Raw genomic sequence first — 40,735 nt, 5'->3', positions numbered from 1 at the left:
TGTGTTGCTGCGGGAGTGGAATTCTACTCAACCGCCTTCTCGAGTCAAGCCTTATTTTCAAAGGCTTTTCGAGGTTATCGACGAAGTTGTTTGCGTTGCCGCTTGCCCTGTCGATGTGGCGCATTATAGAGATCCAGCTCACATTGGCAAGGCTTTGCCGCAATAAAATTGCAAAAAAGTGCAACCCCTTGGTTATTCATATCAATACACAGCCTTTATACAGACTTATCCACAGGAGTGGGTGAGGTGCGGGGTTTTGTCTCCGGATAAGCGCCTCACAAGGGAACAGGCACTCATCCATCATCGCAACACCGTCGCGTCCGACGCACTGCACCAACGGCCGCTTCTATATAAAGAGGCGTATATAGCAGTGCTTATCCCAATCCAGCCTCTTTGACCCAGCACGCTATCAGCTCGCTGGCAGGAAGATCCCTGCAACCCGATACATTCTGGCCAGCCCAGAGCGGAGAGAAGCCACTGTCCCCCGCCTTCTCGGCGGCGGCACTCAGCGGTGCCAGTGCGCCACTGGCATAGGGGAAGTGAGGGGCAAGATCCGAGAACGGGCCCAGCTCACGCATCAGACGGTTGACGATGCCCCGCGCCGGACGGCCACTGAACAGATTGGTCAGTGCCGTCTGCTGGCCTTGGGGCGAGTGGAGGACAGCGCGATGCAGCGCCGAGGTGGTCGCTTCATGGCAGCAGAGAAAGGCGGTGCCCATCTGCACGGCGCTCGCCCCCATTGCCAGCGCGTTGGCGATCCCCTTGCCATCGACGATACCGCCAGCGGCAATCACCGGCAGATCGGTCACCGCGAGGATCTGCGCCAGCAGGGTCAAGGTGCTCTGCTGCAAGGCGAGATCATCGGAGAGGAAATGACCGCGATGACCGCCCGCCTCCAATCCCTGAGCGATGATGGCATCGGCGCCGTGTTGAGCGAGCCATACGGCTTCCGCAACCGTTGTGGCACTGGCAAATACCTTGGCCCCCGCAGCCTTCACTTGGACAAGCAGCTCAGGCGCGGGCAAGCCGAAGTGAAAGCTGACCACCGCCGGTCTGAACTCGGCCAACATGGCGGCATGATCCTTATTGAAAGGTGCACGGCTTGGCGCCGTCGTGACCGCTGGGGGAAGTAGGCTTAACTCGGCGTAGTAGGGAGCAAGGCGCTGCTGCCAGCGGGCCAGTGCAACGGGATCCGGTTCCCGTTGCAGGTGGCAGAAGAAGTTGATGTTAAATGGCCCAAGCCCGCTTTGGGCAAGTCGCTCCAGTTCGCCGCGCAGCTCCGCTGATGTGAGCATGGCGGCAGGCAAGGAGCCCAAGCAACCCACCCCGGTCACGGCCAGCGCCAGACCGCTTCCCTGCACACCGGCCATCGGTGCCTGAATAATGGGATAACGCATCCCAAGTTCGCTAAAGAGGCTCATCCATTCACCCCTTTTGCAGCGTCCGCCACCAGATGCGCGCGGGCCAGCGCAATGGCGCCGTCGATGGCACTGCGGGCCTGCGGGCTGTTCTGCCAACAGGTCGAGCCCAGCATGCTGGCCACCAGCTGGACGATATGGGTGGTGTCGGCCTCTGCCAATCCGGCCAAGGTATGGTAGCCCAGCTGTTCGAGCCGCCTGATAACGGTCGGCCCAACCCCTTTCACGCCGAGCAGCATTGCCCGCTCTGTCGGGCCAAACCGGTTGTTGCCATCCATCTGTCAGACTCCTTTCCGATAGCTGTGGTTACACATCAGGCCCGCAAGGGGCCTGATGAAGAGAGTGGAGGCTTAACGCACGCTGCGCAGCAGGAAATCCGGCTGACCGCAGGAGCGGCGCTCGCGCTTTTGCATCTCGGCGGAGCAGGTGACCGCATCTGTCCCCTCTTTATTGACGCAGATGTAGATCTCCCGCAGGAAGCGGCCACCATCGGCGCAAGCCACCGTGATGTTGTCGGGAGCCAGCCACTCGTTGGCGCTCGCCAGATCGGCCTTGAGCTGGAAACTGGTTTTGCGCAGCGGCTCCTCCGGGGATTGATAGGCCGCCGGGATCTTCACCTTCTGGCGCAGATCGCTTGCCAGCTGATGAAAGTCCTGCTGGCTCAAGCCGGAGCAGGTACCGTGCTTCTCCCACTCATGGCGATAGAGGAAACGGCTGGGGTAGAGGTCGGCAAACTCGCTCTCCATATCGGGATTGAGCCGTTCGCGGGTGCAGTTGCTGGGGTAACCGCGATCGTACTGGGGCCAGAGCCCGTGTAGCACGAACCCCAGCTTGCGGGAACACTGGTCCCGATCCGCCGGTTTGACGGCGCAATGCTCGGGCGACCAGGAGAGCGCCATGGCGTAATAGTCAAACGCCCCCGCCTCCCCTTTGGCCTGTGCGGCCGAGGAGAGCAACAAACCACCCGCCAGCAGGGCAATCATCTTCTTCATCTTTATATGTCCACCTTACGCGACTCGGGATGACAGCCATGCTCCCATATTCTGGCGGCGGGAAACAGCCATGCTGAGACGCCGCGCGACAAGGGTCAGACCAGTCAGGGGTTTCACCAAAGGGCGAGCAGGGGTAAGCTGACCGACCGGTAGGCTCCTCGTCCACCACCAGATAATCCCTCTTGGCAACCACAGGATGTAACATGATCCGCAAGAATCCCTCCGGCCACCTGCCTGTCATCGACGAATCCGCCTATATCGACAAGACCGCCATCATCTGCGGCAAGGTGATCATCAAAGAGAATGTCTTTGTCGGCCCCTATGCGGTGATCCGCGCCGACGAGGTAGATGCCAACGGCGAAATGGAGCCCATCGTCATCGGCGCCAACTCCAACATCCAGGATGGGGTGGTGATCCACTCCAAATCCGGCGCCGCCGTCACCATTGGCGAATACAGCTCCATCGCCCACCGCTCCATCGTGCACGGGCCGTGTGAAGTGGGGAACCGGGTCTTTATCGGCTTCAACAGCGTGCTGTTCAACTGCCATATCGGCGATGGTGCCGTGGTGCGCCACAACTCGGTGATCGACGGCTGCGATCTGCCGCCGGAGTTCTACGTCCCCTCCACCACCCGCATCAACCAGCAGAGCGATCTGACCCATATCCCGCGGGTTTCGGTAGATGCCGCCGAGTTCTCCGAAGACGTGGCTCACACCAATATCGATCTGGTCAAAGGGTACAAGGCGCTCTCCAACGAGTTCTGATCCCTTTCTTTATTACCAGAGAACAAAACGGGCGCCGAAGCGCCCGTTGCTGTTTCTATTTCTACTTATATATGTGCGGGTCAGGAGCACTTCTTCAGGCTGATATGCCAGTTGGCACCGGATTGCACCTGATGCTTGGCGGCAAAGCTGTCCATGTTCAGCGCCACCGAGACCTGCAGCAGACTGTTGAGGTATACCAGCGGCTGACCTTCCGGCACATCGCCGAAGCTGCTGACGTAAGGGGCCTTGCCGTCATATTTGACCACATCCCCTTCGCGGATCTTGATGCAGGCGTTATCCCCCTTGTTGATCCCCACCTTGGTAAGCAGGGCATCGTCGATATTGGTCCAGACGTTGCCGTATTGCACATCGAGGATCGGGATGGTGCCCTTGAGGGTGCCATCTTTCTCGGCTACTGCAGGCTGATAGGGGATCTTAACCACTTCGGCGGGCAGCAGCGGGCCGACCTGCTCGTAGCTGATGGCGCCGGAAGCGAGCCGCGCGCCGGTATAGGCGTACACATCGCGGCCATGGAAGGTGTAGGACTTCTCGGAGCCCTTGAGGCGGTTGAGTTTCTCATCAATCTGGCGCACAGCCTCGATGCCGAAGTGTTCGGCCACCAGGGTCAGGGTGCCGTTGTCCGGGGTCACGATGTAGTGGCCGCTCCTGGTCTTGAGCACTACTGACTTGCGCTCGGTGCCGACACCGGGATCAACCACGCTGACAAACACGGTGCCCTTGGGCCAATACTGCAGGGTCTGGTAGAGGCGGTAGGAAGCTTCCCAAATGTTGTAAGCCGGGATCTCGTGGGTCAGGTCATAGAGCGGCAGAGTGCGGTCCACCCCGAAGGCAACCCCCTTCATGGCCGACACGGCGCCATCTTTGAGGCCGAAATCGGTCTGGATCACCAGCGCTTCGTTGGCGGCGGCGATGCCGCTTGCCAGCATTAGAGCGAGCGCGATGGCACGGGGAGCGGTGCGAATATCCATATCTGAACTCCTGAATCATCTGAGGATAACGAAACGGCGAAAGCCATTTAGACATCCAGACTGCCACCAATGAATTTTTTTGCAAGGGGTTTGCAACAAAGTGAGGGACGACTCGCAGAAATTGTGCTCGCCAAACGGCGACAGCAGGGGTATCAAAGGCGGAATGGGAAAACGTTTACAATACAGGAGCTCAGCACCATGACACAACCCGTACCGGAGATGATGACCCTGCTGCTGGAGATTGGTGAACAGAGCAGTCAGCTCTGGCTGAGCCAGCCAAATGCGGCCCCGTCACACTACCCGCTGGCCTTTGGCACCCACGCCATCCAACCCGGACCGTTTCGCCACGCGCCGCCCACCCCGCTCGAACTGGAGCGGGCCATCATGGTGGTGGAGGATGAGCTGATGCGCATCGCCCCGCAGATCCCGCCCGGCTTGCAGCTGACCCTGCGCAGTCAACCATCACTGGCCGAAGTGCTGGGGGACAACCAGCTCGACCGGGATCTGGTGGAGCAAGCCTTTGGCCAGCTGGCCGCGATGGCGGAAGGGGATCCTCTCTCCGCCAACCAGCTACCCCGTGACGAGTACTTTGCCGCCGTGCTGCTGATCGTCAGGGAGTGGCTGCACCATCTGGCCAGCGAGAGCGTGCTGATCGTGGAGTAGGGATAAATAAGTGGTGAGGGCTTCAGCTTCTGGCAAGGTTTGTCGGTGGATCCTGTCGGGATTTCCTTCGCGTATACTTTGCCCGTATGGCGCCCGCGCCCCTATCGGTACTCTAACCAGACACCTATGACCTTATTTTCAGGTAACCTCCCAGCCTTGCGCTGGCCACCGGCGTTTGCTCGCCAGTTCATCATCAAAGTGGCCGGATTGGCCCTGCTCGCCCTGACCGGGCTGGGCACTGTCTTCTACTACACCTATCTCACTATCCAGCACGACATGGATCTCATCACCGCCAGACAGAAGAACGTGTTCGAGGTCTTCTACCAGCGAGCCAAGATCCTCAAGGTGGAGAACATTACCAGCTATCTGGCACAGCACCATCTGCTCGATCAGCCACCGCCCCCGAATAGCGTCGGCAGCGACTATCTCTACGGGTATGACCTCAAAAGCAAATACCGCTTTGCCGATATTCCGCTGCAATACCCGGCAGCCAATATCCTCAACACCTTCCGCTATGCCCTCTCTTATTCGGAGGTGATCAATATCTACACCATCTGGAATGACTACCGGCTGATCGGCATGGTGGCCGACAACAATGTGCTGCCCGCCAGACTGGCGCCGATCAAGGTGGATCTGATGACACTGCCCGCCTGGTATCACTACTTCGGTTGCGCCAGCTTTGCGCCCGGCCGCCCCTTGTGCAGCACCGATGAAGCCTTTGTCTCCGATATCGAGATCGACAGCTTCAGCATGCGCAACACCATAGTGATGTACTTCCCCTTCATCCATCAGTCGGGGCGCGGCGGTTACAAATACGGACTGCTCGGTATCGATATCGCCGTCGATGAAGCATTTAACGATGTGCTGCGACCCTTCGACACCATCAACCCGACCCGCACCAACATATCGTTTGAAGCCGCCGAGCCCTGCCGCCCGAGGCATCTCTGCCTGAGCAAACCCTTTATGCGCACCAAAGCGGGGGATGATCTCTATCTGAAGTGGTCCTACAGCTGGGTCGATTTCGTCAAGCTGGCCCTGCAAAGTGCGGCCTTCAAGGTCTATCTCATCGTGCTGTTGATGGGCATGGTGGCCTGGAAGCAGATCTACCTGCGGCTGCGCACCCTGGCGCACACCGACCACCTGACCCGGCTGCCACGCAGAGATGTGCTCTGCCAGAGTCTGCTCCATGAGCACGACTACCTGATGATCCTCGATATCGACAACTTCAAGTCGATCAACGACACCTATGGCCATGGCGTCGGTGATCTGGCACTGGTCGCCTTTGCCCGCCATCTCAGAAGCAATATCCGCAAGGTGGACAGCGCCATCCGCTGGGGCGGCGAGGAGTTTATCGTGCTGTTCAAGGGGATGGAGGATGACGAGATGATGATCCACTCCGCTGGCCGCCTGCTGGATCGCCCATTGGGTATCCCCGAGCTGCCCACCCCCATCACCTTCTCGGCCGGCGTAATCCGCATTCGCGACTACCTGTCGGTGGCCGAGGCGGTGCATCTGGCCGACGAGCTGCTCTATCACGTCAAGCAGCAGGGCAAACACAATATCGCCAGCTACGATGGCCAGCAGATCCACCTGATCCGCAACCCCGACGGCGAAACCGCCAGCTAAGCTGGCCCGCCTTCTGCCACTCCCCCTCTATCTGTTACCATCGCGGCCACGATCACTCACAGCATCGTGGCCGCAGGCCGCGATAACCCCGACTGGTGCCCCTATGTCCACAGCCTCCTTTGCCGAACTGGCCCTCTCCCCCCGCTTGCAGCAGACCCTGACCGAACTGGGCTACGCCGCGCCGACTCCGGTGCAGGCCAGCGCCATCCCCGTCATTCTGGCGGGGCGCGATCTGATGGCGGGCGCCCAGACCGGCACCGGCAAGACCGCCGCCTTCGTGCTGCCACTGCTGGAGCAGCTGCTGCAGCAGCCACAGGCAGAGCCCCGCCCGATCCGCGCGCTGGTGCTGGTGCCAACCCGCGAGCTGGCGGTGCAGGTCGCCGAGAGTGTCGCGCGCTACGGTCAGGGGACTGGCCTCACCAGCACCCAGGTCTACGGCGGGGTGAGTATCGCGGCGCAGGTAGAGGCGCTTCAAGCCGGGGTGGATATCCTGATCGCCACCCCGGGCCGCCTGCTCGACCATCTGCGACAGGGGGCGTTGAGTCTGGCGGCGCTGCGCCATCTGGTGTTTGACGAGGCTGACCGCATGCTCGACATGGGCTTTATGGACGAGATCAAGGCGCTGCTCAAACAGATCCCGGCGGATCGCCAGACCCTGCTCTTCTCTGCCACCTGCGATGACAACCTGTTTGCCTTGAGCAAGGTGCTGCTGCGCGACCCGGCGCTTATCGAGGTGGCGCCGCGCAATACCACGGCAGCCGAGGTGGAGCAGCGGGTCTACACGGTGGATAGCGATCGCAAGCTGGCGCTGGTCGAACATATGCTGAAAGTGAAGGGGTGGGCTCCGGCGCTGATCTTCAGCCGCACCCGGCAGGGGGCCGACAAGCTGGCCCAGCAGCTTGGCAAGGCGGGCATCAATGCGCTGGCCTTCCACGGCGACCTGTCGCAAAGCGCGCGGGAGAAAGTGCTGCTGGAGTTTCGCGCCGGCACCCTACAGGCGCTGGTCGCCACCGACGTGGCGGCCCGCGGCCTCGATATCACGGATCTCAACTACGTGATTAACCTCGAATTCCCGTTTGTGGCAGAGGATTACGTCCACCGCATCGGTCGCACCGGTCGCGCCGGCAACAAGGGGCTCGCCATCACCCTGTTCAGCCCGGAAGATGCGCCACTGCTGGAGAAGGTGGAAGCGGTGCTCGACACCCGTTTGCCCCAGCAGTGGTTCCCCGGCTTTGAGCCGGATCTCACCCGCTTCGAGCCCGAGCCGCGCCGCAACAGCAAGGCGGCCCAGAAACAGCGTGCCAGAAAGCAGGCCCTCGCTGGCAACAAGGGTGGCAAGGGGCGGCGCTAACGGCCCGCCCCAATCCCTTCGACCCAATCCTTGCAATCTCATCCCTGCAAGCCGGAACAAGCCCCTGTGCGGCCGCTTTTACCGCCGTTCAGGGGCGCAGCGACAAACGGGCTCACTATAAGCAGGATTTATGGGTTTTCCTGAAATGACCCAACTCCAGCTTATACCGATGTCCGCTACGCCCCGTCTGCCATAAAGGGGCAACAGCGGGGCTGCAAGCCCTATAAAAAGAGAACGCCCGATCGGGCGTTCTCTTTGTTTGGTCGCTTCAACCCATCCTCCCCTGCCAACCCCTTCAGCCCACAGATACCGCGCACACTCGCGGCGACAGCTAGGGCGCAGTCGCAAGCTCGGGTGGCAGGGTACGCAGGATCTGCCGCTCTGCCAGGGTCGAGAGGATAAACATCACCATATAGCCGAGGCCCAACGCCACGATAATCGCCACCACGTTGGCAGTGAACTCGGCCACCAGATAGTAGGCGGCGACCAGCGCCACTATGCCCGCCAGCCGGATCAGCAGGCTCTGGGTAAAGTAACCGTGGGCTTTGATGTAGGCGAGCTGATAGCCATTGAGCATCATAAAGATAAAGAAGATGGAGAAGTGGAACAGTACCGGCACAGCCCCCACGTAGTCGGCGGGGAAGAACAACAGCACCAGCGGTTTGCCCGCCAGCAGCATCAAGCCAAAGAAGGCCAGACTGACGATGGCGGAGAGACGGAAGATCCAGCGCCGGATCATCCTGATCTGGCGGTGATCGCCATTGCGCAGATTGACCGCCAGCTCAGGCAGCACAAAGCGGTAGATGGGGAAGACGAACAAGGTGGTCATATAGGTGAAGATGGGGCGCACCACCACCTGAAAATCCCCCAGCTCGTCGAGGCTGAAGTGGCGGATGGTGAGCAGCACAGTGATGTAGATCATCAGGATGCTGGCCCCCGCCTCCAGCGAGGCGGTAAAGCTCTTCTTCACATAGCTCACCATCTCGGGGCCGAGCGCCACCTTGGCGAGCGGCCTGGTGGCGATGGCCCGGCGCCGCGAAACATACATATAACCGGCGATGGCGAGCGATGAGAAGGTCAGCCCGTAGAAGAGCGAGGCGAGCGCATCCATCCCCAGTCCGAAATAGCAGGCCATAAACAACAGGCCGTTGGCCAGCGGCTCCAGCCAGGTGACCCGGTTGGAGAGCTGATACATCCGGTACATGGCCACCAGATTGGTGAAGTAGACCTTGAGCCCCAGCCCGAAGATGACCCCCACCAGTTGCAGATACTCCACACGGATATGGAGCCCGTGCTTGATATAGGGGATCACCGCCCCCCAGGTGAGCAGCACGATACCGATGAGGAAGTAGCGAAAGATATTGATGATGTCCCGATCGTTTTTGGTCTGGGAGTAGCTCACCACCATGGAGGAGCGAAAACCTGTCATCAGGATAAAAGAGAGGGAGATCAAATCGACCACGCTGTTGAACAGCGCCAGCTCCCCCTTGGCGACCCACTGCGCCAGCCACACCTTGAAGGCGAAGCCGATAACGATGCTGACCAGCGAGGCCCACATCCCGGTGATAAAGGCCTGCTTGAGGCGCGCGAGAGAGGCGTATTGCATAACGAAAATGGATAACTTTCAGGAAAAAGAGAGAGGGCCATCTTATGAAAGCCCACCCCCCTTGAACAGCGTTAATGCCACGCACTCACAGCCACCAAAAAAACCGCAAACGCAAAAGGCCCGCTTATTTCCTGAAAGCGGGCGTTTTGTGGTGTGCCGTTATGGCTGCTGATTGCTGCGATGGCAAGGCTTGCTACCAGTCTGTCGCGCAGCCGTTATGACTGTGGCGCCGCCTTGATCAGCTCCTCGTAGTGATCAATCAGCTCGGGGCCGTGCAGCGGCGAGTCGTGACCGCCAATCACCGTCTTGATCGGCAACTTCATCGCTTTGAGCCGCTCGATAGTCTGCGGATAGGCCTTCACATTGGCAAAGCTCAGGTTGCCCAGCTTCTCCTTGAGGATGCAGTTGCCATAGAGCACCTGCTCGTCGGGGAAGTAGACAAAAATGCCGTCCGGCGTATGGGCCGGGCCCGCGTAGAAGGCACGCACCTTGCCATCTTGCAGCTTGAAGTCGCCATCGTGCACCACGTTGGGCAGCACCAGCGGCAGATCCGGGTACTCCGGCAGCCCCTTGCGGGTAAAGGCGACAATCTCGGCCCAGTCGCTCTTCATCAGATCCCGGGTCTGGCGCGTCGCCACCACCTTGGCCCCGATGGACTTCCAGTAGGCATTACCACCCGCCCGATCGGTGTGGTAGTTGGTGTTGATCACCTCCAGCACCGGCTTGCTGCTGACCCGTTTAATGAGCTTATGCAGCTCACGGGCGGTATCCGGCGTCCAGGTCGCCCCCACCACAGTCACCCCCTTGGCCCCGAAATAGACCATGGAGTTCTCTTTGACGTAGTAGTTGTCCTCCACCACATAGACAGGGCCGCTCACCTGCTTGAGGGAGATCCCCGCCGCCCGCACGCTGCCGCCCCAGAAACTCGCCATCAGCACCACGGCCCCGGCCAATGTGCACTTCATCCAACCTTTCATCATCTTGCTCCCTCGAACCAACCGTCCCCTCGCCACCCCTGTGGCAAGCCGGGCCTTTTAAGCAGTGGGCAGAAGATACGGGGGATTTGTGAGGGGAAAATGAGGTTGTGTGAAGTCTGAGTGAAGTCAGGGGGAAGTCAGGGGAAAGTCCGGAAAAATCGGCAACGACCTCCTGTTCGCGAACGTCCGAATACGCTGCGCTATTCGAACCTGCAACACAGATAGCGGCCCTCACCCTAACCCTCTCCCAAGGGAGAGGGGATGGCCCGTGCCAATTCCAAACTCCCACCCCCACCCGTACCTCGCACGTAAAGCACAGTCAGCTGAACCGTTTTGCTCCCTTCTCCCTCTCTTGATCACAAACAAGGGGAGAAGGGCTGGGGATGAGGGGGAGGTAACAATAAGCCTCATCATGTAGGGTCGATTAGCGCAGCGTAATCGTCCGTTTACCGCAGCACACCGAGTCATGGCAAGACAGGCAGGAAACTCCGGATTTCAGCGGCTTCTCAGCCACGACCTATTCGCGATCGTCCGAATACGCTTCGCTATTCGAACATGCAACCCTCTAAAGAGGACAAGGTTTAGCTTTTTTTAATTGACTATTAAGACAGAAAAAATCAATCTAAATTTACTCTTAGGCAGACAATTTGATCACTTATGGCGATGGAACTACAAAGCAGGCTTATTTTCATTGACACGTCAGCATTCGAAAACAAAAACTTTCAATTTGACTCTCATAAATTGGATCAGCTCTGCGGTTTCTTAGAAAAAAGAAAACTACACTTACTGACAACCGAAATAACAATTCAGGAGGTTAAAAAACACCTAAAAGAGAAAGCAAAAAAAGCTGCCGGCACCATAAAAAAGGCTCAGAAGGAGGCGATGATTCTCAGAAACACTCCCACTCTTGATTGTCATGGAATTTTTTCAGCCATAAAAGAAGATGACATTAACAATATTCTGATGGATGCATTTGATAAATTTCTAGCGATTAGTAATGCTGAGATTGTCCCAATAAACATTGTTGATGCATCAATTGTTTTTGAAAATTACTTCAATAGTCTTCCACCTTTCTGTGGAGAAAACAAAAAGAATGAGTTTCCTGATGCATTTGCTTTAGAAGCTGTGCGAAAAGTAAGTGAGGAAAGAGAGCATCTACTTTATGTAATTAGTTGCGATGGAGATATGAAGGCATATGCAGAGCAATATGAAAATATTTTTCATCTAAAAACCGTAGATGATCTAATTGACTTAGTTATAAGAAATGAAGCTGAATTAAGCAAGCCGGTATCTTTTGCGGATAAGGTGTTCACCAGACTTGAACCCGAAATTATAAAAACCATTCACGCTAAACTTTCAGATATGGAGTTTTATCCGGATAGCAGCTATTACTTAGATGTCGATATCGAACGTATTATTATTAACCAAGTAAGCGTAATCAACAAAAACCTTATAGAAGTTAGCCAACATAGGGCGACCTACGAATTGGAAATTGAAATTTCTGTGAGTGCAGAATATTCAGCTGCAAATTATGAAAACTCTCCGTGGGATCCTGAAGACAGAGAATATGTTTTTATAGTCACCGATAGATTACATATCAATCACAAAGAGAAAACTTTCGTCGATGTGAGCCTAAATTATGAAGATGAACTTGTTGCTCGCGCCACAGTAGACGACATTGAATTTATTGATTCCCTAATATCTTTAGATATGGACGACGCCGAGATCATTCTTCAAGAGTCGTCTTATGATCCTGATGACTACGAAAAATAAAAAACCACCCGAATAACGGGTGGCTTTTATTATTATCGCTAGACCAATTCGGGATATTTACCCCAGCGGCGGCGTCCGCGGCGGCACCATACGCTTGCTGCCGGTGGATTCAAAGGCCGAGGCAAAGCGCAGCAGGTTGTTGTCGTCATAGGCGCGACCGGCGAAGGTCAGGCCCACCGGCATACCGATATCGGCCATCACACCCATGGGGACGGTGACGGTCGGCACACCGAGGTGGCGAATGGCGAGGTTGCCGTTGGCAACCCAGGTGCCGTTGCTCCAGGCGATATCGGCGGAGGCCGGATTCACATCCGCATCAGCCGGGGCGACGTCGGCGACGGTCGGGAACAGCACGGCGTCGAGCTTGAGCCCGTCCATCCAGTCTTCCAGGTCCAGCTTGCGGGTCTTTTCCAGACCGCGCAGGCCATCCGGCACTGTGACGATCTCGTCCCAGGATTTCAGGCCACGCTTGGCCATATTGACGTACTCGTCCATGCCCGCCGCCAGATCGCCCTCGCGGTTCGGCAATGTGCCCGGATCGTGGGGGAAGATCTTCGGCCCATCGACATCGGCCAGCTTGTTCAACTTGGGATCGCCGTTGGCGCGCAGGAAGTCGTCAAACGCCCAGCCGGAGAGCTCCCACAGCTCGTCGTTGAGAAACTCCGAGCTCACGATGCCGCGATTGAACACGGTCGGCGCGCCGGGTCGGTCCCCTTCGCAGTTGGAGACCAGCGGGAAGTCCACTTCGATGACTTCTGCGCCAGCGGCTTCCAGCGCCTGACGAGCCTGCTCCCACAGCGAGATCACGGTCTCGCGGGTATGGATGCGCTGACCGGTCGGGCCGCCGATACCGGGGTTTTCGCTGGTGCCAGCCAGTTCATCCTTGTTGATAAACATGCGCGGCACGCCGAGGCGCTTGCCCTTGAGGGCATCGGGCTTGGCAGCCAGCTCCAGATAGGAAGCCGGACGCACTTCAGAAGCCTTGGGCAGCTGCACCCAGGGCTGCATGCGCCACAGATCGCCACGGGTATCGGCATCGTCGGCCACTACTACGTCGAGCACTTCCAGCAGGTCGTTCATGGTGCGGGCATAGGGCACCACCACATCCATGGTCGGGGTCAGCGGCCAGTTGCCGCGCACCGAGATGACGCCACGGGACGGGGTGTAGGCACACAGGCCGTTGTTGGAGGCTGGGCCACGGCCGCTCGACCAGGTCTCTTCCGCCAGACCGAAGGCAGAGAAGCTGGCGGCGGTGGCAGTACCGGCCCCGTTGGAAGAGCCGGAAGCAAACGGCGCGGTCAGGTAGTCGGCGTTGTAGGGGCTCTCGGCACGGCCATAGACGCCGCGCTGCATGCCACCATTGGCCATCGGCGGCATATTGGTTTTGCCGAGGCAGATGGCACCGGCGGCGCGCAGGCGCTCAACGGTAAAGGCATCGCGCTGGGCCACCAGATCCTTGAAGGCCGGGCTGCCGGAGGCAGCGGTCAGCCCCTTGACCAAATAGCTGTCTTTGGCGGTGTAGGGGATGCCGTCGAGCGGCCCCAGAGTCTCGCCACGGGCGCGGCGGGCATCGGAAGCCTGGGCCTCTTTCAGCGCATCGGGATTGGCGACCACCACGGCGTTGAGTTTGGTGGCAGTCTCGGGGCCGTTGTAGGCCTCGATACGGGCCAGATAGGCCTTGACCAGTTCGACCGCTGTGGTGCGGCCTGATTCGAGCGCGGCACGCAGCTCGGCAATGGAAACCTCGGTCACTTCGATCATGGGGATCTCCTGTAAAAGGGTGACTGTGTGCGATATCGGTTAACGCAGCCATATCGCAGCTAATCGCTTCAGAGTGATCGCAGCCGCTACAACGCCCGACCACCCTTATCTCAAGGGACAAAACCCCACGGCGTGGGGTCTTGAGTACCAACCTCAGCTGGCTTGGAACAGGTTCTTATTTCCCTGAGGGGATTTGCTGAGTAATGCAGTGAATATTGCCACCGCCCAGCAGGATCTCGCGAGCCGGCACGCCGATCACGGTGTGCTCCGGGAAGATCTCTTCCAGAATGCGCTGGGCTTCGCCATCGGTGGCGGCATCCAGCAGCGGGTAGACGATGCGATCGTTGGTGATGAGGAAGTTCACGTAAGAACCGGCCAGACGGCCCTCGGCCTCGCGCGGCACACCGCTGCCGCTCTCGACACCGGCAGACTCCTCTTCAGTGCAGAACAGCGGGCCCGGCTGGGGCAGCTTCCACACTTTCAACTTGCGACCCTTGGCATCGACCGCCGCTTCCAGCACCTTGAGGGCGGCCACGGAGCGGGCGTACTGGGGATCGTTCTGGTCGTCAGTCCAGTGCAGGGCCACTTCACCCGGACGCACGAAGCAGCACATGTTGTCGATGTGGCCGTCGGTTTCATCCATGTAGACGCCTTCGTCCAGCCAGATAAAGCTGGTGACGCCCAGATAGTCGCGTAAGTAAGCTTCGATCTGCTCTTTGGTCAGGTGCGGGTTGCGGTTTTCGTTGAGCAGGCACTCGGCGGTGGTCAGGCAGGTGCCTTCACCATCGACGTGGATGGAGCCCCCTTCCAGAATCAGCGGCGCATCGTAGCGAGCCATGCCGTGCTGGGCCAGCATCTGGGCAGCGACCTCTTCATCCTGATTCCACGGGTAGTAGAGACCGCCCTTGTGACCGCCCCAGGCGTTGAAGCCCCAATCCACCCCACGGCACTCGCCGGCAGCGTTGGTCACAATGGTCGGGCCGGTATCGCGGGCCCAGCAGTCATCGCTGTTCATTTCAACCAGAGTGACGTGGGCGGGCATGATGGCGCGGGCCTGCTCCATAAACTGGGCTGGCACCCCCATAAAGACCGGAGTCGCGCCACCGATGGCATCGGCCACCTTGGCGAAGGTCTCTTGCGCGAAGCGACCGGCTACGCGCCAGTTGTCCGGGCGAAACGGCCAGATCATCCAGACGGCCTGCTGGTGCGCCCACTCGGCAGGCATGGTGAAGCCGTCGGCGGCCGGCGTGGAGTTAATGGTCTTGATGCTCATCGCAAGGCTCCTTGCATGGATTGAGGCCCCCGTTTACGCCCGATGCGGCGCGGGAACCCGGAAAAATAAGAGTGGGTCGCAGATTAAGACGTTGCGCCCCCATCCATCAAATGAATAGGATGGATTGTCCCATAAACACGGCGAATAATCCCCCCCATGAAACTGCACCAGCTCGACCTCAATCTGCTGCTCGCCTTTGACGCCCTGATGACGCAAGGGAGCGTCACCCGAGCCGCCGAGGCGCTTTTTATCAGCCAGCCCGCCATGAGCCACTCCCTTAACCGGCTGCGCACCTTTCTCGGCGACCCGCTCTTGGTGCGCACCCCGCAGGGGATGCTGCCGACCCCGCGCGCCCAGCGGTTGCATCTCGGGGTGCAGCAGGCGCTGCGGCTGCTGGAGCAGCAGCTCACCGAGGAAGAAGAGTTCGAGCCGAGCCAGTCGAAGCGGCGCTTCGTGCTCTGCACCACAGATTACGTGGAGTGCGTGCTGATCCCGCCGCTTATTCAGCGGCTCAGACGGCTGGCGCCGGGGGTCACCATCGAGATCCGCATCCTGCGCGACACCCTGCCCGAAGCCGAGCTGGCAAGCGGCGAGATCGATCTGGTGCTGGGGTTTGACGAGTACATGCAGGTGCCGGGGTATCTGGGCAAAGAGACCTGGCTCACCGAGCCGCTGGCCGGGCTGGTGCGCGCCGATCTGCCGATTGCCAAATCGGCCCCCGCCGACGCCGAGGATGACCCCTCCCAATGGCAGGAGCGCATCACCTTGCAGCAGCTGATCGCCATGCCCCATGTGTTCCACTCGCCGCTCGGTACCTCGGAGGCGAGCCTCGACCGCTATCTGAAGAGTCAGGGCTTTAGCCGCACCATCTCGGTCAACAGCCAGAGCTATATGTCCGCCGCCGCCATCGTCAGCCAGAGCGATCACCTCTTGGTACTGCCCAGCATGGTAGCCGAGCTGCTCGCCACCCACTGGCCGCTGAAAAGCCTGCCGCTGCCCGAAGACGTGCCCGACTACCACCTCAACTGCGTCTGGCACCCTGTTCACGCGCAGCAGCCCGCACTGGTATGGCTGAAAGATTTGATGCAGGAACTGGTGGGGCCGAGGTAACCCTCCCGCAAACAACAGTGGCTCCCGAGGGAGCCACTGTTATTTCTGCGGTATCGCGTTACGCCCGCAGGGCCCGCATCAGCTGGGCGACTACGTCGTCGAGCAGGGGGCGATCGGGGCGGCACTGGGCGAAAGTGACCAGCCCTTGCAGGTTGATCAGCAGCAAGGCGGTGAGGGTATGGATATTGCTATCCGGGGCCAGCTCACCCTTGGCCTGCGCCTGTGTCAGCAACTCGGCCAGATCCTGCTCCAGCTCGCCATAGATCCCCTTGACCCGCTGGGTCAGCTCCTCATCCTGCTCGCTCAGCTCCATCATGGTGCGGGTCACCAGACAGGAGCCGCAGAGCGCCTCCCCCACAATCCGGTCGAGATAGGCCGCAAGGCCCGCCAGCGGGCTCGGGTTGTCGAGCAATGAGCGGCGCAGGGTGCGTTTGCCCTCGACATAGTGATCCACCGCAGCCAGCAGCAGGCCTCGCTTGTTACCAAAGGCGCCGTAAATGCTGCCCGGGTGCAGGCCGGTGGCAGCCACCAGCTCCTGCATGGTGGTTTTGGCATATCCCTTGGCGCGAAACGCTTCCATGGCATTTCGCAGTACCTCGTCCCGATCAAACTCGGCTATGCGCATGGTTCCTCCCGTGGGAAATGGTTCACCGGCAAGGAGCAACAGGGCCCGCCGATAAAGAGTGGCTGGAAAGGGCGGCAAGTTTACCCCAGCCGCCCGCTCGGGCCAACCTTCTTGAACGTGCATTCAAAAAAAGCTTGCGCCCGACGCAAAAAACGTCTTGAATGCACGTTCAAGAATAACCCGTTCAGGACAACCTATCATGAATACCCTGTTTCAGCCGTATCGACTCAATGACACTCTGACCCTGGCCAACCGTTTCATGATGGCCCCGCTCACCCGCTGCATGGCAGGCCCAGGTCTGGTGCCGACCGAGCAGATGGCTGCCTATTACGGCCGCCGCGCCGACATCGGCCTGATTGTTTCCGAGGCCGTCATCATCCGCCCCGATGCGCAGGGCTACCCCAATACCCCGGGCCTCTTCACCCAGGCGCAGATCGATGGCTGGAAGAGAGTGACCAGCGCCGTGCACGCCAAAGGCGGCAAGATCTTCGCCCAGCTGTGGCACGTCGGCCGCCTCTCCCACCCCTTCTTCCATCAGGCTGAAGTGCTGGCCCCCTCTGCCGTGGCGCACGAGGGCACTGTGCCCCGCATGCGCGAGCTGACCTATCAGGTGCCACGCGCCCTGACCGAGGCCGAAATCGCCCAGCTGGTACAGGATTACGCCCAAGCCGCTGCCAACGCCATCGAGGCGGGCTTTGACGGGGTGGAGATCCACGGTGCCAACGGCTACCTGATCGACCAGTTCCTGCACCACTCCACCAACCTGCGCACTGACAACTACGGTGGCAGCCCGGAAAAGATGAGCCGCTTCGCGCTGGAAGTGGTCGATGCCATCAGCGCCCGTATCGGTGGTGATCGGGTAGGTATTCGCCTCTCCCCGGGTGCCTATGTCCATCTGGCGGGCAGCCCGGAAGATCGCGCCGTGTTCGACTATCTGCTGGGCAAGCTCAACGATCGCCCGCTGGCCTATATCCACCTCGGCATCTTTGATGACAACCTCACCTTCGATTATCTGGGTGGCCGCGCCTCCGACTATCTGCGCGCCCACTACAAGGGCAATCTGGTCGGGGTGGGCAACTACGACGCCGAGCGCGCCGCAGCGGCCATCGAGGCTAACCGCTTCGATCTGGTGGCTATCGGTCGTCCACTTATCGCCAACCCGGACTACCTCACCAAGGTGAAGAAGGGAGAAGCGCTGGTGCCCTACGCCGACACCATGCTGGCTGAGCTGGTATAACCACGAAGCCATCGCCAGACCACAGGCAATAAAAAACGAGGGGAGCTGTTGCTCCCCTCGTGCTATCTGGCTGATGCGCTGATCAGTTGGTGCGGACTTAATTGGTACGAAATAGCGCCTCGATGGAGAGCCCCTGGCTCAGCAGGATCTCCCGCAGACGGCGCAGCCCCTCCACCTGGATCTGGCGTACCCGTTCGCGGGTCAGGCCAATCTCGGCCCCCACATCCTCGAGGGTGGCCGGCTCGTACCCCAGCAGACCGAACCGGCGTGCCAGCACTTCCCGCTGTTTGGGGTTAAGCTCCTCCAGCCAGTGGACAATGCTGCTGCGCATATCATCTTCCTGAGACTCCAGCTCAGGCCCCATGCCGCGCTCGTCGGAGAGCACATCCAGCAACGCCTTGTCGCGATCGCCGCCGATGGGGGTGTCCACCGAGGTGATCTTCTCGTTGAGCTTGAGCATGCGGTTCACGTCATCCACCGAACGATCCAGCGCGAAGGCGATATCCTCGGCTGTCGGTTCATGATCGAGACGGTGAGAGAGTTCGCGCGCGGTGCGCAGGTAAACGTTTAACTCCTTGACCACATGAATGGGCAGACGGATGGTACGGGTCTGGTTCATGATGGCCCGCTCTATGGTCTGGCGGATCCACCAGGTGGCATAGGTAGAGAAACGGAAGCCGCGCTCGGGGTCGAACTTCTCGACCGCACGGATAAGACCGAGGTTGCCCTCTTCGATAAGATCCAGCAGCACCAGGCCGCGGTTGTTGTAACGACGGGCGATTTTCACCACCAGTCGCAGGTTGGACTCGATCATGCGCTTGCGGGCAGCTTTGTCACCCCGCAAGGCACGACGGGCGTAATAGACTTCCTCTTCGGCAGTGAGCAGCGGGGAGAAGCCAATCTCCCCCAGATAGAGTTGCGTGGCATCCATCACCTTGTTCAGCTCAGGTGCCAGCAACTCATCGGAGATAGTCTCGTCCGCCTCGGCGGCTACCTCCTGCAACTCTTCTACCTCGTGAGATTCGGGTTCAGCGTCAAACTCTAACTCTGCATCCTGCATTACCAGTTGTTCTTGGCTCATGGTGTGTCTCCCTGACGTTACCAGAGTAAGACGGTCTCTCTGGGGTTAACGCTTTGGCAAATAGCTCATCGGATTGATCGACTTGCCTCTGTACCGGATCTCGAAATGCAATCGCACATCCGGCGCGTCCGTGCTACCCATGTTGGCAATGACCGAGCCCCCCTTGACGCTGTCCCCTTCCTTCACCCGCAACTCGTCGTTGTGTGCGTAAGCGGAGAGATAGTCATCATCATGCTTGAGGATAATCAGCTTGCCGTACCCCCTTAAAGCACTGCCAGCGTATACCACTTTACCGCTGCTGGCGGCGTAGACGGGTTGCCCCTTCTGGCCGGCTATGTCGATCCCCTTGTTACCCTGTTCTGCAACAGAGAACCCCTCGACAATCCGGCCTTTTGCGGGCCAGTGCCAAGCAAGTCTCGACTGGGAGTTGTTTGTTTTTTGTTCTTTGACCTGAGCGTATTCCTTCGGTGCTGCCGGAGCAACGGATTTTTGAGAGATGAACGGCGTGGTCTGACCAGATCCACTCGGCTCGGCCAACGGACGCGGACCGCTGCTGGGACGGCTCACGGCCACCGGCGTCACGGTTGCCGGACGAGTCGCAGTCACCATCTGGGTCGAACCGCCGCCTGCGGTCTGGACATTGAGCACCTGACCCGGTTGCAGCGCATAGGGGGCGCTCAGGTTGTTGCTCTGGGCCAGCGCCTGCGGCGTCATGCCGAACTGGCGGCCGATGCTGCTCAGGGTATCGCCGCGGCGCACCTCATAGGTACCGGCACTGCGGCTGCTGCCAACACTGGCGCTGGAACCATCGAGCCGCAGTCGCTGCCCCGGATAGATGTTGTAGGGCGGGCTGATGTTGTTGAGGCTGGCCAGCGAGGGCACATCGTTGCCGGAGTTGAAGGCGATGGAGTAGAGGGTATCGCCCCGCTTCACCACATAGCTGCCGCCCTGAATGGGGGCGCTGACCTGGGCACCGCTTTGGCGAGCCGGAATGGTCGAGACAAACTGCCCCTCATCAACACCATCTACCGGAGCTGCATTTTTACTGGAGGAGCAGGCAAGCAGCAGCCATGACAACACCACGACACTGCTTCCTTGCCAAATACGCGAACGCATAATGGATCCTTAACGACTAAACCAGAAATAGGCCACCACGGCCAGACCAATACAGAGCCAACCGAGCACATCTACGTAGTGCATCAGTTTGCGTTCCATCTTCTCTCCACCCCAGCGCATCAGGCCCGCAACCAGGAAAAAGCGCATGCCACGACCGATGAGGGAGGTGATGATGAAGGGCAGCAGAGCCATTTGCAACAACCCTGCCGTCACGGTAAACACCTTGTAGGGGATAGGGGTGAAGCTGGCAATGAAAATGACCCAGATCCCCCACTGCTCAAACCAGTTGCGAGCAATCTCGATCTTGTCCTGATAGCCCACAGACTCCACCAGTGGCAGCACGACCGGATCCCACAGGGCATAGCCAAGGGCATAGCCAAACAGGGCGCCCAGCACAGAGAAGACGGTAGCCAGCGTGGCGTAGTGCCACGCCTTGTGGGGCTTGGCGAGCGCCATCGGTGCCAGCATCACGTCCACCGGGATCGGCCAGAATACCGACTCAATGAAAGCGGTGATGGAGAGATACCAGGGGGCATGCTTGTGGCGAGCCCACTGCATCACCAGTACGTACAAACGGGAAAACAACTTCACTCAACATCTCCGTCAATCAGGGGAACAAAACGTACCGGCTCCAGAATACGACTGGTCAGCTGGGATCCGGATCGTTCGATCAGCTGCAGGGTCTGCTGGCTGTCACCCACGGGCAACACCAGTCGGCCCCCTTCGGCCAGCTGATCGGTGAGCGCCGTCGGGATCTCGCTCGCCGCGGCCGTCACCAGAATGGCGTCATAAGGCCCCTTGTTGGGCCACCCCAGCCAGCCGTTGCCGTGCTTGGCCGAGACATTGTGCAGATCGAGCTGGCGCAGCCGGCGTCTGGCCTGGAACTGCAGCGACTTGATCCGCTCCACGGTATAAACATGCTCCACCAGATGGGCGAGGATCGCCGTCTGGTAGCCCGAGCCAGTGCCAATCTCCAGCACATGGGCCGGATCATTTTGCATCAGCAACTCGGTCATTCGCGCCACCATATAGGGCTGCGAAATGGTCTGGCCGTGGCCAATGGGCAGGGCGGTGTTGTCCCACGCCTTGTGCGCCATGGCCTCGTCCACAAACAGCTGGCGCGGCACTTTCGCGATGGTCGCCAGCACACGAAAATCGCGAATATCCTGCGCAATGAGCTGATTTAACAGGCGCTGTACTATCACACCACCCTCATCCCTGCAGATCTAACCAGGCCCCCAGACCGGCGAGACTGTCATAGGCAGTCATATCGATGGTCAGGGGGGTAATCGAGACATAGCCCTGCTCGATGGCAGCAAAATCGGTGCCTTCACCGGCATCCTGCTGGCTACCGGGGGGGCCGATCCAGTAGATGGGCTGGCCACGGGGATCCTCGGTGCAGATCACCGACTCCGCCCGGTGGCGGTTGCCAAGGCGGGTGGTCTTGATCCCCTTGATCTGCTCGAGGGGCAAGTCCGGCACGTTGACGTTGAGGATCTGATCGGCAGGCAGGGGGTGTTTCATCAGCCCCTTCACCAGCAGGGCCGCATAGTGGGCCGCCGTGGCGAAGTGGGTCTTGCCCACCAGCGAGATGGCGATGGAGGGGTAGCCAAGATGGCGCCCCTCGGAGGCCGCGGCGACTGTGCCCGAATAGATGACATCATCCCCCAGGTTGGCACCGTGGTTGATGCCGGCCACCACCATGTCGGGTTCAGGGCGCACCAGCTCGTTGACCGCCAGATGCACGCAGTCGGTCGGCGTGCCCTTCACCGCATAGCTCTCGCACCCATTAAAGCCGTTTTCTGCAATGCGGGTAACCCGCAGCGGTACTTCCAGCGTCAGGGAGTGACTCGCGCCGCTGCGGTTACGATCCGGCGCCACCACAATGACCTCGCCGCAGGCGCGCAGCGCCTCGCTGAGGGCACGAATGCCCTCGGCATGCACACCATCATCATTACTGACCAGAATTCGCATCGGTCTGATTCCTGAAACCGTGATCGGCCTCTTCGGCCTGCATTAACTCGCGCACCACGCTGGTGGCAAACGCGCCCGCCGGCAGGAAGAAGGAGAGGGTCAGCGCCTCGCCGTCCAGCTGCCAGCTCATCTGCTCCGGCTTGAGCAGCAGGGGACGCCTGTCCTGATCCAGCCCGGCTTTCTCCAGCCCGTCACACCAATCGCTGTAAGGGGCCAGCACGCCCTGTTCGAACTCGGCAGCGGCACCCTGACTGGCCAGACGGCCACGGCCCCACTGGGGCGCGGTGAGCTGCACATCGCCGGAGGCGAGACGCGCTTCCAGCTCGGGGGTCACGCTCTCTTCGCTGAAGATGGAGTGGCTACCCTTGAGCATCACGCAATCACCGGCCAGCAGCTGATGGGCCAGCCCCTGTTCGATACGGGCGCTGACGATGGCGTTGAACAGCATGCTGCGGGCGGCAGAGAGGTAGAGGGAGCGCTTGTTGCGATCCTTGATCCGCTTGCCGGCAAACATCGCCTTGGCCGCTTCCAGGTTGTTGCCATCGCGGCCAAAACGCTGCTCACCATAGTAATTGGGCACGCCCTGAGTGGCGATGGCCTGCAGGCGCGCCTCCAGCCCGTCGGCCTGTTCCAGACCGGTGAGACGCAGGGTGAAGTGGTTGCCCTTGAGGTAGCCGACCCGCAATTTGCGGTTGTGACGCTTGGCTTGCAGGATCTGGATGCTGTGGCTCTCGATAACCGACAAGTCCGGCTCGGCCTTGCCCGGCAGATGAATGCCAAACCACTGCTCGGTCACCGCGTGGCGATCCTTCAGGCCCGCCCAGGTCACCGCATTGCGGTTGACCCCGGCCGCATCGGCCAGCAGACCCGCCACCCAGGCGGTGTTCTCGCCAGTTTTGCGCACACGGACGAAGATGTGCTCCCCTTCCCCGCAAGGCTCAAACCCGAGATCTTCATTGACCACGAAATCGGCGGCCTCGGCCTTGAGGATACCGCGGGCGGTGGGCGCCCCGTGCAGATAGGCAAGTTGTTCCAGCATTATTGTTTCACCAGTAGGACGACGGCTTCGGTGGCGATCCCTTCCTTGCGCCCCGTAAACCCAAGCTGTTCGGTGGTGGTCGCCTTGACGTTCACCCGGTTCAAATCACATTGCAGATCGGCGGCCAGAACGGCACACATGGCGTCGATATGGGGCGCCATTTTGGGGGCCTGCGCGATGATGGTCACATCCAGATTGCCGATGGCATACCCCGCCTGCTGTACCCGGGCAAAGACATCCCGCAGCAGAATGCGACTGTCGATCCCCTTGAACTCGGCAGCGGTATCGGGGAAGTGGCGACCGATGTCGCCGGCACCGATGGCCCCCAGCAGGGCATCGCTCACCGCGTGCAACACCACATCGCCGTCGGAGTGGGCAACCAGCCCCTGCTCGTAGGGAACCGGCACGCCACCCAGCATGCAGGGGCCAACACCACCAAATTTATGGACATCAAAACCATGACCAATGCGCATCATTAGCGGCAACCTCCCAACATGCTGAAACCAACCCCATCAATTTTGTGTACGTCCACACCATGTCCAATCCGGATCATGCTAACTCCTTGTTCGGGCCTGTTTGTTCGAGACACTCTGCTCTGAACGGTCTGTTCTGACTGAAGGGCTTATGCCTGCTGGCTTAAAAACAGCCCCGCCAGCGACAAGTCTTCCGGCCGGGTCACTTTGATATTGTCGGCGCGCCCCTCCACCATCCGCACCGTGAATCCGGCCCGCTCCATGGCGGAGGCCTCGTCGGTGATGGTGGCGCCCAGCAGCAGCCCCTCTTCGAGCGCCCGCTTCAGGGCACGGGTCGGGAACATCTGCGGCGTCAGGGCATGCCAGAGCTGCTCGCGCTCGACGGTGGCGATGATATTGCCCTCCCCATCGGAGCGCTTCATGGTATCGCGCACCCGACTGCCGAGAATGGCGCCGCCACAGCCCATGGCCGCGACAATCAGCGCATCGAGATCGCCGTGAGTCAGGCAGGGGCGGGCCGCATCGTGCACCAGCACCCACTCCCCTTGCGCCACATGGAGACCATTGAGGACGGAAAAGGCGCGTTCGGCGCCTCCCTCTACCCGCACAATCCGCGGGTCGGCCGCCACGGGCAGGGCCTCGAACCAGCGGTCATGGGGCGCCAGCGCCACGATCACCTGGGCGATGGCCGGGTGGGAGAGCAGCCGCTCCAGGGTATGTTCGAGAATGGTTTTACCCGCCAGTTGCAGGTACTGCTTGGGGCAATCGGCCCCCATCCTGCTGCCGATACCGGCGGCAGGGACGATCGCCGTCAGGCCGGATACCCGGCTGGCATCAGTCATCGTAGGGCTCATCGTCCGGCGCTGTCTCTTTGTCTTTCTCTTTGGGGATGATCCGGTAGAAGGTCTCCCCCTGCTTGATGTAACCCAGATCGTTGCGTGACAACTCCTCGATGGCCTCGAGGCCAGAGGTGAGATCATCTATCTCGCGGTAAATGAGGTCGTTACGATCCTTGAGAGTCTGGTTGTCCCGCTGTTGCTGCGAGATGGCCTCCGACAGGTTCTGATAATCGGATAGCCCGTTCTTCCCCAGCCAGAGGTCATATTGCAGTCCCCCCAGCAGGAGGATCAGGATCAGGGTGAATAGCCGCATGCACTAGGTCTCCTTCAGGCGGCCTAGTGTCCCATATTCGGTGCCAAGACAAAAGAAAGCGAGCACCCGGGAGCCACCGGCCGAACATAAAAAAGTGCCCAAGAGTGAATCAGATAGCACAAAGCCCCGCCAAACCGGTGCAAGGATGGCCAACCAGGGCGCTCCTTGTCCGGGGGCGGGGCTCTCAATCAGAAAGCGGTAAGGGGGATCAGTTCACCGCGACCGGCTCTCCCGCGCTCTCGGCCGGAGTGTTGTACTCCTCCTCGGCATCGCGGAAACGCTCCAGCATCGCTTTTGAGGGCGCTTCGCCCAGCAGACTGCCCACCACGATAGCCAGCAGTGCGAACAGGAAGCCCGGGATGATCTCATACAGCCCCAGCCAGCCGAACTGCTTCCAGACAATGACAGTGATGGCGCCGACCAGCATGCCCGCCAGCGCGCCGTTGCGGGTCATTCGCGGCCACAGCACCGAGAGCAGCACCACGGGACCAAAGGCGGCACCGAAACCGGCCCAGGCGTAGCTCACCAGCCCCAGCACCCGGTTTTCCGGATTCATGGCAACGGCGATGGCAATCACCGCGATCAGCAGCACCATCAGGCGCCCCACCCATACCAGCTCACGCTGGGAGGCGTTCTTGCGCAGGAAGGGTTTGTAGAGATCCTCTGTGATAGCGCTGGAGCAGACCAGTAATTGACAACTTAGAGTGCTCATCACCGCCGCCAGGATGGCGGAGAGCAGCACACCGGCGATCCAGGGGTTGAACAGGATTTTGGAAAGCTCGATAAAGACCCGTTCCGGGTTGCCGGTCACCCCAGCCGCCACTTCCGGGAAGCGGGCGAAGTAGGCCAGACCGAAGAAGCCGATGGCCACCGCACCAGCGAGGCAGAACACCATCCAGGTCATGCTGATACGGCGGGCATTGGCCATGGAGTGGTGGGAATCCGCCGCCATGAAACGGGCCAGAATGTGGGGCTGACCGAAGTAACCAAGGCCCCAGGCCATCAGCGAGACAATGGCGATCACATCCAGATTTTTGAACATGTCGAGGTTGGTAGCGCTCTTGGCGGCCACCTCGATCATGGCGCTGTCCACCCCGCCGACGGCGATGATGACGAAGACCGGGGTCAGGATCAGGGCGAAGATCATCAGGGTTGCCTGCACCGTATCGGTCCAGCTCACCGCCAGGAAGCCGCCGAAGAAGGTGTAGGTGATGGTGGCGGCGGCACCGACCCAGAGGGCGGTGTTGTAATCCATGCCGAAGGTGCTCTCGAACAGGCGGGCACCGGCTACCACGCCGGAGGCGCAGTAGATGGTGAAGAAGAGCAGGATCACCAGCGCCGAGAGAATGCGCAGCACCTTGCTGTGATCTTCAAAGCGATAGGTGAAATAGTCCGGCAGGGTCAGGGCATTGCGATTCTTCTCGGTATGTACCCGCAGGCGACCCGCTACCCAGCGCCAGTTGAGGTAAGCGCCGATGACCAGACCGATGGCGATCCAGCTCTCGGAGATGCCGCTGACGAAGACGGCGCCGGGCAGCCCCATCAGCAGCCAGCCGCTCATGTCGGAGGCGCCGGCAGAGAGAGCGGTAACCCAGCTCCCCATTCGGCGACCGCCCAGAATGTAGTCATCAAAGTTGCGGGTGGCGCGATAGGCGACGAAGCCGATCAACACCATTCCGAGGATATACACCAGGAAGGTGATTAACATGGGTGTGCTAGCTGTCATGCAAAACTCCGTTTTGTGTCATTTTCTGCCCGCTCTGGTGACGGGCTTATCCCTAAAAAACCGGCCTAGCTTAATCAGCCGTTCGCGCCAGCTCAACCACTTTTAACAAACACAAAACACAATAAAAACCTTTGCGCATCAAATCATCTGCCGCATCAAGAGGATGGCGCCAGATTTCCTGCCGTGGCCGTGGCAGCCATCTCGCAGCAACGGCGGCTATTGAGCGTTATGTTTTCACATTTTGTTACTATCCATTTTTTACAAGCCAGCGCCCCACTCCTACACTCCCCGCCCTGTCTCATCACACCAGTCAGAGGTCGGCACCATGTCATCTCATCTGTCACACCTGCGAACCCTCGCCCGCCGCCTTCATCCGGTGGAGGAGTCGGGTCATCTCATCCGACGGGCCAAGTATGTGGGGCGTCTCTGGCTCAATCCTGGCGCCCGCGCCCTCTATCGCCAGCAGCAGGAGCAACCGCTGCTGGCGCAGGCGATCAGCCGCTTCCCCGATATTCTGGAAAAGCCGATCCACCCCTATCGCCACAAGGGGCTCCGCAAGCGCCTGCGAGCCGGGCTTATCAGCGGCCACTACCAGCAGCTGGCTCGCCAGCTGCCCAAGGCGCAACAACTGGCAATCTACAGCGGGCGCGGCCTGCTGCTGGCCCAGTGGCAGAGCGACAAGCTGACGGCACTGCTGACCCTGCAACTGGATTACCAAACCCACATGGGCAAAGAGGGGGAGATGAGCCTGACCCTCAAGCTGGGTGACGCGGCCCTCTATTACATGGCCCTCAATCTGCGCCCCGCGCCGAACCCGACCCTCGAAATCTGCTCGCTGCAGGGCGGCAAGGGACAGAGCGAGGAGATCAAGCAGGTCACCAAGGCGTGCGGCGGACTGCGCCCCATGTCCCTGCTGGTCTATATGGCCGCCGAGCTGGCCCGGGGGCTGGCATGCAAGCGCCTGCTCGGGATCCGCACCCAAAGCCACGTCTATCAGAGCAGCAAGCGCACTGCCGATCGGGTCAAGTTCGACCTCGACGGCTTGTGGCAGGAGCATCAGGGCTGTGTGCTGGATGAACTCTGGATGAGCCTGCCGCTGGAGGTGCCCCGCAAGACATTGGAGGAGATCCCCTCCCGCAAGCGGGCCAGCTACAAGGCGCGCTATCAGCTGCTCGATCAGCTCGGCAGCGAGCTGCAGGCAAATCTGCTGCGAAGCTGAGTCAACGCAGCAGAAACACAAAGGGCGAACAGCTTGCTGTTCGCCCTTTGTCGTGACGGGGATTTGCCGTTAGCGGTTGATCGCCATCGGCATGCCGTTGCGCTGCTCCAGCGCCTGCTTCACCAACTGGGAGTCGCTGTCGGCGTGGGCAATGAAGCGGGTCACCGCCGGGGTCATCGGCAGCGGCGCCGGCAGCTTGGAGTTGAACTCCTCTTCGCTGCGCGACAGCGGCTGATGCACTTCCAGATAGCGGACACCGTTGGGCTCGAGAGAGGCCTTGATCGGCTGGTTGACGAACTGGACGCGAGTACCGACCGGTACCTGCTTGAACAGGTAGGCGATGTCGTCGTTGCGCAGACGCACACAGCCGTGGCTCACCCGCAGGCCGATGCCGAAGTTGGCGTTGGTACCGTGGATGGCGTACATCTTTCCGATGTAGAGGGCAAACAGACCCATGGGGTTGTCCGGGCCGGCCGGCCATACCGCAGGCAGGCTCTCGCCACGGGCGGCATATTCGGCATGCATCTTGGCGGTCGGGGTCCAGGTCGGGCCCGCTTTCTTGCGCTGCACACTGGTCACCCAGTTTTCCGGGGTGTCGGTGCCGAGCTGGCCGATGCCGATGGGCAGCACTTCCACCACTTTTTTACCCTTGGGGTAGTAGTAGAGGCGCATCTCGGCCACGTTCAGCACAATCCCTTCACGGGGGGCATCCGGCAGGATCAGTTGCTGGGGGATCACCAGCTTCTCGCCGGTCTGTACCAGCAGGGGATCCGCATCGGGGTTGGCTTCGGTCATGTTGGTCAGCCCCAGCTGGAATTTGGCCGCAATGGCCTCCAGCGGCTGGCCGTTCTCTTCGGCCGGAACCACGTATTCCAGATTTTCCCCTACCAAACGGCTGTTGGCCGCAGGCAGAGCATATTCAACAGCGAAAACCGGCGCAGCGGTCAGCAGCAGGCTGTAGCAGAGTGTTGCCACACTATTGCGAAGGAGCTTCATAACTTTCCCATGATGATGACTTGAAGTGACGTCTCTGGGCTGGCAGCTGATCAAGAGGGGATCAGGGGCGCGAAGAGAAGGCCGCCATTTTTCTCCTCTGCACGGCAAATTTCAACTGACAAGTGGCGACGGGTCGATGATTAATATGCGGTATTTTCCGCGTCCCCGACCCGCCCGGTTTCCCTGTTTATCCCCGTTGCCAGACACGCATATCGTAACCTGTGGGAGATTGATGCAACCGCAGATGAAATTGCTCAATGATGGCGAAGATATGGTCGAAAATATCGGCTTGGATCCCTTCGTAATCGGCCCATGCGGTGGTCGCGGTAAAGCAGTAAATTTCCAGCGGCAGACCGTCTGACGTGGGTGCCAGCTGGCGCACCATCAGGGTCATGTCCTTGCGAATGCCGGGGTGGGCACGCAGGTAGGCATCCAGATAGGCGCGCAGGGTGCCGAGGTTGGTGAGGTGACGACCATTGATGGGGCAGCTCAATGCATCGCTCAGTTGCTGATTGTAGGCACTCAGCTCCTGCTCCTTGCGGCTGAGATAGGGAGCCAGCAGCTGCGCCTGCTTGAGCTGCAACTGCTCCTCGGCCGTCAGAAAGCGCACGCTGGTCATGTCGATATTGACGCTGCGCTTGATGCGGCGGCCCCCCGACTCGGTCATCCCCTGCCAGTTCTTGAAAGAGTCGGAGATCAGGGCATAGGTAGGAATGGTGGTGATGGTCTTGTCCCAGTTCGATACCTTGACCGTGGTAAGCCCGATGTCGGTCACTTCGCCATCGGCGCCGTACTTGTCCATCTGCAGCCAGTCACCGACGCTCAGCATCCGGTTGGCGGAGAGCTGGATCCCCGCCACCAGCCCGAGGATGGGATCCTTGAACACCAGCATCAGCACTGCGGTCATGGCACCCAGACCGCTGAACAGGAACAGCGGCGACTTGCCGAGCAGCAGGGCGATCATCAGGATGCCCACCAGAATGCTGCCTACCAGCTTGGCCCCCTGGAAGATGCCGCGCAGGGGCAAATCCCGACCAAGACGGGTGTAACGGCTCACCGACAACAGGCAGTCGAGCAGGGCGAAGAAGGCCAGCAGCAGGAACAGCAAAATCCAGAGCTGGGCCACCATCTCGATAAGTTTCAGGCTATCCGATTGGCGGGGTAGCCAGATCTCCGCCTGACCGAGTAGCACGGCCCCCTGCAAAACGAAGGCGAGCCGGTTGAAGAGACGCTGTTGCAACTGGGGCGGCAGCCACACCTGCTTGGCCTTGCCGAGGATCCCCACCAGCCGGACCAGCAGCACCCGGTGCAGAGCCATGTGCAGCAGCAACGAGGTGATGACGATAAAGCCCAGCGCGATCACCAGCGCCATCAGGCTGGTCACTTCCACCCCAAGGCCCGACAACCAGTTAAAAAACGCCTCTTTCATTGCTCTCTCCCGAACCTGGCAGCCCGCTGGCTGCAAAAACAGTGGTGGTCAGGGTACCGCTCCCCTCCCCCATGTCAAATCGGTGAACGCCAGAAACGACAACGCCCGGCACTGGCCGGGCGTTGTTTCAAAGCGAGGCTGACTTAGCAGACCAGGCTCAGGGCATCGCGAGCGATGACCAGCTCTTCGTTGGTCGGGATCACCATGGCGCAACGGCTGTCGGCGGTGGTGATGCGACCTTCGCCACCCAGTACCGCAGCGTTGTTGGCCTCTTTGTCCACCTTGAAGCCGAACAGGGCCAGACGGTTCAGCACCATCTCGCGCACCATGGCTGCGTTCTCACCGATACCACCGGTGAAGACCACGGCGTCCAGACGACCGTCCATCGCAGCGGCATAGGCGCCGACATACTTGGCCACACGGTAGGTGAAGACATCCAGCGCACGCTTGGCACCGGCGTCGGTAGCGTAGTTGGTGGTGACGTAGCGGCAGTCGCTGCTCGCTTCGGTCAGCCCCAGCAGACCGGACTCACGGGTCAGGGTGTGGTTGATCTGCTCCACGCTGTAACCGAGCTGGTCGTGCATGAAGAAGACCACGGCCGGATCGATATCGCCGGAGCGGGTACCCATCGCCAGACCTTCCAGCGGAGTCAGACCCATGGAGGTGTCAACGGATTCGCCGTTCTTGATGGCGCAGACAGAGGCACCGTTACCCAGGTGGCAGTTGATGATGTTCAGTTCATTCAACGGCTTGCCCAGCTCTTTTGCGGCTTCTTCCGCGATGTAGCGGTGAGAAGTACCGTGGGCACCGTAACGACGGATGCCGTGTTCGCGGTAGAGCTTGTGCGGCAGCGCATAGAGGTAGGCCTCTTGCGGCAGGGTCTGGTGGAAAGCGGTGTCGAAGACGGCCACGTTCTTCTCGGACAGCTGCGGGAACACTTTCAGCGCGGCGCGAATACCGATGAGGTGCGCCGGGTTGTGCAGCGGGGCGAACGGAATGGCGGCTTCGATACCGGCGATCACGCCATCATCGATACGCACGGAGCGGGAGAACTGCTCGCCACCGTGTACGATTCGGTGACCGATGGCCACCAGTTGCTCGGCAAGAGTCGGATCCTGCGGCAGGATGTGACCCACGATATGGTCGAGGGCCTCCTGGTGAGCGGCACCCGCTCCCAGCATGGCTTCGCCCTTGACCCCGTGGAGTTTCCATTTGATACGTGCATCATCCAGATTGAAGCATTCGGCCAGGCCGGACAGCATGTCCTCACCTGTTTCGGCGTCCATTACGGCAAATTTCAGGGAAGAGCTACCGCAGTTAAGGATCAATACCAACTTGCTCATTTTCTACATCTTCCTGTGCTTCGGCTTTATGCCGACAGTGTCGTGTCATCCAAAAGAGGATGGGATTCCCCTGCCGGGGGCTTATGGTCGCAGGAGGGTGCGTCCAATTTTTCAATTCTTGCTCTTGAAAGAGTCATCGCAACTTGTGGTGCGTATCACTGGTTTCAATGCTTGCGAGCCTCAACGCATCAGCTGCGCAGGGCTCGCCTCAATGGGAGTGCTCAGGCGATAGCCAGCAGATCCTTGTGTACCTTGACCACCAGCTTCTTCACCTTGGCGGGCTGGTTGAAGGTACAGAGCGGGCGGTGCAGCTCGCCCGGCCAGAAGATGACGAAATCGCCCGGTTGCAGCGCCAGATAAGTGGTCTGCTCGTCATCGACAAACCAGAGGTCGGGATGGGGATGGTCGGCGCCGTCGCTCACGTAGTCGTGGGGGCCCACACCTATCCACTCTTCACCGCGCAGCAGCAACTGGATATCGAGATACTGCTCATGGAATTCGCCACGGCGATCCGCGGCTGGCTCGGTCAGATCTTCACTCACCAGACAGAACAGATTGATGCCATCGATCTCGGTCTTGCCGAGCGGAGCGTCACCCCAGTGCGCCACGCTCTTCAGCACCTCGGCCATAATGCGGGCCAGCGGGGCGGGCAGCGGCGTCCGCTGCAGGGTGTTCAGGCTACCGGTGATCATGGCGTCTGTTTCCTGTTAGGTATATCTGGGCGGCATCTTTGCCAGCCAATGAAAAAGGACCTGTGACAGGTCCTTCGATAATGCCGTCTGCAATCCGTGCAAACCGGTTTAGAGCTTTTGCTCATGTTCAGCTATATGGGCACTGTTACACACTCGTCAGCACCTTGCCAAGAGACATAATCCCATTTTCATAGTGATCGTACCAGCTGAAACCATATTATTCACCACCCTTTCCCCCTCGACTTTGACCAGACGCAAAAACGGGCGCATCAGCGCCCGTTTTTTTCGCAAAACCGTTTAACAACCGGTTTCATTCAAGCCTTTTGGGCATTTTCCACCGGTTTGGCGTACATGGCACGCCAGATCGCCTTGTGCTCTTCCGGCACCTCTGACTGACGGGTCAGGAAGGCCGCCTGCTCGATGGTGTTGGCCTTGCCGGAGACATCGGCCGCCAGATAGTTGCTGGGGAAGAGGTGGTAGCTACTCCAGATCGCCTTGTCGATCAGCGCGGCCAGTTCGTCCGGATCGCTGAATCCCTCGGTGATCGGCGCGCCGAAGGAGACATGTACCCGCCCCTTCATACCGACGATACCGGCGACGATACTCTCGATATCCTCGAACTCGCCCTTCTCGTAACTGCCGTTGACCGACTTCTCGTAGAGCTCGCGCGCCTTCGCCTTGTCGGTGGGGTCCAGCTCGTAGCTGATGCTGACCGGCACGATATTGAGGCTGCGCATGTAGTCGACGAAGTCGATCTTCTGCTTCTTGCCGTCGACGTAGAACATCTTGAGGATGGCGGGATCTGTCTTGTCATCGCCATTCTTGGCGCGCCCTTCCTTCTGGGCAATCCAGATGGAGTGACCTTCGTGAACCGAATTGCCGATATAGGCAGACAGCTCGCCGAGCGCTTTCATCATCTCTCGCGGCCCCTTGGCAGAGCGTTTGACGATAAAGCTCTTGTTGAGCTTCATCAGCTCGGTGGCACAAGGTTTGCGCAGCAGGTTGTCACCGATGGCGATGCGCACGGTATCGAAACCGTGGGTGTGCAGCCCCCAGTTGACGAACGCCGGATCCATGGCGATGTCTCTGTGGTTGGAGACAAACAGATAGCCCTGCTCTTTCTTCAGATGCTCGATCCCGGAGAAGGTCACCCCCTTGGTGGAGGTGGCGATCATGCGGGACATGTACCGGGTGACCCCCATCTGGACCTGATGCACAGTGGTCACTTTTGACCATTTGCGGCGCAGGAACAGGCGGATCAGCGGGCGGATGGCCCAACCCAGCCAGCTCATCAGGGAACCGAAACGATACTTGGCGATGGCGCCGATAAATTCATCATCCTGGATCAGCCGTTCGATGGCTGCCGGCACTTCTTCATCGCGGTAGGGGCGAATATCCGCGAATCTATCTACTTCAGTCACAATGTCAGCCTTGCATGCTAGGAAACCGCAGCCAACCCGCGTTGGCCGGGGAAAATTCAGGGCGCAATTTTACACGCTTTTATGGCAAGGGGTATGAGACAAGCATGAATAGTGAGATCTGACCAGTTTATTAATCGGATGCCAGTGCCAGCGCGACCGCCGCTTCGGCATGGATGGCGGTGGTGTCGTAGAGCGGCACCGCCGCCCGGGCATCGCCCACCAGCAGGGCAATCTCGGTGCAGCCAAGGATCACCGCCTCGGCACCCGCGGCCGCCAGCGCCTCGATAATGGCCAGATACTCGGCCCGCGATGATTCACGGATCTCCCCCAGACAGAGCTCGTCATAAATGATCCTGTGTACCCGCTCCCGCCCAGCCTCATCGGGTACCAGCACCGCCAACCCGAAGCGCTCCTGCAAGCGCCCCTTGTAAAAATCCTGCTCCATGGTGAAGCGGGTGCCGAGCAGGCCGACCCGGGTTATCCCGTCCGCCTGCAATTTGGCCGCGGTGGCATCGGCAATATGGAGCAGCGGGATATCGATGGCCGCCTCAATCTCGGGGGCGACCTTGTGCATGGTGTTGGTGCCGATCAGCAAGAAATCGGCGCCGCCATCCTGCAACTTGCGCGCCTCGGCCGCTAACAGGCGGGCAGTGGCGGGCCAGTCACCGGCACGCTGCAGCCGCTCGATACCTGCAAAGTCGACGCTATTGAGCAGCACCCGCGCCGAGTGCAAACCGCCAAGCTGCGCCCGCACCCCGCGATTGAGCGCCTGATAGTAACTGACGGTGGACTCCCAGCTCATGCCACCCAACAGACCGATACATTTCATATGAACTCCTTTTATCCCAAGGGAGAGCAGAACCACGCCACCTTGCAGGCAAGGCCACGCGGACGAGATAAAAAAGGCCCCGCAGGGCCAACAAGACAGCCGGTAAAGGCCCGGGTCAACCCCGGGCTAAATCCAGATCATCCCGACACAGGCGGCCGTCGCCAGCCCCATGCCCAGATTGAAACGCCGCCAACCCCGGGCAGTGCGAATGATTTGCCGCACCTGGGCACCAAAAAGCACCCAGAACGCCCCGGTGTAGAGGCCGGTAATAAAGAAGATCACCAACACCCAGAGCGCAGAGGGCCAGTAAGCCTCCCCCGCCAGAGTGAAACCGCTGATGGCGGAGAGCGCCATCATCCATGCCTTGGGATTGAGCAGTTGCAGCATGGCCCCCTGATGAGCGGGAATGAGCGGCCGGTTGCCCTCGGCCGGGCCGCTGGCGGTCGCCACCTTCCACGCCAGCCAGAGCAGATAGGCCGAGCCGATAATCTTGAGGCCGTCGTGCAGCAGCGGCACCTTCTCGAACACCACGCCAAGCCCCAGCGCGGTGGCGAGGATCATCAGATTGATCCCCCCGACCACCCCTACCAGCAGGGGAATCGTGCGGCGAAACCCCTGCGCCGCCCCGGCGCTGGTGAGCAACATATTGTTGGGCCCCGGCGTGCCGCAGGTAACCAGAGCAAACCCAGCCAGGGGCAGTAACCAGTTCAGATCCATCTCAACCTCTTGTCGATGCAACGCCCCCGTTATGGGGAAAGCCTTCTAATATGCAGAGCCAACCCCGTGGCGACAAGTCAGAAATGCCTCTTTCCAGGCCACCTCCCCCATCAGCGCAGCACGGCTCAATACCAGAGCATCACCACGCAGAGCGCCGTCAACAGACCGAGAGAACCGTTGAGTCGGCGCCAGCCCCGATCCGAGCTGATCCAGTTGCTCAGCTGATGGCCGAACAGTACCCAGACAAAGCAGACCGGCAGGGCCACCAGCGCAAACATGACCATCACCGCCAGCTGACTCGACCAGTAACTGGCGCCGGGCAGGCTGAACAGACTGATGGCGGAGATCCCCATCATCCACGCCTTGGGGTTGAGGAACTGAAAGCCCAGCCCCTCCAGCATGGTCAGCGGACGGGCCCTACGGGCCGGATCCCCCGGCGCCCCGGCCACCGCGATACGCCACGCCAACCACAGCAGATAGAGGCTGCCGAAGATCTGCAAACCGAGCCGTAGCAGGGGCCAGCGCTCGAACAGCGGATAAAGCCCCAGCGCCAGCACCAGTTGCAACACCGGCTGCCCCAGCCCCACCCCGAGCAGATGTGGCAGAGTGCGACGCACCCCGAAGTTGGCGCCGGAGGCCGTCAGCATCAGGTTGTTGGGCCCCGGCGTACCGCAGGTGAGTACGGCAAAACCGAACAGGGTGACATACCACTCCATCGTCATATTGTGACTCCTTGCTTGCTACATTGTATCGATACAATGTGTGCTATTTGGTTGTTATTAGGTTGAAATTCACGCTATATTGACAACAAATTTTGATCAATGGATTTATTGTCACCATGACAATCTGGACGCCCGACCTTGCGGCCTTCGATGGCCCCCTCTACCTCAAGCTGGTCAAAGCGATCGAACAGGGGATCGCGAATGGCGAGCTGCCACCGAAGACCCGATTGCCTACCCACAGATCCCTGGCGGATCGTCTGGGTGTCACCGTCGGCACCGTCACCCGCGCCTACAGCGAGGCGGAGCGGCGCGGCCTGCTGGCCGCCCGGGTGGGCCACGGCACCTGGGTCAAGGGAGCGAACACGGATCCCGCCAATGAGTGGGTGATCCGCCAGGAGGAGGGGCACCGCATCGAGCTGTGGCAAAACCTGCCGGTGCAGCTGGATCGGGCGGCCATCATTCGCCCCATGTTGGGGGAAGTGGCGGACGGGGATCTCAACGCCCTGCTCGGCTACGACAAGGAGGCGGGACGACCGGATCAGCGCCAGCAGTTCGTCAACTGGCTGGCGGAGCAAGGAGTGGCCTGCAGTGAGGATCGCCTGCTGTTCAGCCACGGCGCCCAGCACGGCATCATGCTGGCGCTGCTGGCGACCCAGTGCGTGGGGGAAACCATCCTGTGCGAGGGGCTGAGCTACCCCGGTATGCTGGGTAACGCTCGCCAACTGAAGAATCAGGTGGTGGGGCTCGCGATGGACGAGGAGGGGCTGCTGCCCGAAGCGCTGGACGCCGCCTGCCGCACCCGCCGGGCCAAGCTGCTCTACCTCACGCCGACCCTGCAAAACCCCACCACCGCTATCATGAGTCTGGCGCGGCGGGAGGCCATCGTCGCCATCGCCCGTCGCCACGATCTGCTGATCATCGAGGATGACGTCAACGGCCTGCTGCCCCAGCAACCTGTGATCCCTCTGGTCAATCTGGCGCCGGAGCGGGTCATCTATCTGGGCAGTCTGGCCAAGATCGCCTGCGGCGGTCTGCGGGTCGGCTTCGTGCTGACGCCTCCTGCCCTGCGCAGCGCCTTCGCCCAGACCATGCGGCTGTCGAGCTGGATGGTGAGTCCGCTGCTGATCGAACTGGCCTGCAAAATGGTCAGTCAGCGCCAGATCATGCCGCTGGTCGAGCAGCAGCGGGAGATCCTCAAACGCCGTGGCGAACTGCTGCGCCACCTGCTGCCCGCCGCCCGCTGGCAACCGGGCAGCATGCATGCCTGGCTGCCACTGCCTGAGCCCTGGCGCAGCCAGCAGTTTGCTGCCGCCGCCGATGCCCTTGACGTTGGCGTGGCGAGCGGGGAACACTTCGCCGCCGGCCAGTTTGCCGCTCCGCAAGGGGTGCGCCTGAGCCTGAGCCAACCCGCCACCGACGCCCGGGTCGGCGAGGGGCTGGCCCGTCTGGCCCAACTGCTGCAGGGGACGCCCCCCAGCAATCCCCTGCTATAGTCAGGGCCAGCCGACCTGACCTTCACGCTTCATCGTCATTGCCAAGGAGATGCCGTGCCCCCCATCAGAGCCACCCTGCTGCTTGCCACCCTGTTGTTGGGTGGCTGCGCCTCGTCAACGACCCACCAGCAGCTGGGGGCCGCGCTCAATGGACTGGAAGGGGAGTTGCAACGACTGGAAGAGGAGCTGGCGGCGATGAACGGCCTGCACTATCAAAAGGCGATCGATGCCCCGCTCAGTTTGCGCCGCGCACTCGGGGCGCCGCAGCCCACCCCAGAGGGGCTGGTGCCGGTGGCCAGCAAGCTGGAGGATGGGCCACTCCTGCGCTATCAATACCGCCTGCCAGCGGGGATGGCGAACCTGCCCCAGGACAACCTCTGCCAGCGCTACGAGTTCGAACTGCGCCATCTGGGCCGCCTCGGCAAACTGGAATTAAGCTGGCAGGGAGAACAGGGCAAGGGGTCGCGGCTGATCCGCCAGAGCGACTGCCCCTTCGGGACGCAGATCCGCCCTCGGCAATAGCAGGTCGCAGCCCTGAGCGATGGCATAACCGATTGAAATAACAGCCCATAGTGCGCCCTCCAGCACCCTGCTGGCTACTGTCAGCTTTTCACTCAGCGAGTGCTGTGCCTATGTTCCTCTTGGGTCTACCATAATCAACCTAATGGTTTGCTCACAGGAAGTACCTGCATGACGATACTGCTGCTCGAAGAGGATCCCCTGCTCCGTAGCGCCATCACCTGGGAACTGACCGAACAGGGGGTGCCCGCCGACCGGATCCACTACCACAGCCATCCAAACCACGAGCGCAGTGGCCTGCAGGCCCTGCTGCAACAGCACGCCTTCGACGCCATCATCTGTCAGCAGGACAAGCAGCAGGATCTTGATGGAGCCCGGCTGCTGCACGAAGCGCACTATCTCGGCCTGCTGCAGCCCGGTTGCGTATTACTGCTGCTCGATGCCGATCAGAACGAGCAGGAGTTTCTCCCCTCGGATCTCTACTTCTCCCTCTATCTGCCCCTCCCCTTCATGACCCAGCAGCTCACCGCGGTGCTCGGCCAGCTGGTGAAGTTAAGCAATCTGACCCGCACGCTGGCCGCCCCCATTCTGCTGCGGGAGTGGCAACTGGCTACCGCCCTCTGTGAAGACTTGCTGTTTCAACGGGAGAATCGCTCGCTGACCCCCTGGCTGGATCGACTCAAGGGCTACCTGCTGCTGCAATCAGCCGAGCGGATCACTGCCGCCCAGCACTATGCCCTCTGTGCCAACGAGTATCAGGCAAGCTGGCCAAGGGCCGGGCTCTTCTACGCCATGCTGGGGCTCGGCAAATTGCAGAGCGCCCGGACCGACTTGCAGCGCCATCAGGCCAGCGTCTCGATGGCCACCCGGCTTGAGCTGCATCTCGCCAGCCAGCTGCATCAGCATTACTGGCTGGCGGCCTGGGAGACCATGGGAGAGCTGCTGCAGATCCGCCCCCATCAGCCGCGCTGGCATCAGCTGGCGATGTTGCTCGGGCTGGTGCTGCAAGATGAGGAGAAGGTGCTGGAGCAGGCCAACAGTCTGACCCTGCGCCACTTCAGCGAGCAGCGCGTCCGGCTCGCCATCGACAGCTTCATGCTCAATGCCAGTCTGGCGGTGCTGTGGCACGCCCCCTCAAGCAACCGGATCCGCTCCCTGCAACAGGAGTGGGAGCACCTCAAGCGCACCGTCCACCTGCAACCCCACGAATATGAGCTGCTGCAGGCGTTGATGCTGGGGCTGGATTACCGATTTGACGAGGCGCTGATCCTGATTGCCCACCACCAGCCGGATGAGGGGAGCGACAACCACCTCACCCTGCTGCTCGGCTTTGCAGTCAGCCAGTTCTGCGGTTTGCCCCACCACGCCCAGCGCTACCTGACCCAGCTGACCCAATACCGCGTCAGGGTGGCGCCCCACCCGCTCACTCGCCAGCTGTTCCACCATCTGGTGGCCGAACTGGGCCAGCGCCTGACGGCGAGAGAGCAGCGGCTGAGCGAACTGCGCCAGCTGCGCCACAAGGCGATGCAGGCCAGCCAGTATCAGACAGCCCTGCAAGCGGGCTTGCACCTGCTTGAGGAGTTCCCCGCCCTGCCGGGCGATGCCTGGCAACTGCTGGAGCTGCTGCAACACTGCTGGCCAGCGGGTATGGCCGCCCCCAAGGTGGCGCTGCTGGTTGATACCCTGGAGCGGCGCCTCAAGCACAGCCCCGCGTTTCTCGATCAACATGCCCAGCAGTACCAGCGCACCCTGCAGGAGATCCGCACCCATCTTCAGCCGCACCTCTCCGGCAGCGGCCCCTCCTGCCTTGTCGCAGGGCAGCCCGAGCCGTGGTGATGCTGGCGGCGTGCAAACCGGCATTGTCGGCAAAGCCAATATAGAGAGAGGGGAGCCTTGGCTCCCCTCTCTCTATATTGGTTCTCTGTCAGCTGATGGCGATGAGCGTTGGGCTCAAACCAGCGCATCACTCTCCAGCGCCGCCTTGAGAAAATCCTTCCAGCTGATGATGCCGACCAGGGCGCCATTCTCCAGCACTGGCAGGCAGGAGACCCCCTTCTCCAGCATCAGCTTGACACCGTCGCGCACGGTGAGATGGGGAGCGATGGTGACGAGCTGACGACTCATGATCTGGTGGGCCCGCTTGTTGAGGGTTTCGGTATCGCGGCTCATCTCGGCTTCGGAGTCGAGATAGGGGCTGATGGCGCGGAACAGATCCCGATCCGAGATGACCCCTACCAGCTCCTCCTCTTCCAGTACCAGCAGGTGGCGAAAGTGTGCCTGCTCGAAGATATCCCTGATGACTCGGAGTCGATCATCCATTGAAACGGTGGCGACCCGGGTCGTCATAATATCCCTGATATGCATGCTAACCTCCCGTAACCAAACTGGTTTCTCTGTTATGGCATGTTTTTGCAGCGCCAGCCAGTGGCCAGCCCTTCGCTACAGTGCAAATCAGCGTCATTTCACGTAAGATCCGCGCCAGTTTTTCTCCTCCATTTTGAGCAAGCAGATCCCACCCATGATAGTTGCCAGTCAAATCGAACTGATCCGCGGCGGCCGCAAGCTGCTGGACAACGCCTCCGCCACCATTCACCCCGGCCACAAAGTGGGTCTGGTGGGCAAAAACGGC

General features: G+C 60.4%; 40 protein-coding genes (1 of these 40 running past the window's edge). 12 read left to right on the top strand and 28 right to left on the bottom strand.

Going from position 1 to position 40,735, the window contains the following annotated elements; genetic code table 11:
- Positions 1-374: 374 nt before the first annotated feature.
- From AB5Z09_RS05375 to AB5Z09_RS05365, 3 genes are all read right to left on the bottom strand, one after another.
- Entirely contained in the window at positions 375-1,421 is a 1,047-nt protein-coding gene (locus AB5Z09_RS05375) for an NAD(P)H-dependent flavin oxidoreductase (protein WP_368194792.1), read from the bottom strand.
- Positions 1,418-1,696 (bottom strand): helix-hairpin-helix domain-containing protein, encoded by a 279-nt coding sequence (locus AB5Z09_RS05370; RefSeq protein WP_368194791.1) that lies wholly within the window; start codon positions 1,694-1,696, stop codon positions 1,418-1,420. The genes AB5Z09_RS05375 and AB5Z09_RS05370 overlap by 4 nt, the downstream gene beginning before the upstream one ends.
- 72 nt (positions 1,697-1,768) lie before the next feature.
- On the bottom strand, positions 1,769-2,410 hold the full coding sequence (locus AB5Z09_RS05365) for a ribonuclease (protein ID WP_184235540.1): 642 nt from the start codon (positions 2,408-2,410) through the stop codon (positions 1,769-1,771).
- Between the two features lie 203 nt (positions 2,411-2,613).
- On the opposite strand from AB5Z09_RS05365, the gene AB5Z09_RS05360 reads away from it, so the two are divergent.
- On the top strand, positions 2,614-3,174 hold the full coding sequence (locus AB5Z09_RS05360) for a carbonate dehydratase (protein ID WP_033138393.1): 561 nt from the start codon (positions 2,614-2,616) through the stop codon (positions 3,172-3,174).
- Positions 3,175-3,254: 80 nt separating this feature from the next.
- Here the strand turns inward: AB5Z09_RS05360 and AB5Z09_RS05355 are convergent, their stop codons facing one another.
- Positions 3,255-4,163, bottom strand: coding sequence for an S-adenosyl-l-methionine hydroxide adenosyltransferase family protein (locus tag AB5Z09_RS05355; protein ID WP_236298035.1), 909 nt, complete (start codon positions 4,161-4,163; stop codon positions 3,255-3,257).
- 198 nt (positions 4,164-4,361) lie between these two features.
- Here AB5Z09_RS05355 and AB5Z09_RS05350 point away from each other — a divergent pair, with 198 nt between their 5' ends.
- From AB5Z09_RS05350 to AB5Z09_RS05340, 3 genes are all read left to right on the top strand, one after another.
- Positions 4,362-4,826 carry a hypothetical protein gene (locus AB5Z09_RS05350; protein ID WP_368194790.1) on the top strand — a complete coding sequence of 155 codons (465 nt, stop codon included), beginning with the start codon at positions 4,362-4,364 and terminating at the stop codon, positions 4,824-4,826.
- Between the two features lie 156 nt (positions 4,827-4,982).
- Positions 4,983-6,452 carry a GGDEF domain-containing protein gene (locus AB5Z09_RS05345; RefSeq protein ID WP_368194795.1) on the top strand — a complete coding sequence of 490 codons (1,470 nt, stop codon included), beginning with the start codon at positions 4,983-4,985 and terminating at the stop codon, positions 6,450-6,452.
- 103 nt (positions 6,453-6,555) lie between these two features.
- On the top strand, positions 6,556-7,803 hold the full coding sequence (locus tag AB5Z09_RS05340; protein WP_368194789.1) for a DEAD/DEAH box helicase: 1,248 nt from the start codon (positions 6,556-6,558) through the stop codon (positions 7,801-7,803).
- Positions 7,804-8,134: 331 nt separating this feature from the next.
- On the opposite strand, the gene AB5Z09_RS05335 is transcribed toward AB5Z09_RS05340, so the two are convergent.
- Together AB5Z09_RS05335 and AB5Z09_RS05330 are read right to left on the bottom strand one after the other, a co-directional pair.
- Entirely contained in the window at positions 8,135-9,409 is a 1,275-nt protein-coding gene (locus AB5Z09_RS05335; protein ID WP_368194788.1) for a lipopolysaccharide biosynthesis protein, read from the bottom strand.
- 215 nt (positions 9,410-9,624) lie between these two features.
- Entirely contained in the window at positions 9,625-10,389 is a 765-nt protein-coding gene (locus AB5Z09_RS05330) for a CphA family subclass B2 metallo-beta-lactamase (protein WP_368194787.1), read from the bottom strand.
- Positions 10,390-11,043: 654 nt separating this feature from the next.
- On the opposite strand from AB5Z09_RS05330, the gene AB5Z09_RS05325 reads away from it, so the two are divergent.
- A complete protein-coding gene (locus AB5Z09_RS05325) occupies positions 11,044-12,159 on the top strand; it encodes a PIN domain-containing protein (protein ID WP_368194786.1) in 1,116 nt (371 codons plus the stop codon).
- A 57-nt stretch (positions 12,160-12,216) separates the two neighbouring features.
- On the opposite strand, the gene AB5Z09_RS05320 is transcribed toward AB5Z09_RS05325, so the two are convergent.
- Positions 12,217-13,920, bottom strand: coding sequence for an amidase (locus AB5Z09_RS05320; RefSeq protein WP_368194785.1), 1,704 nt, complete (start codon positions 13,918-13,920; stop codon positions 12,217-12,219).
- A 175-nt stretch (positions 13,921-14,095) separates the two neighbouring features.
- The gene (gene aguA, locus AB5Z09_RS05315; RefSeq protein WP_042081483.1) at positions 14,096-15,193 is read right to left on the bottom strand and encodes an agmatine deiminase; all 1,098 of its coding nucleotides are present in this window, start codon (positions 15,191-15,193) and stop codon (positions 14,096-14,098) included.
- 156 nt (positions 15,194-15,349) lie between these two features.
- On the opposite strand from aguA, the gene AB5Z09_RS05310 reads away from it, so the two are divergent.
- On the top strand, positions 15,350-16,303 hold the full coding sequence (locus AB5Z09_RS05310) for a LysR family transcriptional regulator (RefSeq protein WP_368194784.1): 954 nt from the start codon (positions 15,350-15,352) through the stop codon (positions 16,301-16,303).
- Between the two features lie 58 nt (positions 16,304-16,361).
- On the opposite strand, the gene AB5Z09_RS05305 is transcribed toward AB5Z09_RS05310, so the two are convergent.
- Positions 16,362-16,928, bottom strand: coding sequence for a TetR/AcrR family transcriptional regulator (locus AB5Z09_RS05305; protein WP_005335495.1), 567 nt, complete (start codon positions 16,926-16,928; stop codon positions 16,362-16,364).
- Between the two features lie 199 nt (positions 16,929-17,127).
- Between AB5Z09_RS05305 and AB5Z09_RS05300 the strand changes: the two genes are divergently transcribed.
- Positions 17,128-18,165 carry an alkene reductase gene (locus AB5Z09_RS05300; RefSeq protein ID WP_164979904.1) on the top strand — a complete coding sequence of 346 codons (1,038 nt, stop codon included), beginning with the start codon at positions 17,128-17,130 and terminating at the stop codon, positions 18,163-18,165.
- 97 nt (positions 18,166-18,262) lie between these two features.
- Here AB5Z09_RS05300 and rpoS read toward each other — a convergent pair whose 3' ends face one another.
- From rpoS to putP, 10 genes are all read right to left on the bottom strand, one after another.
- Positions 18,263-19,246, bottom strand: a complete 984-nt coding sequence (rpoS, locus tag AB5Z09_RS05295) for an RNA polymerase sigma factor RpoS (protein ID WP_005335504.1) — start codon at positions 19,244-19,246, stop codon at positions 18,263-18,265.
- Positions 19,247-19,291: 45 nt separating this feature from the next.
- Entirely contained in the window at positions 19,292-20,362 is a 1,071-nt protein-coding gene (locus AB5Z09_RS05290; protein WP_368194783.1) for a LysM peptidoglycan-binding domain-containing protein, read from the bottom strand.
- A gap of 9 nt (positions 20,363-20,371) precedes the next feature.
- The gene (locus AB5Z09_RS05285; RefSeq protein ID WP_005354505.1) at positions 20,372-20,953 is read right to left on the bottom strand and encodes a YqaA family protein; all 582 of its coding nucleotides are present in this window, start codon (positions 20,951-20,953) and stop codon (positions 20,372-20,374) included.
- A complete protein-coding gene (locus tag AB5Z09_RS05280) occupies positions 20,950-21,567 on the bottom strand; it encodes a protein-L-isoaspartate(D-aspartate) O-methyltransferase (protein WP_033138377.1) in 618 nt (205 codons plus the stop codon). Before AB5Z09_RS05280 ends, AB5Z09_RS05285 begins: the two co-directional genes overlap by 4 nt.
- Before the next feature lie 7 nt (positions 21,568-21,574).
- The gene (surE, locus tag AB5Z09_RS05275; RefSeq protein WP_181269182.1) at positions 21,575-22,336 is read right to left on the bottom strand and encodes a 5'/3'-nucleotidase SurE; all 762 of its coding nucleotides are present in this window, start codon (positions 22,334-22,336) and stop codon (positions 21,575-21,577) included.
- A complete protein-coding gene (truD, locus tag AB5Z09_RS05270; RefSeq protein ID WP_181269183.1) occupies positions 22,317-23,375 on the bottom strand; it encodes a tRNA pseudouridine(13) synthase TruD in 1,059 nt (352 codons plus the stop codon). Before truD ends, surE begins: the two co-directional genes overlap by 20 nt.
- Positions 23,375-23,851: a 2-C-methyl-D-erythritol 2,4-cyclodiphosphate synthase gene (gene ispF / locus AB5Z09_RS05265; protein WP_040097825.1), complete on the bottom strand. Its 477-nt coding sequence runs from the start codon at positions 23,849-23,851 to the stop codon at positions 23,375-23,377. Before ispF ends, truD begins: the two co-directional genes overlap by 1 nt.
- A 146-nt stretch (positions 23,852-23,997) precedes the next feature.
- Positions 23,998-24,690 carry a 2-C-methyl-D-erythritol 4-phosphate cytidylyltransferase gene (ispD, locus tag AB5Z09_RS05260; RefSeq protein ID WP_110303496.1) on the bottom strand — a complete coding sequence of 231 codons (693 nt, stop codon included), beginning with the start codon at positions 24,688-24,690 and terminating at the stop codon, positions 23,998-24,000.
- Complete coding sequence (gene ftsB, locus AB5Z09_RS05255) at positions 24,683-25,000, bottom strand: cell division protein FtsB (protein ID WP_005335520.1); 318 nt, start codon at positions 24,998-25,000, stop codon at positions 24,683-24,685. Before ftsB ends, ispD begins: the two co-directional genes overlap by 8 nt.
- Before the next feature lie 208 nt (positions 25,001-25,208).
- Positions 25,209-26,726, bottom strand: coding sequence for a sodium/proline symporter PutP (gene putP, locus AB5Z09_RS05250; RefSeq protein WP_005354514.1), 1,518 nt, complete (start codon positions 26,724-26,726; stop codon positions 25,209-25,211).
- 325 nt (positions 26,727-27,051) lie between these two features.
- On the opposite strand from putP, the gene AB5Z09_RS05245 reads away from it, so the two are divergent.
- Entirely contained in the window at positions 27,052-27,945 is an 894-nt protein-coding gene (locus AB5Z09_RS05245) for a DUF535 family protein (protein ID WP_181269184.1), read from the top strand.
- A gap of 69 nt (positions 27,946-28,014) precedes the next feature.
- Here the strand turns inward: AB5Z09_RS05245 and AB5Z09_RS05240 are convergent, their stop codons facing one another.
- The 8 genes from AB5Z09_RS05240 to AB5Z09_RS05205 form a co-directional block, all read right to left on the bottom strand.
- The gene (locus AB5Z09_RS05240; protein ID WP_005354531.1) at positions 28,015-28,941 is read right to left on the bottom strand and encodes a L,D-transpeptidase family protein; all 927 of its coding nucleotides are present in this window, start codon (positions 28,939-28,941) and stop codon (positions 28,015-28,017) included.
- Between the two features lie 187 nt (positions 28,942-29,128).
- Positions 29,129-30,370 carry a mechanosensitive ion channel family protein gene (locus tag AB5Z09_RS05235; protein WP_088868536.1) on the bottom strand — a complete coding sequence of 414 codons (1,242 nt, stop codon included), beginning with the start codon at positions 30,368-30,370 and terminating at the stop codon, positions 29,129-29,131.
- A gap of 143 nt (positions 30,371-30,513) precedes the next feature.
- Positions 30,514-31,713 (bottom strand): acetate kinase, encoded by a 1,200-nt coding sequence (locus AB5Z09_RS05230; protein ID WP_064335519.1) that lies wholly within the window; start codon positions 31,711-31,713, stop codon positions 30,514-30,516.
- 221 nt (positions 31,714-31,934) lie between these two features.
- Entirely contained in the window at positions 31,935-32,405 is a 471-nt protein-coding gene (locus tag AB5Z09_RS05225; RefSeq protein WP_330125361.1) for a YhcH/YjgK/YiaL family protein, read from the bottom strand.
- 314 nt (positions 32,406-32,719) lie between these two features.
- On the bottom strand, positions 32,720-33,826 hold the full coding sequence (locus tag AB5Z09_RS05220; protein WP_139432270.1) for a 1-acyl-sn-glycerol-3-phosphate acyltransferase: 1,107 nt from the start codon (positions 33,824-33,826) through the stop codon (positions 32,720-32,722).
- 130 nt (positions 33,827-33,956) lie between these two features.
- Complete coding sequence (locus tag AB5Z09_RS05215; protein WP_368194782.1) at positions 33,957-34,655, bottom strand: aspartate/glutamate racemase family protein; 699 nt, start codon at positions 34,653-34,655, stop codon at positions 33,957-33,959.
- A 126-nt stretch (positions 34,656-34,781) separates the two neighbouring features.
- Entirely contained in the window at positions 34,782-35,372 is a 591-nt protein-coding gene (locus AB5Z09_RS05210) for a LysE family translocator (protein ID WP_040068358.1), read from the bottom strand.
- Between the two features lie 125 nt (positions 35,373-35,497).
- Positions 35,498-36,094, bottom strand: a complete 597-nt coding sequence (locus tag AB5Z09_RS05205; protein WP_040068356.1) for a LysE family translocator — start codon at positions 36,092-36,094, stop codon at positions 35,498-35,500.
- Between the two features lie 116 nt (positions 36,095-36,210).
- Between AB5Z09_RS05205 and AB5Z09_RS05200 the strand changes: the two genes are divergently transcribed.
- The 3 genes from AB5Z09_RS05200 (at position 36,211) to AB5Z09_RS05190 (ending at position 39,942) form a co-directional block, all read left to right on the top strand.
- On the top strand, positions 36,211-37,587 hold the full coding sequence (locus AB5Z09_RS05200; RefSeq protein ID WP_245132994.1) for a PLP-dependent aminotransferase family protein: 1,377 nt from the start codon (positions 36,211-36,213) through the stop codon (positions 37,585-37,587).
- Between the two features lie 54 nt (positions 37,588-37,641).
- Complete coding sequence (locus AB5Z09_RS05195; protein WP_245132993.1) at positions 37,642-38,109, top strand: hypothetical protein; 468 nt, start codon at positions 37,642-37,644, stop codon at positions 38,107-38,109.
- Positions 38,110-38,277: 168 nt separating this feature from the next.
- Entirely contained in the window at positions 38,278-39,942 is a 1,665-nt protein-coding gene (locus tag AB5Z09_RS05190) for a hypothetical protein (RefSeq protein WP_368194781.1), read from the top strand.
- A 114-nt stretch (positions 39,943-40,056) separates the two neighbouring features.
- Here the strand turns inward: AB5Z09_RS05190 and AB5Z09_RS05185 are convergent, their stop codons facing one another.
- The gene (locus AB5Z09_RS05185; RefSeq protein ID WP_040068349.1) at positions 40,057-40,470 is read right to left on the bottom strand and encodes a CBS domain-containing protein; all 414 of its coding nucleotides are present in this window, start codon (positions 40,468-40,470) and stop codon (positions 40,057-40,059) included.
- Positions 40,471-40,624: 154 nt separating this feature from the next.
- Here AB5Z09_RS05185 and AB5Z09_RS05180 point away from each other — a divergent pair, with 154 nt between their 5' ends.
- Positions 40,625-40,735 carry the 5' portion of an ABC transporter ATP-binding protein gene (locus tag AB5Z09_RS05180; RefSeq protein ID WP_368194780.1) on the top strand. It continues 1,800 nt past the right edge of the window, so 111 of the gene's 1,911 nt are visible here — the first part of the coding sequence; it begins with the start codon at positions 40,625-40,627; its stop codon lies beyond the right edge, outside the window.

The sequence above is a fragment of the Aeromonas sp. R2-2 genome, assembly GCF_040908355.1.
GTDB lineage: Bacteria > Pseudomonadota > Gammaproteobacteria > Enterobacterales > Aeromonadaceae > Aeromonas > Aeromonas veronii.
The sequence above is the reverse complement of the archived record's forward strand: the minus strand, read 5'-3'. Positions and strand labels throughout refer to the sequence as shown.

Excerpts from the sequence above, each read along its gene's own strand:
- AB5Z09_RS05335 (WP_368194788.1), bottom strand. The coding sequence starts at position 9,409 with ATGCAATACGCCTCTCTCGCGCGCCTCAAGCAGGCCTTTATCACCGGG.
- AB5Z09_RS05370 (WP_368194791.1), bottom strand. The coding sequence starts at position 1,696 with ATGGATGGCAACAACCGGTTTGGCCCGACAGAGCGGGCAATGCTGCTC.
- AB5Z09_RS05230 (WP_064335519.1), bottom strand. The coding sequence starts at position 31,713 with ATGAGCAAGTTGGTATTGATCCTTAACTGCGGTAGCTCTTCCCTGAAA.
- AB5Z09_RS05355 (WP_236298035.1), bottom strand. The coding sequence starts at position 4,163 with ATGGATATTCGCACCGCTCCCCGTGCCATCGCGCTCGCTCTAATGCTG.
- AB5Z09_RS05245 (WP_181269184.1), top strand. The coding sequence starts at position 27,052 with ATGTCATCTCATCTGTCACACCTGCGAACCCTCGCCCGCCGCCTTCAT.
- AB5Z09_RS05240 (WP_005354531.1), bottom strand. The coding sequence starts at position 28,941 with ATGAAGCTCCTTCGCAATAGTGTGGCAACACTCTGCTACAGCCTGCTG.
- AB5Z09_RS05185 (WP_040068349.1), bottom strand. The coding sequence starts at position 40,470 with ATGCATATCAGGGATATTATGACGACCCGGGTCGCCACCGTTTCAATG.
- AB5Z09_RS05350 (WP_368194790.1), top strand. The coding sequence starts at position 4,362 with ATGACACAACCCGTACCGGAGATGATGACCCTGCTGCTGGAGATTGGT.
- AB5Z09_RS05305 (WP_005335495.1), bottom strand. The coding sequence starts at position 16,928 with ATGCGCATAGCCGAGTTTGATCGGGACGAGGTACTGCGAAATGCCATG.
- rpoS (WP_005335504.1), bottom strand. The coding sequence starts at position 19,246 with ATGAGCCAAGAACAACTGGTAATGCAGGATGCAGAGTTAGAGTTTGAC.
- ftsB (WP_005335520.1), bottom strand. The coding sequence starts at position 25,000 with ATGCGGCTATTCACCCTGATCCTGATCCTCCTGCTGGGGGGACTGCAA.
- AB5Z09_RS05225 (WP_330125361.1), bottom strand. The coding sequence starts at position 32,405 with ATGATCACCGGTAGCCTGAACACCCTGCAGCGGACGCCGCTGCCCGCC.
- AB5Z09_RS05320 (WP_368194785.1), bottom strand. The coding sequence starts at position 13,920 with ATGATCGAAGTGACCGAGGTTTCCATTGCCGAGCTGCGTGCCGCGCTC.
- AB5Z09_RS05210 (WP_040068358.1), bottom strand. The coding sequence starts at position 35,372 with ATGGATCTGAACTGGTTACTGCCCCTGGCTGGGTTTGCTCTGGTTACC.
- AB5Z09_RS05190 (WP_368194781.1), top strand. The coding sequence starts at position 38,278 with ATGACGATACTGCTGCTCGAAGAGGATCCCCTGCTCCGTAGCGCCATC.
- AB5Z09_RS05205 (WP_040068356.1), bottom strand. The coding sequence starts at position 36,094 with ATGACGATGGAGTGGTATGTCACCCTGTTCGGTTTTGCCGTACTCACC.
- AB5Z09_RS05360 (WP_033138393.1), top strand. The coding sequence starts at position 2,614 with ATGATCCGCAAGAATCCCTCCGGCCACCTGCCTGTCATCGACGAATCC.
- ispF (WP_040097825.1), bottom strand. The coding sequence starts at position 23,851 with ATGATGCGCATTGGTCATGGTTTTGATGTCCATAAATTTGGTGGTGTT.
- surE (WP_181269182.1), bottom strand. The coding sequence starts at position 22,336 with ATGCGAATTCTGGTCAGTAATGATGATGGTGTGCATGCCGAGGGCATT.
- AB5Z09_RS05325 (WP_368194786.1), top strand. The coding sequence starts at position 11,044 with ATGGCGATGGAACTACAAAGCAGGCTTATTTTCATTGACACGTCAGCA.
- AB5Z09_RS05290 (WP_368194783.1), bottom strand. The coding sequence starts at position 20,362 with ATGCGTTCGCGTATTTGGCAAGGAAGCAGTGTCGTGGTGTTGTCATGG.
- truD (WP_181269183.1), bottom strand. The coding sequence starts at position 23,375 with ATGCTGGAACAACTTGCCTATCTGCACGGGGCGCCCACCGCCCGCGGT.
- AB5Z09_RS05235 (WP_088868536.1), bottom strand. The coding sequence starts at position 30,370 with ATGAAAGAGGCGTTTTTTAACTGGTTGTCGGGCCTTGGGGTGGAAGTG.
- AB5Z09_RS05200 (WP_245132994.1), top strand. The coding sequence starts at position 36,211 with ATGACAATCTGGACGCCCGACCTTGCGGCCTTCGATGGCCCCCTCTAC.
- AB5Z09_RS05215 (WP_368194782.1), bottom strand. The coding sequence starts at position 34,655 with ATGAAATGTATCGGTCTGTTGGGTGGCATGAGCTGGGAGTCCACCGTC.
- ispD (WP_110303496.1), bottom strand. The coding sequence starts at position 24,690 with ATGACTGATGCCAGCCGGGTATCCGGCCTGACGGCGATCGTCCCTGCC.
- AB5Z09_RS05365 (WP_184235540.1), bottom strand. The coding sequence starts at position 2,410 with ATGAAGAAGATGATTGCCCTGCTGGCGGGTGGTTTGTTGCTCTCCTCG.
- aguA (WP_042081483.1), bottom strand. The coding sequence starts at position 15,193 with ATGAGCATCAAGACCATTAACTCCACGCCGGCCGCCGACGGCTTCACC.
- AB5Z09_RS05375 (WP_368194792.1), bottom strand. The coding sequence starts at position 1,421 with ATGAGCCTCTTTAGCGAACTTGGGATGCGTTATCCCATTATTCAGGCA.
- AB5Z09_RS05300 (WP_164979904.1), top strand. The coding sequence starts at position 17,128 with ATGAATACCCTGTTTCAGCCGTATCGACTCAATGACACTCTGACCCTG.
- AB5Z09_RS05330 (WP_368194787.1), bottom strand. The coding sequence starts at position 10,389 with ATGATGAAAGGTTGGATGAAGTGCACATTGGCCGGGGCCGTGGTGCTG.
- AB5Z09_RS05310 (WP_368194784.1), top strand. The coding sequence starts at position 15,350 with ATGAAACTGCACCAGCTCGACCTCAATCTGCTGCTCGCCTTTGACGCC.
- putP (WP_005354514.1), bottom strand. The coding sequence starts at position 26,726 with ATGACAGCTAGCACACCCATGTTAATCACCTTCCTGGTGTATATCCTC.
- AB5Z09_RS05340 (WP_368194789.1), top strand. The coding sequence starts at position 6,556 with ATGTCCACAGCCTCCTTTGCCGAACTGGCCCTCTCCCCCCGCTTGCAG.